The organism is Dactylosporangium sp. NPDC005572 (assembly GCF_040605515.1).
In the GTDB taxonomy this organism is placed as follows: domain Bacteria; phylum Actinomycetota; class Actinomycetes; order Mycobacteriales; family Micromonosporaceae; genus Dactylosporangium.
The window spans coordinates 57,672-103,707 of the sequence record NZ_JBEXCY010000017.1; the positions used below are offsets into that span (position 1 = coordinate 57,672).

The window sequence follows — 46,036 nt, forward strand, 5'->3', positions numbered from 1 at the left end:
ACCCGGCGCAGTGGAAGGGCAAGACCCGCAACCCGGCGAAGATGGTCGGGCTGTGGCTGGCCAAGACCTTCCTCAACCGGGGCAGCAACAAGCCGGCGGAGCGCAGCGCCGTGTCGTCGCGGGTCGCCGCGGTGATGTTCGTCGGCAGCAAGGGCACCGTCACCCCGTTCCACAGCGACGGCATGCAGACCGCGGCGTACCTCAACCAGGTCGTCGGCCGCAAGCGGTGCTACTTCGTCTCCCCGGACCAGTACGAATGCCTGTACCCACGGGCCTTCCGCCGCCAGTTCGGCATGGCCCAGGTGGACTACCGCTTCCCCGACCTGGCCCGGCGGCCGAAGTTCCGCGACGTCGTGGTCGAGGAGACGATCCTGTACCCGGGCGAGACACTCTACGTCCCGAGCGGCTACTGGCACGCGATCGAGGCGATGGACGCGTCGATCTCGTACAGCCACCAGATCGTCAACGAGGACAACGCACTCGGCTGGCTGACGTGCATCCCTGAGCGCTACCTCGCGCAGGTCTACTTCAAGTCCCAGGGCGGTCTGCGCAACGTCACCGGTGCGAAGGACTGGGACGACTGGGCGTAGATGGGCATCCCAGCGAGCACGAGCCCGACGGGTACCGAGACCGCTGCCGCGCCGGTGAGCACGAGCACGAGTCTGCTGCGGGACCGCGACTTCGTCCTGTTCGCAGGTGGGCAGGGCGTGTCGGCGCTCGGTGACGCACTGAGCAAGACCGCCCTGCCCCTGCTCGTGCTCGCCATCACCGGCTCCGGGCTGCACATGGGCATCATCGCGATGCTGAACGCCTTGCCGCTGCTGGTCCTCGGCGTGCCCGCCGGCGCGTGGGCCGATCGCATGGACCGGCGTCGGATGATGCTGTGGTCGGACGTCGGGCGCGCCCTGCTGGTGGCGCTGGTGCCCTTGGCGGTGGTGCTCGACATCCCGCTGCTGCCGGTGCTCTACGCGATCGCCGTGCCGATCGGTGTGCTGTACGCCGTGTTCGAGGCGGCGTGCCTGTCCTGCGTGCCGGCCCTGGTCGGACGGGAACGGCTCGGCGAGGCCAACTCCCTGCTGTCGATCGGCAACGCGCTGGGCTTCGTGATCGGGCCGAGCCTCGCCGGCGTCCTCATGGCGACGGTCCGCGGCGGCCTGACGCTCGCCGTCGACGCGCTCACGTTCGCGGTCTCCGCGCTCACCCTGATGTTCATCCGCAGGCCGCTGCAGGAAGCGGCCCAGCGGCCCACCGGCCCCATGGGTGACCAGATCCGGGAGGGCCTGGTGTTCATCCGTGGGCACCGGCTACTGCGCTCCACGGTGCTGTACTGGTCGGCGATCACCTTCCTCACCTCACCGATCATCATCTGCGCCACCTTCTTCCTGCGCGTCGACCTCGGCTGGTCGCCGCGCATCCTCGGACTCATCATCGCCACCTACGCCGGTGGCGCGATCGTCGGCGCGCTGGTCGCCAGCCGCCTCAGGCAGGCGGCCGGGCTCATGATGTTCGGCGGCACGGTCGTGGGGGGAGTGGCGCTGCTCGTGCTGAGCGTCGCCTCGTGGCTGCCGCTGACCCTGGGCGTGGCGGTGCTCGCCGGCATGGGCGAGGCCGTGGCCGGCATCTTCTACACCACGCTGCGCGCGCAGCTGACCCCCGACGAACTGCTCGGCCGGGTGACGACCACCGTGCAGGTCGCGACCTTCGGGCTGCGGCCGCTGTCGGTGTTCGTGGCCGGCGTCGCCCTCGAGCTCACCTCCGGCGCCGCCACCCTCGCCACGATCGGTGTGGCGTGCCTCCTCGTCAGTGCGCTCTTCGCCTGGCGCAACAACCTGTTCCAGCCCCGCACAGCGGCGGTACCGACCCCAACCGAACGAGCGAGCAAGGCAGGATGATGACAGACAACAGCGCGGAAGTCCGCTACATCGTGGTCGTCAACGACGAGGAGCAGTACTCGGTCTGGCCGGCCGACCGTGAGCCGCCGCTCGGCTGGCACCGCGAGGGAACGGAGGGCACCCGCGAGGTGTGCCTCGACCGTATCGAACACGTGTGGACCGACATGCGGCCCCGCAGTGTTCGGGTCTGACCGCACCGCGATGACCTGGCTGCGACGACTCGGTTCCGGGACCGGGTCCAGCCGGCTGGTGTGCCTGCCCTACGCCGGCGGCGGCGGGTCGATCTTCCTGCCCTGGAACAGTTGGCTGCCACCGGACGTGGAGCTGTGGGTGGCCGACCTGCCCGGGCGGGAGCACCGGATGATCGAGGAGCCGGTGCGGGAGATCGCGGTGGTCGTCGACGTGCTGGCCGAGCAGCTGTGCCGCGACGCCATGCCGACCATCGTGTTCGGGCACAGTCTCGGCGCGCTCCTCGCGTTCGAACTGGCCCGGCGGCTGCAGGAGCTGGACCGTCCGGTCGACCGCCTGGCCGTCTCCGGGATGGCCGCGCCGCAGACGCTCACGCCCCATCCGTCGCCGACCGACGAGGAGATCCTGTCCGACCTGCAGCGGCTCGGGGTCGCGCCACGGGAGTTCTTCTCCGACCCGGACCTGATCGAGCTCGTCATGCCGGGGCTGCGCGCCGACTACCGGATGGCGCTGGGCTACCGGTACCACGACGGTCCGAAACTCACGTCGAAGGTGTTGGCGATGGGTGGGGACGCGGATCCGGACGTGCTCGGCGGGAGACTCGAGGCCTGGGCCGAGCAGACCACGGCGGAGTGCGAGATCCGTCTCTGGGAGGGTGGTCACATGTTCCTGCTGGGCGTCCCCGAAGAACTCTCCTGTTTCGTCGTGGACTCCCACTCGCAGTCGATGAAAGGTTGATGGTTGAACATGGACTCACGCGCGATCACGATTCCGGGCGGGACCCTGTTCACCACCAGCAGCGGCACGTTCGCACAGCCCGCCGCGCTGATGGTGCACTCCGGCATCGCCAATTCGCAGATGTGGTTCCCGTTGATGGACGCCCTGGGCGACGCATACTTCAGCGTCGCCTACGACTGTCGATGCTTCGGCCGCTCCACGACCACGCTCGACGGCACCTTCTCCGACATCGACGACCTCGCCAGCGCGCTGGACGCCTACGACCTCGACACGGCGGTCCTGGTCGGTGAGTCGCGCGGCGCGCGGCTGGTGCTGGACTTCGTGCTGACGCACCCGGAGCGGGTGCGCGGCATCTTCCTGCTCGCCCCCGACATCGGTGGATTCGACCGGCCGGTCGCCGACCACGAGCGCCCGCTCATGGACGCGATCGGCGCGGCCGAGGACGCGTGGGTGGTCGAGGACATCATCGCCGGTGAGCTCCGGCTGCTGGTCGACGGTGCGGGTCGGGAGGAGGCGGAGGGCCGCGCCGCGGTGCGCGCCAGCGTCGCGGAGATGTCGCGGGTCAACTACGCCCAGCAGAAGGACACCCCCGACTTCACCTCGGTCGAGCCGCCGGCCGCCGGACGGCTCGCGGAGATCACGTGCCCCGTCCGGGTGCTCGTCGGTGACGCCGACACGGTCGGCACGCAGGCGATGGCCGAGGCGATCGAGCGCACCTGCCCGGACGCCTCGCTGGTGCGGGTGCCGGACACCGCGCACGCGCTCACCCTGGAGCGCCCCGACGTGGTCGAGCGCGAACTGCGCCACTGGCTGCGCGACTTCCGACAGTGACCCGGCAGACCCGGCAGACCCGGCAGACCCCGGCAGATCAGGTAGAGGATGCTGTGACCTCATTGCGTTCCAGGCTTCCAGACCGCCCGCCGGCCCGCGAGGGGGACCGCCCCGCGCGGACCCTGCGGGTCGGGTCGTTCGAGACGACCTGGGCAGCCGTGCTCCTGCTCCTCGTGGGCTCCTTCCTGCTCACCCAGTGGGCGACGAGGCCGGCGCCCGACCGTGAGGCCGGACGCCGGGCGCTCACGACCGCCGACCGGCTACAGGACCTCGGTGTCCGCGTCGTGGGCAACGCGGCGCTGGCCCGCGGCCTGGACCTCGTCGCCGGTGAGCTGGCGGGCGTGCCGGGGCTCCAGATCGAGCGCCAGCACGCCTCGGGGACCTACCGCTTCCACACCCGTGACGTCGACTACACCGTCGACAACGTGATCGCCCGGCAGGTCGGCGACACCCCAGAGGCGCTGCTGGTGAACGTGCACGTCGACTCCGCCTTCGAAGGGCCCGGCGCCGCCGACGACGGCGTCGCGGTGGGTGCGCTGATCGAGGCCGCGCGGCAACTCGCGGGCCGTGAGCACCACCGCACGATCATCTACCTGTTCAACGGCGGCGAGGAGGTCGGGCTCACCGGCGCCGACGCGTTCACCCGCCATCCGTGGGCCAAGGACGTGCGCTGGTTCCTGAACCTCGAGGCGGTCGGCTCCGCGGGACTGCCCATCCTGTTCCAGGCCGGCGACAACGGCGGCAGGCTCGTCGACGTGGCCGGGGACACCCCGCGGCCCTACGGGTCGATCCTCGGCCAGTGGCTGTTCGGCGCAGGCCTCATCAACTCCGACACCGACAGCCGGGTGTGGCGCGGACACGGGTGGTCGGGCCTGGACTACGCGGTGTTCGAGGACGGGTACGCCTACCACACGCCGCTGGACCGGGTGGAGCGGATCGGGCCGGGAACCGCGCAGGCGTTCGTGGATCTGACCACCGGTGTCGCCGGTGACGTGGCCGACGCGACCGGAGACGGCACCACGGCGCGCACGCCCCACTACGTCGACGTGCAGTCGCGGTGGTGGCTGACCTTCGACCCGACGGTCACGAAGGTCTGGACCCTGGCGCTGCTGCTGGCGTTGGCCGCCCTGGTGTGGCGGGCCGGGCGGACCTGGGGGACCGGGACCCGCCGGGTCGTCGCATCCGCGGGCGCGGCCCTGATCGGCATCGTGACCGCCGTGCTGGCCGGTGTCGTGGTCGGTGTGGTGGCCTGGGCGGTGGGCGGCTCCTTCGCCTGGTACGCCCATCCCTGGCTGGTGTACGTCATGTTCCTGCCGCTCACCGTGCTCGGCGCGCTGGCACCGCAGCTGCTCCTGCACCGCCGTTGGGCCCGCCGCGAACCGGACCGGCAGGACGCGCCCCTCACCGCGCTGCTGGGCAACACGACGGCGGTCGTCGTGCTCGGTGCGGTGACCGCGTGGCTCGAGATCGGCCCGGGCTACCTGTACTGGGTCGGGGGCGTCCTGTTGACCGTGGCCGTCGGCGTCGCGCTGCTGCTGCCGCGGCGGTGGCGGCCGGTGCCCGTGGTGCTGAGTGCGTCGCTGCTCTGCCTGTTCATCGCCGAGTTCGGCCGCGGCCTGCTGTCCCTGGGGATTCCGATGATGGGCCGGCTGCCGGTCGCGATCCCGATGGATCCGGTCGTCGCCGTCGCCGTCGCGTTCATCGCCGTGCCGATCGCGTTCGTGTTCGCGCCGTTCGTGTTGTACGCCGGGCGGCTGCGGCGGTACACCGTGGCGACCGCGGTGCTCACCGTGTGCGGGCTCGTCGTCGCCGGCTTCGTCTCGCCCTACAGCGCCGAGCGGCCCAAGCTGGTCTCGGTCATCCACCAGCAGACCGACGGCGGGCCGGCGCGGATCGAGCTGGAGGGCCGGGACTTCCAGACGCCGCAGCGGCTGGGCCTGCTGGACCGGGTCGCGAAACGGACCGGGCTGCGGATCGATGACGACGGCCTGGCCGCGCCCGACGTGACCGTCCCGGCGGGCGCCGTGGACTTCACCGCGGGGACCGCGACCGGGCCACTCGTTGTCAAGATCGGGCCCGGCGATGCCAGCCTGATCCGGATCACCGTCACCGGCGCCGTGTCCGGCGTCAACGGCCGCCCGTTCGAGGGCGGTGAGGCCGTCGTCGACGTCGTCGGGCGAGTCGACGGCTACACCGCCACGATCCAGCGCACCGGCCCGGTGCGCGTCGAGGTCGACCAGGTGTTCCTGACCGCCGGTGACATCGGCGGGAAGGTGTTGAGCGCCCTGCCGGACTGGACGGTCGGCCACGGCAGGACGATCGTGCAGCGGACCTACACCGAGCCCGGGTCATGAGCCCCTTCTCGGCGCGGGCGCAGGACGATCGGCAGACCGTCGGCCGGCGCGGGAAGCGAGGTGAAGCGCCACGGCGCCTCGTAGCCGGCGGGGAACGTCCACTCGAACCGGCGCAGCAGGTTGTCCAGGGTCGCCTTGACCTTCATCATGCCGAACTGCATGCCGATGCACTTGTGCGCGCCCGCCCCGAACGGCGCCCAGGCGAGCCGGTGGACCCGGTCCTCGGCCCGCTGCGGGCTGAACCGCTCGGGGTCGAAACGGGCCGGCTGCGGCCACAGCTCGGGCAGGAGCTGGTTCACCCCCGTGCAGACCGACACGAGGTGGCCCGCGGGGACGAAGTGGCCGAGGATGTCGGTGTCCTTCACGGTCACCCGCATGGCGATCGGGGACGGCGAGACGAGCCGGATGCTCTCCTTGATGACCAGGTCGAGCACGTGGAGGCGGTCAAGGGCGTCCATGTCCAGCGGCGCGCCGGCCAGCGACTCGGCCCGCGCCCGCTGCTGCCACTCGGGGTGCTTGCCCAGGAAGTAGAGCGTCGCGACCGTGGCGGACGTGGTGGTGTCGTGGGCCGCGAGCAGCGTGAAGAGCATGTGATCGACGAGCTGACGGTCGGTGAACCGGGCGCCGTCCTGACCCTCGACGCCGCACAACACGGACAGGAAGTCGCCGCCCGCGCGAGCCCGTGCCGCCGGCAGTGCCTCGGTGAGGTACGCGGCGAGCCGTCCGCGCGCCCGGTGTGCCCGTCGCCAGGCGGTGCCGGGAAGCGACCGGCGGATCAAAGCGGTCTCGCCACGGATGCACGCCTCGACCGCGTCCATGACCCACCGACCGTCCTCGTCGTACGGCACTGCTAGGAACGCCCTCGTGGTGATCTGCCCGGACAGCTTGCGGATCGCCGGGACCGCCTTGAACGGTTGCCCGACAGGCCATCGCGCCATTGCCGCGTCGGCGTCCTCGACCATCCGCCGGACGTAGCCGCTGAGCGCCTCGTCGCTGTACGCAGCCTGCATGAGCCGGCGGTCGGTGAGGTGCGCCGGTGCGTTCATCGCGAGCAGGCCGCCGTCGAACCAGGGGCCGATGACGTCGGGCCATCCGCTGGCGAATGCTTTGTCCTTGTTGAGCAGCACGTCCTGCACGGCGTCGGGTCCGGCGGCGGCGACAATCCGGCGCCCGAAGGCCTGCCACCACGACACCGGCCCGTGCCGGCGCAGCAGCTGGATCTGGAAGGCCGGTCCGTAGAGCACGGTGTGGATGCCCAGGCCGATGAAGGGCAGCCCACGGTCGCCCGGGACGGGCCTGAGGCCGCTACCCGCCGGCGGGGCCGCGAGCGGGCCGGGCCGCAGGGGCGTGCGGTTGAGCATTGCATTGATTCCGCTCGAAGTGTCGACCTCGACGAGCCGTGCGTTCTGGGCAATGACCTGTTCCCCGTGCGCTGTCATGCGGGCCACCCTCCAGGCATGCATCATCCATTGTGGACATACGGGAATGTTCTACGCTGCAACGTTTCCAACGTGTGAACGGCGCATCGTGCGAGCGGTGAAACCACGACCCTCGGCGATGTTCGCATCGATATCTGCGTCTACAGCTCATCGATCTACCGTGATACGGTACCTGATGTTGGCCCGACCGGAAGAGCATGCGGCCAACCATTGGACGTCGATCCAGGCCGATCAGAACGGGCCGCCGGCGTCAAAGACAGCACGGCAACGAGAACTCACGGGGGGCCGTAGAGTGTCAGCCGAAGCCAGCTTCAGTGTGCCCGTGGATCCGATCGCCATCGTCGGCGTCGGCTGCCGGTACCCGCAGAATCTCTCAACACCGAACGACCTTTGGGACTTCGTCTCGCAGGGTCGCATCGCCGCCATGCCGCGGTTCCCCACCGATCGCGGCTGGGACCTCGCGGCGCTCACCAACCCCGACCTGACGGCGGGTGGCTCGACCTACGTGCGCGGCGGGTCGTTCGTCACCGCCGCCGGCGACTTCGACGCCGCGTTCTTCGGCATCGGCCCGCGTGAGGCGCTGGCCATGGACCCTCAGCAGCGGCTGCTGCTGGAGGCCTCCTGGGAGGCCCTCGAACGCGCCGGCATCGACCCCACGTCGCTGGCCGGCACACCCGCCGGGGTCTACTTCGGCGTCGTGGCCCAGGAGTACGGGCCCAGGGTGTTCGCCGGCGACCCGGAGCACGCCGGCCACCTCACGACCGGCACCACCCCCAGCGTCGCCTCCGGCCGCGTCGCCTACGCGCTCGGACTGGAGGGCCCGGCCGTCACCGTCGACACCGCCTGCTCCTCGTCGCTCACCGCGGTCCACCTCGCGGTCCGCGCGCTGCGCGCGGGGGAGTGCTCCATCGCCATCACCGGCGGCGCCAATGTGGTCTGCGCGCCCAGCATCTTCGTCGGGTTCGCACGGCTCGGCGCCCTGGCCCCGGACGGGCGCAGCAAACCGTTCTCCGCCGACGCCGACGGGTTCGGCGTCTCCGAGGGCGCGGGCGTGCTCATCCTCGAGCGGCTGTCCGACGCCCGCAGGCAGGGCCACACCGTGCTGGCGATCCTGCGCGGCAGCGCGATCGGGCAGGACGGCGCCTCCGACGGCCTGGCCGCGCCCAGCGAGGCCGGCCAGCGGCGGGTCATCCTCGACGCGCTCGCCGACGCCGGCCTGTCGCCGCTGGACGTCGACGTGGTCGAGGCACACGGCACCGGGACGAAGGTCGGCGACCCCATCGAGGCCCGGGCACTGCTCAGCACCTACGGCGCGGTCCGGTCCGACGGTGGCCCGCCGCTGCTCATCGGGTCGATCAAGTCGAACATCGGCCACCCCCAGGCGGCCGCCGGGATCGCCGGCGTCATCAAGATGGTCGAGGCGATCCGCCACGCCGAGGTGCCCGGCGTAGCGCTGCTGTCAACCGTGACCGACCGCGTCGACTGGTCCGCGGGCACCGTCCGGGTCGTCGCCGAGACCACCCCCTGGCCGGACGTCCCGGACGTCCCGGGCGAACCCGCCCGGCCGCGTCGCGGTGCCGTGTCATCGTTCGGCATCAGCGGCACCAACGCCCACGTCATCGTCGAGCAGGCCCCGCCGGAGCACCCCGGGGACCTCGATCCACCGGATGCCGGTGGTGCCCCGGTGGTGCCGCTCGTCCTGTCGGCGAAGACCCCGGCGGGGCTGCGGGAGCAGGCCGCCCGGCTGCGAACCCATCTGCTCGAACGGCCCGGCCTCCGCCTCGTCGACGTCGCACACACCCTCGCCGCCGGCCGGGCCCAGTTCGAGCACCGCGCCGTCCTCGTCGCGGCCGAGCACACCGAGGCGTCGGAGCGGCTCGCCGCGCTCGCCGAGGACCGCGCGGACGACACCGTCGTCACCGCGAGGGCCGTCGTCGACGGCGGTGTCGTGTTCGTCTTCCCCGGCCAGGGTTCACAGTGGACGGACATGGCGGTCGGCCTGCTCGACGACAGCCCCATCTTCGCCGCCGGCATCGAGGCCTGCGACCGGGCCTTCGGCGAGTTCGTCGACTGGTCCCTGACCGACGTCCTGCGCAGCCGCCCCGGCGCACCCGGCCTCGACCGGGTCGACGTCGTGCAGCCCGCCCTCTTCGCCGTCATGGTCTCCCTCGCGCGCTGCTGGCAGGCGCTCGGGATCCGGCCCGACGCGGTCATCGGCCACTCGCAGGGCGAGATCGCCGCGGCGTACGTCGCGGGCGCGCTCAGCCTGCGCGACGCCGCGAAGGTCGTCACGCTGCGCAGCAAGGCGATCGCGGCCATCGCGGGCACCGGGGGCATGGCCTCGGTGCCGCTCGGGCCTGACGAGGTCGCGGCCGGACTCGCACCCTGGGCGGGCCGGCTCGACATCGCCGCGGTCAACGGGCCCCGCTCGACCGTCGTGTCCGGCGACGTTGCGGCGATCGAGGAGCTCGTGGCGCACTACGAGGGCACCGACGTGCAGGCCCGCCGGATCCCGGTCGACTACGCCTCGCACTCAGCGCATGTCGAGGCGATCGAGGCGACGCTGCGCCGGGTGATCGGCGACATCGAACCTGGGCCGTGCGACGTCACGTTCATCTCCGCGGTCACCGCGTCCCCGGTGGAGGGGACCGAGCTGGACGCCGGGTACTGGTACCGCAACCTGCGCCACACGGTGCGCTTCCAGGACGCGGTGCGCGCCGCGCATGACCGGGGGCACCGCTTCTTCGTCGAGGCCAGCCCGCACCCGGTGCTGACCGTCGGCACCGAGGAGTCGCTGCCCGAGGACCCGAACGACCCGGTCCTCGTCGTCGGCAGCCTGCGCCGCGAGGAGGGCGGGCTGCGGCGGTTGCTCGCCTCCGTCGCGCAGGTCCACGCCGCGGGCCGGGCGATCGACGTGACCGCGCACCTCGCCGGGTCCGCGCCGGCCCTCGTCGAGCTGCCCACCTACGCCTTCCAGCGCAAGCGGTTCTGGATGTCCCTGGGCGACGACACTACGACCCGGACCTCCGGGCGCACCGATGCGCACCCGCTGCTGGATGCCGTGCACGACCACCCCGAGACCGACGGGCTGCAGCTCACCGGCCGACTGTCGACGGCCGCCCAGCCCTGGCTGGCCGACCATGCCGTCGACGGTGTCGTGCTGCTTCCCGGAGCCGCGATGGCGGAGCTGGCGATGTTCGCCGGGCAGCAGGTCGGCTGCCAGGTCGTCGCCGATCTGGTGCTGCAGCAGCCGCTGGTGTTACCCGAGCAGGGCGCGGTGCTGGTCCAGGTGATCGTCTCGCGGGAGTCCGACGCCGGCTGCACCGTGCGGATCTATTCGCGCCGCGAGACCTCCGAGGCGCCCGGGGCCCGTCCGGTGTGGACCCGGCACGCCGAGGCGACCCTGGTCGACGAACCGGCCGGGCACACCGGCGCCGAGACCGTGCCGGCCGCCTGGCCGCCGCAGGGCGCCGAACCCCTCGACGTGTCCGACAGCTACGAGCGCCTCGCCGCCCTCGGCTACCAGTACGGGCCCGTGTTCCGCGGGCTCCGCGCGGTGTGGGGGTACGGCGGTGACGTCTACGCGGAGGTCGCGCTGCCCGACGGGGTCGGCGCCGGCGGCTTCGGACTGCACCCGGCACTGCTGGATGCGGCGCTGCACGCCCTGCAGTACGTCGGCCCCGACCGCGCGGCGACGCCGGGCGAGGTACGGCTGCCCTTCGAGTGGTCCGGGGTCCGGCTGCACGCGGTCGGCGCCACCGTCCTGCGCGTGCGGATCGCGGCCGACGGCCCGGACACCTACCGCCTGACGCTCGTGGACGCGGACGGCCAGCCGGTGTGCACGGTCGAGTCGCTGACCCTGCGGCCGATCAGCCGCGATCGTCTCGCCGCCGCAGGCACCGCCACCCTCGACATGCTGTTCACAGTGGACTGGACGCCGGTCCCCGTCTCCGCCGCGCCGATCGGGGCTGCGCCGGTGGACTGGTCCGCCGTCGCCGGGCCGGGCACCAGCGGCACCGCGGTGCTGCGCTGCGTCACCCCGGCCGACGTCACCGACCTGCCACGGCAGGCGCGGGAAGCGCTCGGCGGCGTCCTCGACATCACCCAGCAGTGGCTCAACGAGCCCAGGTTCGACGGCGGCGTCCTGGTCGTGCTCACCCGGCGCGCCGTGTCGACCCATCCGGGCGAGGACGTCGAGGACCTCGTGCACGCCCCGGTGTGGGGGCTGCTGCGCACCGCGCAGACCGAGCATCCGGGCCGCATCCTGCTGGTCGACGTCGACGACTGGACCGACTGGCACGACCTGACTGCCGGCGCAGCCGACCTGCTCGCCGGCGTCCTGGCCGGTGTCGAACCACAGGTGGCGGTGCGCCAGGGCGTGGTCCGTGCACCGCGGGTCGTGCACGCCGCCGGGTCGGTCACCGCCGGTCTCGACCGGCTCGCCGACCCGGTGTGGCAGCTGCGGACCCTCGGCGAGGGCACCCTCGACGCGGGCAACATGGCGTTCGAGGCGTGGCCCGACGCCGAGCGTCCGCTGGCCGCCGGTGAGGTCAGGATCGCGGTCCGCGCCTTCGGACTCAACTTCCGCGACGTCATGATCAGCTACGGGCTCTATCCGGACGCCTCCGTCGACCTCGGCAACGAGGGCGCGGGCGTGGTCCTCGAGGTCGCCGACGACGTGCGGACCCTGCATCCCGGTGACCGGGTGATGGGCACCTTCTTCGGCATCGGTCCGGTCATGGTGTGCCACCACGGGTTCCTGGCCCGCTTCCCGGCCGACTGGACCTTCGAGCAGGCCGCGTCGACACCCGCCGTGTTCCTGACCGCCCACATCGCGCTGCAGCGCCTCGCCGGGCTGCGGGCCGGTCAGCGGCTGCTGGTGCACGCCGCGACCGGCGGCGTCGGGATGGCCGCCGTCCAGCTCGCCCGGCGGGCCGGCGCCGAGGTGTTCGCCACCGCCGGCCCGCCCAAGTGGGCCACCCTGCGCGGCATGGGCATCCCCGAGGACCACGTGGCGAGCTCCCGCACCTGCGACTTCAAGGACCGGTTCCTCGACGTCACGGCCGGCGCCGGCGTCGACGTCGTGCTCGACTCCCTCGCCGGCGAGTTCGTCGACGCGTCGCTGGACCTGCTGCCGCGCGGCGGCCAATTCATCGAGCTGGGCAAGACCGACATCCGGGATTCGGCAACGGTCGCGCAGACCCACCCCGGGGTGCACTACCGGCACTTCGACCTCACCCTGGTGGGACCCGAGGAGACGCAGGAGGCGCTGCTGGAGCTCGGCGAGCTGTTCGAGCGCGGCGAGCTGCGGCCGCTGCCGGTCGAGGTCCGCGACGTTCGGCAGATGCCGGAGGCGCTGCAGTTCCTCGGTCAGGCCCGGCACACCGGCAAGCTCGCGATCACCCTGCCGCGACCGCTGGAGCGGACCGGCACGGTGCTCGTCACCGGCGGCACCGGGGTCCTCGGCGCGCTGGTCGCCCGGCACCTGGTGACCGCGCACGGTGCCATGAACCTGCTGCTGCTCAGCCGCGGCGGCCCGGACACGGCCGGCGCGCGCGAGCTGGCCGAGTCACTGTCGGCCCTCGGCGCCGAGGTGCGGATCGTCGCCTGCGACGCTGCGGACCGGGCCGCCCTGGACGCGGTGCTGTCGCGACTGCCCGCGGCGCACCCGCTGACCGCGGTCGTGCACACCGCCGGTGTCCTGGACGACGCCGTCCTCACCACGATGTCGGCGGACCAGCTGGACCGGGTGCTGCGCCCGAAGCTCGACGCGGCCTGGCACCTGCACGAGGCGACCCGCCATCTGCCGCTGTCGGCGTTCGTGGTGTTCTCCTCGGCCGCCGGGATCCTCGGCAACGCCGGGCAGGGCAACTACGCCGCGGCCAATACGTTCCTCGACGCCCTCGCCGAGCACCGCCGCCAGCTCGGGCTGCCCGCGACCTCCCTCGCGTGGGGGTTGTGGGCGCAGGACAGCGGGATGACCCGCCACCTCGACGACCGCGACCATGCCCGGCTGCTGCGGACCGGCTTCTCGGCGATGTCCACCGAGGAGGGCCTGCGGCTGTTCGACGCAGCCCTCGACAGCGGCCGGCCGCTGCTCATGCCGGCCCGGCTGGACCCGTCCGCCGCCCGTGCCGGCGACGCGGGTGAGTGGCCCACGATCCTGCGCGGCTTCGCCCGGCCCGGTCTACGCGTCGCCAGCAGCGGCCGGCAGGCCGCCGAGGTGCCGTCCGAAGGGCTGGCCGGCCTGCCGGCGGCCCAGCGGCGCGCTGCGGTCCTCGCGATCGTCCGCGGGGTCGCCGCCACCGTGCTCGGACACGACACCGGGGAGGCGGTGGACCCGGACGCCAACTTCCGCGACGTCGGGTTCGACTCCCTCGGCGCCGTGGACTTCCGCAACCGGCTGCGCAAGGCCACCGGCCTGCCGATCGCGACGTCGGCGGTCTTCGAGTACAAGACGCCGAAGGCGCTGTCGGAGCACCTGCTCGCCCTGCTCGGCCCAGCCGGCGCCGACGACGGCGGGGAGGCGCCCGTCGTGGCTGCCGTCCCCGGGCCTGCCGTCCCCCGGCCGGTCCGCGAGCCGGGGATGGTGCGGTCGCTCAACCGGTATCAGCGCGACATCGTCGCCGTCACCCTCACCTATCCCGACCTGCCCCTGGCCCAGCCCAGCGGCTACATCCGGCTGCGGGGCGAGGTCGACGTGGAGCGGCTGCGGCAGGCCGTGCGTCGCACCGCCCAGCGGCACGACGCGATGCGGCTGCGCCTGGAGACCGACGGCGAGCAGTGGCGGCAGCGTGTGCTGCCGGACTACCCGGACGTCGAGGTCGTGTCGTTCCTCGCCGAGGACGAGCCGGGCGAAGCGTGCCGGCAGTGGATCAGCCGGACCACCGGCACCGTCATGGCGCTCGACGGGCCACTCACGCAGACGACGATCCTCATCGACGACCCCGACTCGCTGATCATGTACTGCCGGTTCCACCACGCCGTCGCCGACGCGTGGGGCATCAACCTGGCCATCGACGAGATCCAGGCCGCGTACCGCTCCGGCGGCACCGATCCCGCGCCCGCCCCGGCACCCAGTTGCCTGGACATCGTCGACGCCGACGAGGCCTACCGCGCTTCGCCTCGGTGGCAGGCCGACCGGGACGCCCTCGTGGCCACGGTCGGTGAGCTGACGCCGGCGCTGTTCGCCCGCACCGCGACCGTTCGCGACCACCGCCGGCAGCAGCGCTCGGTACACGTCCCCGCGGCCGTCGTCGACCGGGTCCGGGCCACCGGGCGGTCGGTCTTCTCAGTCACCGCGGCTGCGCTCGCCGCCTGCCTGCGCCGGCTGCACCGCGACGGAGACATCGTGCTGGGCATCCCGCTGTTGAACCGGACGACGCCGGCGGAGCTGGCGACGATGTCCGACGTCACGAACATCCTGCCGCTGCACGTCCCCGTCGACGAGACCGGCACGCTGCTCGACGCCGCCGACCGGATCCGCGCCGGCGTCTGGGACCTCACCGAGCGGCAGCGTTTCGCGCTGGGCGACCTCCGCGCCGCGCTGCGCGAGGAGGGTCACCGGGTCCACGACCTGTTCGACGTCACGTACTCCTACATCACCGTCGGGCACAGCGGCGAGTCGACGGTGCTCGCCTCCGGCTACTCCCTCGACGCGGTCAACATCGTCGTGCGTGAGCACGAGGACGACGGGTCACTGGACGTCGAGGTCTTCTACGCCGAGGACGTCTTCGACGCCGACTTCGGCATCGACACGGCGATCGGCCACGTCGCCGCCCTGCTGGACGAGGGACTGCGACAGCCCGAGACGCCGCTGGGCTCGCTGTCGATGCTCAGCCCGCAGGAGACGGCCCGCATCCACCGGTTCGAGCGCCCGGACGGCACCGGCGCGGCGGCCGCCGATACGACGGTGACGCTCGACCGGCTGCTGGCCGCGCAGGTCGGGCGCACCCCGAACCTCCCGGCGGTCCATGGCAGCGACGCCGACGGGCAGCCGTTCACCGTGACCTACACGGAGTTCCTCCGGCGGGTGGAGACCGTCGCGGGCCGACTGCGCGCCGCCGGCCTGCGCCCCGAGGAGTGCGTACCGGTCCTGCTGCCACGGTCCTTGGAGTTCCTCGTCGCCGTCCACGCCGTGCACGCCGCCGGTGGCGCCTACGTGCCGGTCGACCCGCAGCATCCGCGGGCCCGGATCCGCACGGTGCTCACCGACTGCGGGGCCCGGCTGGCGATCGGTGGCATGCCGGCGCCCGACGACGACCTCTTCGCCGAACTGGGTGTCCGGTCGGTGCCGGTGCACCCGGCCGGCGACGGCGAACCCGCCGCGGCGACGGCCGGCACCCGCCCCACCGACCTGGCGTACGTCATCTACACGTCGGGCTCCACCGGCGTCCCGAAGGGCGTGATGATCGAGCACCACTCGGTCGTCAACCGCCTCGCCTGGATGCAGCGGCGCTACCCGCTGCGCCACGACGACGTGGTCCTGCACAAGACGCCCGCCACGTTCGACGTCTCGGTGTGGGAACTCATGTGGTGGGCGCACGTCGGTGCGCAGGTCGCGGTGGCGCCGGTCGGGGCCGAGCGCGACCCCCGTGAGATCGGCGCCGCGATCCAACGCCACGGCGTCACCGTCATGCACTTCGTGCCCTCGATGCTCGGCCCGTTCCTCGACCACGTCGAGCACGACGCCGGGGCGGCCACCCAGGTCCGCTCCCTGCGCCGGGTCTTCTGCAGCGGCGAGGCGCTGACCCCGGCGCTGGCTGACCGGTTCCGCTCGGTGCTCGCCGCGGCGGGGAACCCCCATGTGCAGCTGGTCAACCTGTACGGGCCGACCGAGGCGACCGTCGACGTGTCCTACTACGACATCCCGTCGTCGGGCCCGATCGGGCGGGTCCCCATCGGCCGGCCCATCGACAACATCGCCCTCAGCGTCCTCGACAGTGCCGGCCGGCGCTGCCCGATCGGGGTGCCCGGCGAGCTCAACATCGCCGGCGTCGGCGTCGGCCGCGGCTACCTCGGGCAGCCCGCCCTCACCGGCGAGGTGTTCGTCGCTGACGCATCGATCCCCGAACGGCGCCGCTACCGCACCGGCGACCTCGCCCGCTGGCTCGCCGACGGCACCCTGGAGTACCTCGGCCGCCTCGACGACCAGGTGAAGGTTCGCGGCAACCGGGTCACGCTCGGCGAGATCGAGAACGCGCTGTCGCTGTGCCCTGGCGTCGGCGCGGCCGTGGTCGTCGACGAGCAGGCCGACACGGGGACGCGTCTCATCGCCTACCTCGTCACGGACGAGGACCCGGTGGAGCGGGCGGCGTTCGTGGCGTCCGTTGCCGGCTTCCTCGCCGACCGGCTCCCGCCGTACATGATCCCGTCGGAGTTCGTCCGGCTGGAGCGGTTGCCGCTGACCCGCAGCGGGAAGGTCGACCGCAGGGCGCTGCCCGGACCTGAGCACCGGGACCAGGGGGCGGACCGGCCGGCCGACCCGGTCGAGGAGGAGTTGGCCGAGCTCTGGCGGACGGTGCTCGGCTCGGACACCTTCGGCGTCCACGACGACTTCTTCACCGTCGGCGGCGACTCGATCCTGGTGCTGCGGTTGCGCGCCGAGGCCGAGAAGCGGGGCCTGCCCTTCGACGTCGGGCGCTTCTACACCCGCCCGACCATCGCGGGCCTCGCCGCGCAGCTCGCCGACGGTCTTCCATCCACTATGGACACGGCGGTGTCGGCGCCGTTCGAGCTCGTGCCACGGATCGACCTGGCGGGCCTCGGCGACGTCGAGGACGCGTTCCCGGCCTCACAGCTGCAGCTCGGCATGATCTACCACAGCCTGCAGCGGGCCGGCTCGACGCTGTACAAGGACGTCTTCCGGTACCGGCTGCGCATGCCCTGGTACGAGGAGGAGTTCCGCGCCGCCTTCCAGCGGCTGGTCCGCCGGCAGCCGGCATTGCGCACCAACTTCGACCTGACCCGGTCGGTTCCGCTGCAGCTGGTCCACCGCGAGGTCCCCGGCACCATCGAGGTGACCGACGCCGCCGCCGACGACGTCGAGGCGTATGTCGAGGCGATGCACCGCGCCGAGTACCCACTGGCCGAGCCGGTCGCCCTGCACCGCACCCGGGTCTTCGTCCGGCCGGACGGCATCGACCTCGTGTTCAGCTTCCACCACGCGATCCTCGACGGGTGGAGCGTCGCCGGCCTCGTGAGCGAGCTGCTGGGCGACTACCTCGGCCACGGCGGCGCCGAGCCGCCCGCGGTCTCCACGCTGCTGCTCGCCGAGCATGCCCGGGCCGAGCGCGCCGCGTTGCGGGAGCCCTCCGCACGCCGGTTCTGGGCGCGGGCGGTGGAGGGCAGCCGCCCGACCACCATCGCGTCGCTGCGGGCGCACGTCGCGTCCGGCACCGACGACGGGGTGCGGACCCTGGCCCTGCCCGCCTGGCTGGACCACAGCGTCAAGCGGTTCGCCCGGGAGCGGGGCCTGCCGATGAAATCCGTGCTGCTGACCGCGCACTGCCTGGCGCTGCGTGCCATGTCCGGCTCGGACGACGTCATCACCGGCTGCGTGACGCACGCACGGCCGGAGCGCGCCGGCGCCGAGACGTGCGCCGGACTGTTCCTCAACACCGTCCCGGTGCGCCTCGACGGGGCGGAGCGCAGCTGGATCCAGGCGATCGAGCAGATCGTGCGCTGGGAGCGCGACGCCTTCCCGCACCGGCGCTTCCCGGTCAGCGCGATCGGTGCCGACCGGTCCGCGCCGGTCTTCGAGACCGCGTTCAACTTCGTCAACTACCACACCCTCGGCGCGACACTGGCCGGCGACGGGGTCGAGCTCACCGACGTCGCGGTGCGGGAGGAGACGAACTTCGCGGTGCTGACCACCGCGCTGGTCGATCCCCGCGACGGCGGCATCACGTTGCGGCTCAGCACCGGCGGCGGCACGCTCACCGGCGAGCAGTGCGCGGAGTTCGGCCGGATCCTGATCGAGGTCCTCGGCGAGATGGTCCGGGACCCTGACGGTGAGATCGACCTGTGGGCGGTGCACGACCAGGACGTCACCGGCCGGGTCGCGCACGTCGCGTCGCTGTTCCCCGCGCGCACCGCCGTCGTCGACACCGCCGGAACATGGGACTACCGCAGGCTGTCGGGCACCGCGGACACCGTGGCGCAGGAGCTGCTGCGGCGGGGGATGCCGGCCGGGGCCCGGGTGGCGATCCGGATGCGCCGGTCGGCGGAGCTCGTCGCGGTGGTGCTGGGGGCGATGCGGGCCGGCGCGGCCGTCGTGCCGCTGGACCCGACCTACCCGGCCGCGCGGGTCCGGTCGATGATCGCGACCGCCGCACCGTTCCTGACCGTCGCGGAGCCGGACGCTGACCTGAAGCTGGACCCGGGTGCGGGGCTGGTCGAGCCGGCCGCGCTGCTCACCGCTGCGGGCACCGCCGATCCGGTGCCGTTGCCCCGGATCCGGCCGCACGACGTCGCCTACGTGCTGTTCACGTCCGGGTCGACGGGCGAGCCCAAGGGTGTCGCGATGCCGCACCGGGCGTTGACGAACCTCATCGGCTGGCAGAACGTGCGGGCCACCGGTGGCGCGGGTGTCACCACCCTGCAGTTCGCGCCGCTCAGCTTCGACGTCTCCTTCCAGGAGATCTTCTCCGCGCTCTGTGGGGCCGGCACCCTGCGCATGATCGACGAGGATGTCCACCGTGACGTGACCGCCCTGCTGCGCACGATCGACGCCGCCGGCGTGCAGCGGCTGTACCTGCCGTACGTCGCGCTGCAGGCCCTCGCCGAGGTCGCGGCGGCCACCGGCACCTACCCGCCGTCGCTGCGCACGATCATGTCCTCCGGTGAGCAGCTGCGGGTCACCCCGGAGATCCGGGCCCTGTGCGCGGCGAACCCGGGCCTGGTGCTGGAGAACCAGTACGGCCCGACCGAGACGCACGTCGTGCTGGCGCACCGGCTGCCGGACACCGTCGAGGACCACCCGCCGCTGCCGCCGGTCGGCACGGCGATCACCCGGACCAGCGTCCTGGTCCTCGACGAGCTGCTGCGGCCGGTGCCGCCGGGAGTCCAGGGCGAGATCTACGTGGAAGGTCCGTGTGTCGCGCAGGGCTACGAGCGGCGGCCGGGGCTCACCTCCCAGCGGTTCGTCGCCGGGCCGGCCGGCCGTGTCCGGTACCGCACCGGCGACCTGGGCATCGTGCTGGACTCAGGCGAGATCGTGTGCCTCGGCCGGGCCGACGGCCAGGTCAAGGTCCGCGGCTTCCGGGTCGAGTGCGCCGAGGTCGAGGTGGCGCTGCTGGCGCTCGCCGCGCAGCACCCGGGAATCGAGCAGGTCGCGGTCGTCCCGCGCGAGCTCGGCGGGTCCGACGCGGTGCTGGAGGCGTTCCTGATCGGCGACCCCGCCCAGGCCGACGCCGGTGCCCTGCGCACCGCGCTGCGCGAGGTGCTGCCGCCGTACATGGTGCCGTCGCACTATCACTGGGTCCCGTCCCTGCCGCTCACGCCGAGCGGCAAGCGTGACGACGCCGCGCTGCGGACGGTCGCGTCCCGCGGGCAGGACACCCCGACGACCGGCGGCGACGAGCTGGAGGAGACGGTCGCCGGCCTGCTGGCTGAGCTCGCCGGTGTGGAGCGCCTCACCGTCGCCGCCGACTTCTTCGACGCCGGCGGCACGTCGATCGGCGCCACCCGGGCCGCGATGACCATCGCCCGGCGGTGGGGCGTCGACCTGCCCCTGCACACGTTCCTGGACGCGCCGACGGCACGGGACCTGGCCCGGTTGATCCGGTCCGGCGACCCGCACCGCGGGTTCGACCCGGTGGTGCCGCTGCGGTCCGGGGGCGGCCCGCCGCTGTTCCTGATCCACCCGATCGGCGGCAACGTGCTGTGCTACCGCGAGCTGGTCCGGCACCTGCCCGGTGACCGGGCGGTCTACGGGCTGCAGGCGGCCGGTGCCGAGCCCGGCACCACGCCGCTGACGTCGATGGCGGCGCTGGCCGGGTCCTACATCGACGCGATCCGGCGGGTGCACCCTGAGGGCCCGTTCCACCTCGCGGGCTGGTCCTTCGGCGGCTACGTCGCGGTCGAGATCGCCCGGCGGCTCGAGGAGGCGGAGCTGTCCTCAGTGACGCTGCTGGACTCCGTCGCCCTCGCCGACGGGCCGCGACCCGTCATCGAGGACGAGCAGCTGGTCGAGCTGTTCTTCCGCGAACTGCTCTACACCTCCGGCGAGACGGCCGCCGCGGAGGAGCTGCGGTTGACCGGCGGGGACCTCGGCACGCTGTTCGAGGAGGCGTTCCGCCGGGCCGTCGCGTTGGGCATCCTGCCGGAGCACGGCTCACCGCAGCTGCTGCGTCGCCTGTACGAGGTGTTCCGCGCCAACTACCGGGCCGCGCTGGACCACCGCGTCGAACCGGTGCGCAGGCGGTTGCTGCTGCTACGGGCGGCCGAGGAGCTGCCGGCGGGTCTCGCATCCGTGCACCGGACCTTCGGCGGCATGTTCGACAGCGCCAGCAACGGCTGGCAGCGCACCGCCGAGCAGCCGGTCGAGACGGTCGAGGTGACCGGCAACCACCTGTCCATGATGGAGTCCCCGCACGTCACCGTGGTGGCCGCGCGGCTCGGCGAGGCCATGGCGGTCGTCGACGCGGGCGGGCCGACCGGCGTCGGGCCGGTCACCGGGCTGGGCGTGGTGGCCGGATGAGCACCGAGGTCCGCAGGCCGTTGAGCCCGATGGAGCGCTGGTACTGGATCTGTGACCAGATCTCGCCGCTCAATGTCATCGCCCGGGTGCGCGTCGCCGGTGCAATCCCGCCGGAGGACCTGGCGCGGGCCGCCGGGTGGCTGGTGCGGGAGCACCCGCTGCTGCGGGTCGCCGTCGCCGACGAGCCGGACGGCACCGCCCCGCGGTTCGTTGCCGCGCCGCAGACCGACCTCGGCATCCGCACGGTGCGGCCCGAGAGCCCCGATCCGGCCCGTTGGGAGCGTGAGGTCGACGAGGTCGAGCTGGCCACGTCGCTCGACTGGCGGAACGGGCCGCTGGCACGGATCGTCGACGTCGCGCACCCGGACGGGACACACGACCTGATCCTCACGGTGTCCCACGTCATCGCCGACGGGACCACCGCCCTGCGACTGCTGCAGCGGCTGGTGGAGCTGGCCGCCGATCCGCCGCCGGCGCCACCGCCGTCGCGGGAGGCGCTGCCGTCGCCGGAGGCGCTGCTGCCACGCCGGGTCAATGGCCTGCCGCGCCCCGTACACATGGCGCTGGCGGTGCTCGCCGACGGGGTCCTGATGGGCGTGGCGCGGCCCCGGCGGCTGGCACCGCTCACGCCGGTGCCGCCCGACCGGCGCCAGACCCGGCTGGTGTCGCGCACGCTTGACCCGCACCGGCTGCGGGAGCTGGTCGCCAGGTGCCGGCAGGAGGGCGTGACGGTCCACAGTGCCCTGACTGCGGCGATCGCGTTCGCGGTGGCCGGGGTGGCGATCGGGCGGGCCGGCACCGTGTGCGTCGGCGCCCCGGTCGACTTCCGGGCCGAGCTGGTACCGCCGGTCGGCCCCCACGACGCCGGTGCCTACGTCGCCACGGTGCCGTCCTACGTGCGGGTGGCACCGACCGGTCCGCAGGACGCCGCAGCCCTATGGACCGCCGCCCGGGGCGTGTCCCGGGACCTGCGCCGACGCCGGCGGTTCCGCCAGCACCTCGCACTGGTCTCGATGCTGCGCCGGATGTCGCCGCCGTCGGTGTTGCGCAGCGCGTCGGCGGTGCGCATGATCGACCGGATCGGGCCCGGCAACGTCTGCCTGTCCAACCTCGGGCGCTTCGACTTCCCCGACCGGATCGGGGCATGGGACCTGACCGGCGCGCAGTTCGTCGCCGGCATCTCCATCAGCGGTTCCCTGGTCGCGTCGGTGAACACCAGCCACGCGGCGCTGCACTGCAACTTCACCTACATCGACGGCGTGGTGACCCGTGAGCGCGCCGGGCGGATCGCCGACGAGGCGGTGCGCACCCTGCTGTCGAGTCTCGACACCGGGGCCTCCGGGGTGTCCGTCGGCACTGGAATGAGAGGTTGATCGCGGTGAGCAACCAGAGGGCGGTCCTCGTCACCGGCACGTCGTCGGGACTGGGTGAGGCGACCGCGTTGAGCCTGGCCCGCGCGGGATTCGTCGTGTACGCGGGAGTGCGGTCCCAGCAGAGCGCGGCCCATATCGCGGCGGGCCACCCGGCGATCCGCCCGGTGATCCTCGACGTGACGGTGCAGGAGTCCATTGTGGACGCCGTCCGGCGGGTGCGGGAGGAGACCGGCGGGGCCGGCCTGCACGGGCTGGTCAACAACGCCGGGATCTGCGTGCCGGCGCCGCTGGAGTGCGTGCCGCTGGACGAGCTGCGGGCAGAGCTGGAGGTGAACCTCATCGGCACGATCGCCGTCACGCAGCAGTTCCTGCCGCTGCTGCGGATGCGGCCCGCGGTGGCACCGGCGCCGGGCCCGGTCGGGCGGATCGTCAACATCAGCTCCGGCATCGGCCGGGTCGCTGCACCGTTCCTCGGCGCGTACGCCGCCTCCCAGTTCGCCAAGGAGGGTGTGTCCGACGCGCTGCGCCGGGAGCTGGCACCACTGTCGGTCAGCGTCTCGGTGGTCGAGCCGGGCGCGATCATGACACCGATCTGGTCGAAGGTCGCCAGCACCGCGAGCCGCATCGTGGAGGCCGCCCCCGAGGAGGTCGCCGCGCAGTACCGCAGCCGGTTCGACGGGTTCATCGCCCTCAACGACAAGCGTGCCCGGGCCAGCAAAACCAGTCCGGACGCGGTCGCGCGGGTCATCGGCCACGCGATGACAGCCAAACGGCCGCGGACCCGCTACCGGGTCGGCCCCGACTCCTGGGGGGCGGCGATGGCGGCGCGACTGCTGCCGGACCGCGCCCTGGACGCGGTCATCCGCGGCCAGTTCCCGGCCGGGAAGCCCGCCGCACCGCCGCACCGCGACACCGACGACGTGCCCGGCGCGCAGCGGCAGGGGACGGCACGATGAAGGTCCTCGTCGTGGGGGCCGGGGTGGGCGGCCTGACCACCGCGATCGCGCTGCGGCAGCGGGGCTTCGACGTCGAGGTCTTCGACGCCGCACCGGCGATGCGGGTCACCGGCGGCGGCCTCGGCATCGCCAGCAACGCCACGAAGGTGCTCACCGCTCTCGGCATCGACCTGACGAAGGCCGGCATCGGGCGGGTCTGCGAACGCTTCGACCTGTGCACCGCGAGCGGCAAGCCGCTCCGCGCGCTGCCGCTCAAGTCGATCGCCGACGAGCTCGGCTCACCGGTCGTCAACGTGCGCCGTTGTGACCTCGTGACGCTGCTGCGCGAGTCGCTGGCCGGCACGCCGATCCATGACGGTGTGCAGGTCGTGCGGTACACGCGCACCGGCACCGGCGTGACGATCACCTGTGCCGACGGGCGGACCGAGAGTGGTGACGTGCTCGTCGGAGCCGACGGCATCCGTTCGGTGGTGCGCGCACAGGCGGCCGGCCCCGAGCCGGTCAACGAGCACGGCTACGTCTGCTGGATCGCGACGGTGCCGTTCACACACCCCAGGTTGGTGCCCGGCGGTGCGGTGCACTACTGGGGCAACGGCCAGCGCTTCGGCCTCATCGACATCGGTGACGGCGACGCGTACTGGTGGGGCACCAAGAACGCCGGCCCCGGCGACACCCGGCTGTGGACGGGGGTGAAGGAGGAGATCCTGCGCTGCCTCGACGGCTGGGCGCCCGAGGTGCGCGAGGTCGTCGCGGCCACCCCCGCGGCGGACATCGTCAGCGTGCCGGCCCAGGACCGGACCTTCCTGGAGTCGTGGGGCGACGGCCCGGTGACCCTGGTCGGCGACGCCGCCCACCCGATGCTGACAAGTCTCAGCCAGGGCGCCGGGTCCGCGATCGAGGACGGCTACACCCTGGCTCACCATCTCGCCGCCGGGGGCGTCCCGGTGGCGGCCCTGCGCCGCTACGAAGCGGCGCGCCGAGACCGGGCCCGGTGGCTCGTCACGGCGTCCCGGCGGCTCAGCCGCATGGAGCAGATCGAGAACCCGGTCGCGGCGCGCCTGCGCAACCTGGCCCTGCGGCACCTGCCGATGTCGCTCGTACGGCGGCAGAACATCGCACCGATGCGGTTCGAACTGCCGGTTTGAGCGGGACCATCACCGACTATCGCGAGGGAGAAGCGAGTGACCGAGGCCCTGACGAGCGAGACGGGTACTGCCCCCGATCCGAAGACCGGTCCGTTGCCTGTGGTGTGGGACATGCGGTTGGGGGTCAAGGCGTGGTGGACTCCGGGTAGGCCCCCGCCCGGGGCCAACGACCCCACGTTCATGCTGACGCCGGAGCGTCCGCGGCCGGTGTTGTTGCTGCACGCGTTCATGTCCAACCAGTCGTTCAACTTTCAGGCCGGTGCGCCGTTCCTGCGCAATCACGGCTTCTGGGTGTTCACGATGAACTGGGGCAGGCCGCAGTGGGCGGGTGGGTTCAACGTGCCGTTCCAGGGCAACGCGGATCTGCGCCACAGTGGTCAGCAGTTGGCGGCGGAGGTCGAGCGGATCAAGAAGCTCACCGGTGTGGACAAGATCGACCTGGTTGGGCACTCCGGTGGTGGTGGGCTGTTGATGCAGTACTACCTCAACGTGCTCAACGGGTATCCGAACGTGGACAAGGCGATCTCGGTCGCGCCGTCGAACCACGGTGTCTCCTTCAGCACGCTGACCTACCTGTTCCGTAACGCCTCACCGATGATGTACCACCTGATGGCCCGGAAGCTGCTGCCGCTGTGCGACCAGGGCGCACCGGACTCCGAGATGATCGATGTGATCTACGGCAAGGGCGACACCCGGCCGGGCCCGCAGTACACCGTGATCATGACCGAGCACGACCAGATCGTCACGCCCTACACGAAGGCGTTCCTGGACGGCGACAACGTCACCAACATCCTGCTCCAGGACGGCTGCCCGGAGGACCTCTGCGAGCACGCCGGGATCATCTACAACGAGCGGGCCTGGCTGCACGTGCTCAACGCGCTGGACCCCGACAACGCCAAGCCGGTGCCCGCCTTCCGTGTCGACCCGTACTTCCCGGGCTGGAAGTGACCATGAATCCCTTCGACGAGGACGACGGCATCTTCTCGGTGCTGGTCAACGACGAGGAGCAGCACTCGTTGTGGCCCAGCAAGATCCCGGTCCCGACCGGCTGGCGGGTGGTGCACGCCGACGACACCAGGGAGGCATGCCTGGCATACGTGGAGCGGCACTGGACCGACCTGCGTCCGCTGAGCGCCCGCTCGCCGCGGCCCGCGCGCCGGATCTCCAGGAACGAGCGGACCGCGCCGAGGAGCGCCTGACATGGACGCGCGTGCCGACCCGACCGGCCGGCACGCGCGTCTGCCGACGATACCGCCGAGCCGGTGCCCGCCTTCTACGTCGACCCGTACTTCCCGGGCTGGAAGTGCATCCGTCCCACGAGGAGTCGTCCATGAGCAACCCGACCGCCACGTCGTTGCGAACGTACGCCCGCGACCGGATCATGGGTTGGCGCCCCACCATCCGACATGCCGCGCCGCAGCCCGGCGAGGCGCTGCCGCCGGGGCCACGGACCCTCGGCGCCCTGCAGTCGATGCGGGTCTGGGGCGCCCGGAACACCTACTTCCCGGCGATGCAGCAACGGTACGGCGACACGTTCCTGCTGCGCGTCACCCCGATCGGGCAGATCGTGGTCGTCTGCGGGCTCGAGGACGTCAGGAAGGTCGCCCTCGGCGGCCCCGACCTGTTCCCGATCGGCGAGAACAACTCGATGTTCGAGGCGCTGATCGGCAAACGGACCGTGCTCTCGCTCGACGGCGCCGAGCACCGCGCCGAACGCAAGCGGATCATGCCGGCCTTCCACGGCGAGCGGATCGCTGCGGTGGTGACCGCGATGGAGGAGCTGACGGCGCAGGAGGTCATGCGCTGGCCGATCGGCAGCGATTTCTCGTTGGTCGAGCGGATGCAGGAGCTCGCGCTCAGAGTGATCGTCAGAGTGGTCCTGGGCGTCGAGGACCGAGCCCGCGCCGAGGCGCTCGCCCCCGCCCTGCGGCGGATGGTCGACTACTCCAACCTCGAGTTGCTGATGCTGGTGTGGCCGCAGCTGGCCCGGCTGGGCCCTTGGCGCAAGGCGATCGCAGGGCTCGACCACGCCGACGATCTGCTGTGCGCCGAGATCGACAGGCGGCGCGCTGACCCGGACCGACACCAGCGTGCCGACGTGCTGTCGATGCTGCTCGACGGTGACCCCGACGACGAGCTTGTCCGCGTCGAGCTGGTCACCCTGCTCGCCGGCGGTCAGGAGACCTCGGCGATGGCCGCGTCCTGGATGTTCGAGCGGCTGCTGCGGCACCCGGGCGCTCTCGCGCGCGTCCGGGCGGGCCTCGACGACCCGAAGGACGAGTACCGCACGGCGGTCATCAACGAGACGCTGCGCGTGCGCCCCGTCGTCTACAACGTCGGACGCCGGGCCACCGCGCCGGTCGAGCTCGGTGGCTACCGTGTCCCGGCCGGCACGTTCGTGTGGGCCTCGCTCGCCGCCATCCACCGCGACCCGCGCATCTGGGGCGAGGACGTCGAGGAGTTCCGGCCGGAGCGCTGGCTGGAACCGGATGTGCCGTCACGGGCGTTCCTTCCGTGGGGCGGTGGGGCGCACCGCTGCCTCGGCGCCACGTTCGCGCACATCGAGATGGAGGTCATCCTGCGTACCGTTCTGCGCCATGTCGAGCTGCGGGCCGACCAGGCCGCCGACGAGCCGATGGTGATGCGCAACATCTTCGCCCTGCCGAAGCACGGTGCACGGGTCCGCGTCGAGCGCAGACTCGGTGGATGAGCCGGTGACCTGAGCCCAGGCCGCCCGCGGCTCGATCTCCCGCGGGCGCGACGGTTCACGCGCCCACGCCCTGGTGGCCACGGCGGGCGTCTGCACAAAGTCGGGCGACGGAGAACATCGCCACCGGGCCCGCCGCTGCCACGTGGCGGCGGCCGAGTAGGCGGTCCCGGCACGACCTGCACCACCGCCGAGCGGCATCCACAGCACGAAACCGCAGCAGGACCGCACCCGCATGACCGACCAAGCCCTTACCACCGGCGGCCCCACGTGAGACGCCGTTCGACGTCGCTGTCGCCGTACCACCACGAACGCGGCCGCGAATGGTGACGCCGGCCCTCGTCGTCGGCGAGCTCGGGCAGTGAAGCCGTGCTGGTGGTCCGACTGTTCGAACGGGCCCGGCGCGGCCTCACACGGTGACGGGGGCCGATCCGGTACTGTCCGCCGGGATCGGGACCATCGGCACTGTCCGAGCACGGCGGCCCGCGGGCACGATGGTCGCGGCGTTGGTGTGGAAGGAGCGAGGTCGTGTCCGACGTTGCGGTGCTGGACCCCGAGGTCGACGAGCCCGAGCTGGAGCGGCCGCCGCGGTGGCGGCGGGTGGTGCCGCAGGTTGTCGCCGCGGTGCTGGTGCTGGTCACGGGGGTGGCGATCGGCTGGCTGGTGCCGGTGCTGCAGCGGCCCGGCGACGTGTCGGCGGAGGCCGGCTTCGTGCGGGACATGCAGACCCACCACGCGCAGGCGGTGGAGATGTCGATGATCCTCTACGGCCGCAGTACCAATCAGGAGCTGCGGACCGTGGCGATGGACATCGCCCTGACCCAGCAGGCGCAGATCGGCATGATGCGGATGATGCTCAAGGAGTGGCATCTGCAGCCGACCGGCGAGCGGCCGGTCATGGCGTGGATGCACGGGGCGCACATGGAGGGCATGCCCGGTATGCCGATGGTGGTGGACGCCGAGGGGCTCATGCCGGGCATGGCGAGCGCGGCTGAGATGGCCCGGTTGCGCAAGGCCGTGAGCCCCGAGGTCGATCTGCTGTACTGCGAGCTGATGACCCGCCATCATCTGGGCGGCATCATGATGGTCGATGCCGTCCTCGCCCGCACCGATCGCGAGCAGGTGCGCGACCTGGCCGAGCCTATGCGCACCGGCCAGCGCTCCGAGATCACGTTGTTCGAGAGGCTGACCGAGCGCATCAAGAACCCGGCCTGATCACCCTGGGTACCGGGCGGGCCAGTGGCGGGCCGGGCCGGACGGCTCGTCGTTGACGACCTCGGCGACGGAGTCTGTCCGAAGCCCGTCCCGCGAGATCTCGTGCATCTCGGCGCGCGTCAGCGGCTCTGGCTTCTCGCCCGGGTATGGCGTCTCGTCAGGCGCGGACGTCCCACTCGATCAGCCTGCAGGCGGGCTGCCGGGCATCTCCGACTCGCAATGGTCGTGCATCTGCCCGGAGCAGCCGGGCATCGGGCTGGGCGCAGGCTCGGCCACGTAGGCGCCGAGGCCGGCGATCGCACCGAACCCGAGCGCCGCAATGATGCTGAGGGCGAGGCCCGCGATTCGTCTCCGCATCCCGTCCTCCTCAGCGGGTTCTCCGTACAACGCGGTAAGGGAACGGTTGGCTACCCGCGCCCCAGCTCCCCAACCGCGCGATCGGGTGCGGGCTGTCACCCGACCGGCACCTTCGCGGTGACCGTCGCCTGATTGAGGTCGTCGAGGCGGAGCGTGAGGCGCATCTCCCAGGTGCCGGCGCTCGGCAGGGCGATCTGCCCGGTGGCGTGATCCGCCGTGACCGCCAGCAACGGTACGGTGATGGGCTCGATGCCGGCGGCCGGAAGCGCGACGGTGCCCTTCCACTCGGCGACGGTGACCGGCTTGGCGCCCTCGGGTGTGCGTGCGTAGAGGTGGACGGTGTTGTTGCCGATCCGGGCCGGGGAGACGTCCACCTCGAGCTGGAACAGGCTGCTGCCGACCACCACGACAACCGGTTGGCCGGACTGTCCGGTCGCGGCCGCGGCGCTGCGCGCGGGCGTGGTCTGCACCAGGACCGAGCTGAGCGTGAGCACGACCACGACGACGGCGACCTCCACGATGACGCCCGTGCGGAGCCGCCGGCGAACGCCGCCGGCGTCCTCGGGGCCTGGTCCGTCGGTGTCGTCGCTCGCGGCGAAGTACCTGAGAGTCAGACGGCGCGCGAATGCGGCCGCGGCCAGGACGACGGCGAGCAGTCCCGCCTTGGCCAGTACGAGCTGGCCGTACCGCGTGCCGGTCAGGCCGCTGAAGGTGGCGACCTCGATGAGCGCCTGGGCGGTGCCGGCCAGGACGAGGACCGTCACCGCGAACAGTGCCCAACCGGACCAGACCGGCAGGATGATGCGCAGTTCTCGGGTGCTCGCCCGTGGCAGCAGGAACAGGACGAACGTGACCAGGCCGCCCAGCCAGACCGCCATCGCGGCGAGATGGGTGGCATCGGCGACCACCGAGAGCGCCGGCACCGGCGACGCTCGCGGGTGCCCGGACAATGGCCAGGTCGCGAGGCCGGCGACGCCGAGCAGCACCAGCAGAACGCGGTCGGCTGTCGCGGCCCGCATCCCGACGACGGACCGCAACAGCAGCAGCGCGGCCACGACGACGGCGATGCGGACCAGGTGCGCCACTCCGTACCCGGTCGTCAGCACGTCCACGACCCCGGCAGCGTCGGCGTCGAGCAGGGCCGTGCCGGTCGTGTAGGGAGCCTGGAGGTACAGCTCGAGCAGCGTGCCGGCGGCGAGCAGTGCTGCGCCGATCTGCACCGCGCGGGCCGGCCCGGCGGTGTCCAGCCTGCGCGGCCACAGGGTGGCGAGCACGAGCACAGGGCCGACGAGCAGCGCCAGCCCGAGGTAGCCGATCCAGCGGGCCACCGACATGCCGGACGTGACCCATGTGTCGCTGCGGACGCTGTCGCCGGTGGTGTCGGCCGGTGGGGCAGACGTCTCGCCGACGGAGAAGGTGAACGCGCCGCTCACCGGATGGTTGTCCGCTGAGATCACCCGGTAGCTGACCAGGTAGGTGCCACGCGGTCCGGCGGCGCCGACCGGCACGACGAGCGTCGTGTCGCGCGCGGCCGTTCGCCCGGTGGCCACCGGTGTGCCGTCCGGTGCGACGACCCGAACCTTGTCCGCGACCGGACGGACCGCCTCGGTGAACGTGACGACGATCTCGCTGGGCATCGTGGCGACGACCGTGCCCGGACCCGGACTGGAACCGACCACGGTGGCGTGGGCGACGGCGGGCGCGGCCGGGAGACCCAGCGCGGCCGGCAGGCCGAGGAGTATCGCGGCCATCAGCCGCCGCGGCCGGACCCAGCCGGCCCGACGCCGAACTTCTTGCACCCGTCCTCCGCGAAGACTCCGAGATCACATCACGTCGAGCAGCACGAGTACCGCGGCGACGAGGGCGATCGGCACGAGCAGGACCAGCACCAGCAGGGCGACGGTCGCGGCGACGTAGAGCGCCCGGTCGTACCAGTGGCCGGCTGCCTTCACGTTGGTCCGGCGTCGAGTGAACACGGGATGGTCCCCTACTGATCGGTGCCGCTCACCCAGCTACTATACGGCATAGTAGAGGCGGACTTGGAGGGCGGCCAGGTGTCAGCGTTCCTGCCGGACGTGGAGGACGCGTTCGCGCTCGTGCATCCCATGGGGCCGATCGTGCTGCTGGTGCTGGCCGTGGTGGCCGGCGCTCTCCTGCTGGCGCGATCCATGACGCGACCGCCTCGCCCCGCCGGCCGGCCGGGGCCGGCGTCGGCCGTTGCCGGCCTGATGGAGCTGCAGGCGCTGCGACAGGACCTGATTCGTGAGTTCACGGCGGCGATTCGAGCGGCCGTGGCGCTGCCTCCGGAGGGGGAGGTGTCCTCGCGCGTGCCGCTCCTGGACGAACAGCTCGGCATCGCCGGACGCAGCGTGGATCGGCTGCTCGGCGTCGCGGCGGCGATGCACCTCTCGCAGGAGAGTGTCACGTCGGCGCGGGCCGTCGGCGCCGCCGTGGTCCGGGTGCAGGCGGCGCTCGCCCTGGCCGCCGTCGACGGTGCGGGGGAGGCTTCGCTGGCCCGGGCGATGCGGGATGTGCACGCCGCCGTCGACCGGTTGCAGGTGGCGGTCGAGTGCGCGACGTCCCGGTGACGGTGCGCCGTCCTCGAGGCGGCGTCCCGGCCGTGGGGATGCCTGCGGGACCCCGGGGCTTGGCGGTGGTGGAGGGACCGGTGTCACCGGTGGACGGGACTTAGGCATGGAACGAGTGTGGGAGGGCCTGGTGACACGTCATGGGTACGCCGCCGCGATCGTCGCCGACGTGGTCGCGGCCGGTGGGGTCCGGCCCTGGGTTCGGCTCATCGGTCTCGGCTCGATGCTGGCCGCGGGCCTGCTGTGCTTCGTGCTCTTGACGTGGTGGCGGCGCTCCAGGTAGCTGCCGGCGACGAGCGCGGGGAGGTGCGGCAGGCCGCGACCAACACGCCGGGAGGCTCCCAGACGGCGACACGAAGGGGTGACGCCGGTCGAGACGTCCAGCGTGACCCCTCGGGCCGCTCACTGCGCCGGATACCGGCGGCGGGCGAGCACCACGACCATGACGAGTGCGGCCAGGGCGACGGTCAGCGCGGCGGTGGACATGATCGCCGGTACCGGGTTGGTCGCGGCCGGCTGGCTCGCCGCCGGGCCGGCGCTCGCCGTGGGGCCTGCGGTGGCGCGGGCCAGCCGCAGGACCGGCGCGGGGTCGGCGGGCTCCTGACCTGCAGTGGGCTCCTCGATCCACCGGGAGACCTCGCCGTCCGAGTACGTCTGCAGCGCCTTGAACACGACGATGTCGACGTCCGGCATCGGGCCGGCAGACAGTTCGAACTCCTCGAAGTAGCCGGCCTTGATGCCGTCGCCGGTGGCGGTCCAGGTCACCTTCGTCACCGCCTCGGTCAGCTGCCCGTCCGGAGTGTCGACCGGCTTCGGCAGCGGTGCCCGTTCGGTGACGGCGGTCCACCCGGGCACCGCCTTGAGGGTGATGAACGCGATCGGAGTCGCGGTCGGCATGATCAGCTCCAGCTTGACGGTGCTGGCGGTGGCCGACTCGTTCGGCACCCGGAAGGTCAGCTTGGCGTTGCCTCCCGGCACCGCGTCGACGGCGTCGACGCTGACGTGGGCACCTGCCCGCCCGGGCGCGAGCAGCAGCATCGCTCCCGCGACGACGGCGACGACCGCTGTTGCGCCGGCCCGGCGGAACGCCTTCGTGAACTGCACACTTGCCTCCGTATCAGTGCTGGACTCAGGGTTTGCGGCGGCGCGGCAGGAACGCGACGGCGACACCGACCACGACCAGCCCCGCAACCAGTCCCCCGACGAGTGCGATGGCCGACGGGCCCGACGACGACGCCTTGGTCGTGGCGGCCGTGCTCGCGGGCGGCGACGAGGATGCCGGCACTGCCGTGGCGGTGGCCGGCGACGACGGCGGGACAGGACTGCTCGTGCTCGCCGGGGCGGCGGTGACGGTGAAGCCGAGCTTGCCCTGGACCGGATGGCCGTCGGTCGAGACGACCCGGTAGGTGACCGTCACCGGACCTGCCGCGCTGACCGCTCGCAGCGCCTGGGTCAACGTCGTGCCCGCACCGGCCGGCGCTCCCACGGTCAGGCTCACTCCGGCCGCGTCGACCACCGCGACCTGCGCCAGCGCAGCGTTCGGCGTCTCGCGGAACGTCATGCTCAGCGACGTGGGGCTCGTGGCGAGGCTGGTGCCGTCTGCCGGGTCGCTGCTGCGCAGGGCGTTGTGCGCGAAGGCGGGCTGGGCCGGGACGGCGACCACGATGGCAGCGACCGTCGCGATGAACGCGGCGACCCGGAGTCTCCACAGACCTGACACGGGGGCGATCACCTTTTCAGTTTGTCGTTGTGACCGTAGTCGTGTCACAGGCCTCGAAAGTTCCCGGCGGCCGTCCACTACGACACACGATCGTAGTCGCTAGGGTACGGCGACGGTGAACGCCGCGGTGTTGACGGCGGCCGCGGTCTGGCCGTGTTGGAACTGCAGGAACATCCGATAGCGGCCGGGTGCCGGGGTCGACAGCCAGAAGCGGATGGCGCCATCGAGCTGGTCGTCGGCATGGGCGTGGACGAGGGCCAGGTCGCCTTCGCGGACGACGACCAGATGGCCGTACGCGCCGAGGTACCGGGTCACACCGCCCGTCGCCGGGGCGCCGGTGGGGCGACTTGGGAGGCGCCGACCGGCTGGCTGGCCGCGCGGCCGGCGACATATCCGGTGGCGAGCGTCACGACGAGCGCCACGGCGTAGCCGACCGGCCGCCAGCTGGCCGGGCCGGGTCGCTGCGGTGTGGTCGCGCTGCGCATCGAGTCTCCGGGGCCGTTCGGGCGAGAGGGCAAGTCTACTAGATGACGTAGTACGGCTTCAGAGGAAGAGCGTTGTGGGTAGCCAGCCGGCGTACCGGTCGAACATCGCCAGCAGTGGCGGTGCGGCCACCGCCAGCGCCGCCCCGGCGGGGATCAGCAGGCGGGCCGGCACCGGCAGCGGTGCCGGCGGGGTGAGCAGGCGGTGCAGCCGCTCCAGACGGTCCGAGCCGTGCATCGCCAGCAGTCCTTCCCCGGCGATACCGGGGGCAGGCTGGGCCATGGTGACCAGCGCGCGGGCGACGTCGATCCGGCTAGTGGAGCGGGCCGCAGCGTCGTCAGCGCACATCTCCACGAGGCGGTCGACCTGCCGGCGGCCGACCTGGAAGCAGCGGATCCGGGGAAACGCGTGGGCGAGCAGCCGCATCCAGTGCGTGAGCTCGTAATGCCGGCCCGCGTGGTGCGCCCGCTCGTGGGCGAGCACGGCCTCCAACTCGGTCGCCTCGAGCCGCTCGACCGCGGCCGAGGTGATGACGATGTCGGCCGCGCGGCCCGGCCGGGTCCGGCCCGGCATGAGGTAGGCCGCGGGCTCGTCGTGACGCACGACGGAGGCGCCCGGCACCGCCGACGGGACCGCCCCGAGGCGCACGGCCAGCCGCAGCCGGGTCCGCCGCGTTCGCTGCGCCTTGAGCATCCGTACTGCGCTGACGGTCATCCGCCCGGCGAGGGCGCACAGGCCGAGCAGGCCGGCCCCCGCGAGGACCTGGGCCGGCCGGTCGAGCCGGCCGGTGAGCGCGTCGAGGCAGAAATGCCACGCGCCGTTGACCAGGTCGTGGGTGCGGTCCCAGTACAGCAGGAGGGTGAGCGCGGCCAGAACCGCCGACAACAGCACCGCGCCGGACAGCGCGATCCAGGCGAGCACCGCCAGCCGCGGCGCCCTCGGCGCCCAGCCGGCGGCCGCCAGCCGCGGCGCTGCGGTCGTCGCCAGGAGCGCGCCGAACGCCAGCAGCAGCAGCGGGCTCATCGCCCGGAGATCCGGCGTTCGTAGCTCGACAGCGCCTCACGCAGCGCGGCCGCCTCGTCCATGGTCATCTTGCCGACGAAGTGGGTCAGCGCCTCGACCCGGTCGCCGCTGTCGACGAGCGCCTCGTGCATGGTCTGGGCCACGTACTGGTCCCGGGTCATCGACGGCAGGTACCGGTAGGCGCGGCCGTCCGGCTCGCGCGTCAGCCAGCCCTTGCGGTACAGCGTGTCGATCACGGTCATCACCGTTGTGTAGGCGAGCTCGCGGTGCCAGTGCAGCTCCGACAGCGCCTCACGAACGGTCGTCGGCGTCCCGCGCTTCCACAGCAGCTCCATGAGCGCGGCTTCCAGCTCCCCGAACCCCTGCACGGCACATCCTCCAGTCGACTACCGGTCATCGTAGCCTGACCCGGCGATGCCGACGTTCCGCTGATCAGCCAGGTCGGCGATAGCCGGTGATCGGACGACCGTCGAGCTTCGCCATGCGCACGTAGTCGCCGGTGGTGGGCGCGTGGACCATCCAGCCCCCGCCGACGTACAACCCCATGTGGTGCAGGTCGCTGTAGAAGAAGACGAGATCGCCCGGGCGGAGCTCGGCCTTGGACACCGGCTTGGTCTGGTCCCACTGCCACCTCGTGTAGTGGCGCAATGTGACGCCGGCCGCGGCCCAGGCGGTCAGTGTCAGGCCGGAGCAGTCGTAGCCGTTCGGGCCCGCGGCACCCCAGACGTAGGGCTTGCCGATGAGCGAGCAGGCCTTCTTCGCAGCGGTACCGCCGGGGCCGCCGAGGTAGTCGACCGGGCAGGCGACGGGTCTGAGCGCGCCGGTGCCGCCGTCATTGCCGTACACCTGCTGGCGCAGTTTCTGCAGGTCGCCGATCTTCGCCTCGATGTCCTGCTTCTTCGCGGCGAGCTCGGCGTCCTGCTCGGCCTGCTGGGCGATGACGGCGTCAAGCGCCCGCTTGTCGCCGGCGAGCCGGTCCCGAGCCACGAGCACCTCCTCGATCGCAGCGCGCTGGTTGCGCGCCATCGCGTTCGCGACCGCGAGCTGTCCCAGCAGCGCGTCCGGTGACTCGGCGCCCAGCACCACGTCCAGGGCGGTGATCCGCCCGCGCTTGAAGGCCCGCACCGACAGCTCGCTGACGGCGCCCATCGCCGCGTCGACCTGGTCCTGCAGCGGCTGGAGCTGCCGCTGCAGGACCGCCGTCTTGGCCTGGTTGTCCTTGAGCAGGGTGTGGACCTGGTTGTACTGCTCGATGATCGGCTCCAGCTGGTTCCACGCCTCGTCGATCTGCTGCTCCACCTGCGCCGGCGTGGGCTCCGCGCGGGCCGCCCCGCCGCCCGCCAGCACGGCGAGCACTCCCGTGGCGGCGGCCAGCAGCGTCAAGCGGTGCGGGCGACGTGGCAGCACGCGAAACCGACTCCTTCGTCCCCTTGGCCCGGATCGCCTGCCGAAGATAGTCACCGCCCTGGTCTCGCGCAAGGACAACTACGAAGCGTGATAGTAGGCGTACTGAGGTGGCGTGATGCGCTCACGGAGCCAGGCGCCGACGACGACGGCCGGATCCGGCAGACGGCCGGCGTGGCGCACGTCGAAGCCGCAGCGAGCAAACCCGTCCGTGACGATCACATCGAGCCCGACGGGGTTGGCTACGGACGTCAGTCGTAGTGGCGGGCCGCCGCGCGCCGCCGGCCGGAACGTGAGGACGCACGGCTCGTGCAGGACCGTCTCGACGAGCGGCGTCACCGCGCGACGACCGAGTACACGAAACCGATGATGACCAGCATGCTCACGACGCTGATCAGGACGAGTGCGGACGCGCCCGGATCGCGGTGTCCCGGGTCGTCATGATCGAGCATGGGCCCGCTCCTCCCACCTGACGTACACGGACACGGTCGTCGTGGGCCGGGCCGGCAGCGGCCGGCCGGCCAGGTCGGCGAACCGGCCGGCCAGCCGCAGCCCGGCATGCTCGGCGAGCAGGTCGAGCTCGCCCGGCAGCACGTACCGCAACCGGTTCGGCGTCGCGTGGACCTCCGCTCCGGCCCGGGCGAAGCGCACGGTCTCGATCACCTGCGTGCTCGGGTCGATCCGGCCGGCCGTCATGACCATCCGGTCGGGGTCCCACTCCTCGACGTGCAGCGAGTGTCCGCCGTTCCAGCGGCTCGGGTCGGGGATGAACCCCTCGACGACCAGCGCGCCCCCGGCGGCCAGCCGGTCCGCGGCGGCCTGCACGCAGCGGCGCTGGGCGGCCTGGTCGGGCAGCAGGTAGAGGGTCGAGAAGGCGATCAGGACACAACCGAAGGCCTCGCCGGTGGGCGGGTCGCACATGTCGCCGAGCCGTGCGTCGACGCGGTCCGCTCCGGGCTTGGCAGCCAGCCGGCCGAGCATGGCTTCCGAGTTGTCGACGCCGACCACCCGCAGACCGGCCGCGGCCAGCGGCAGCGCCAGACGGCCGGTGCCGACGCCGAACTCCAGCACGGAGGGCGGTCGCGCCCAGCCGCGGATGAAGCCGGCGACCGCATCGGGGTCGTCGCGGCGGTCGTAGAGGGTGTCGTAGATGTCGGCCCAGCCGTCGCCGTACGCCGGCGAGCGGTCGGTGCCGTGGCGGGATTCCACGGCTGGAAAGGTGTTCAAGGGCATGCCTCGCAGGACAGGATCGGGCGGCGGGCGCGCACAGGCAGCCCGCACGGTTACGGAGAACGGGCGGTGCACCGCGCAGCGGTCATCCGCTCATCGGGTGTTTCGGCATCAGCCGGCACGCCGGCGGCGTGGCCGGACGTGCGACGCGACGTTGTCCGAGCGATCTACGTCCGCAGGACGGACAGCTGGGTGAGGGCCGGTGCGCCGCTGCCGCTGCCGTGCGCGGCGTCGTCGGCGGCGGTCGCCAGGAGTCCTTCGCCGGCGTGCCGCGGTGCGGCGCCGGCGGGTGCGAGCGGCGGCGGTGTGCTCAGCGGCGAGCCGGCGACTGCCGTCGCCTGGCACATCCGATGGCCGCGTTCATGGGCGTCCTCCGGGCATTCGCAATGCCCGCTGCCGGGTGCCAGGGTCGACGCCCAGCGGTCGCGGCCTTCGGCGGCCTGCGGGCCGTCCTGGGCGACGGCCTGCGTCGCCGACACCGCCGCGGTCGGCGTCTCGGAGATCGTGTGCATGAGAGCGACCGCGATCGCCAGCAGGATGGTGACGACCGCGAACCCGCGGGCTCCGCGTGTGGCCATGGCGATCGTCACCTCCTAGGCGGCATCGGAGACAGCGTGTCCGATGCTACGCGACGGCGCAACACCCCCCGGGGTCAGTTGTCGCCGGCGCAGCACCCGTCGGTGCAGCCGGCCGGTGCGGTACCCGGTGCCGCCGACGTCCGCAACGCGGCGGCGGGTGCGCAGCAGGCGTCGCCGCGCCACGCCTCGCGGCCCTCCTTGACGGCGACGGCGGCGATGACGAGCGCGGCGATCGGGTCGGCCCACCACCAGCCGAAGAGCGTGTTGACGGCCAGCCCGGCCAGCAGTACCGCGGAGAGGTAGGTGCACAGCAGGGTCTGCTTGGAGTCGGCGACCGCCGAGGCGGAGCCCAGCTCGCGGCCGGCGCGGCGCTGGGCGGCGGATAGCACGGGCATGATCGCGAGAGAGACCGCGGCGAGGACGAGGCCAACGGTGGAGTGCTCGGCGCGGTCGTTGCCGAGCAGGGCCCGGGCCGACTCGACGGTGACGTAGGCGGCGAGGGCGTAGAACGAGACGGCGATGATGCGCAGCGCGGTGCGTTCGCGCCGTTCGTGGTCGGTGCCGGAGAACTGCCAGGCGACGGCGGCGGCGGAGGCGACCTCGATGACCGAGTCGAGGCCGAAGCCGATGAGTGCCGTCGACGAGGCGGCCGTGCCGGCCGTGATCGCGATGACAGCCTCGACGACGTTGTACGTGATGGTGGCGGCGACGAACAGCCGAATGCGGCGGGCCAGGACGGCCCGGCGTGCGGGTGGCGGGCCGAGGGCGAGGAGGGGGAGCGGGCCGGCCATCAGCAGCAGCCTTCGGTCTCGGCGGCCGGACAGGCGGCCGGGTCGACGGCGAGGACGAGGCCGAGCAGGTCGCCGAGGGCGTGCACGAGGCGCGGGTCGGCCAGTTCGTAGCGCGAGCGGCGCCCCTCCGGCACCGCGACGACGAGGCCGCAGCCGCGCAGGCAGGCGAGGTGGTTCGACAGGTTCTGCCGAGTAGTGCCGAGCAGGTCTGCCAGCTCGGCCGGGTAGCCCGGTCCATCGCGCAGCGCGAGCAGTAGCCGGGCCCGGACCGGGTCCGACAGGGCGTGGCCGAAACGGGCCAGCACCTGGCCATGGGTCAGCGTCTCCACGGCACCACCATACACTGGCAAGTGAATACAGAAAATGCTGAACTATTTGGCCGAGAGCCTTGACCCGGTCGACGCAACACATATTAACATGCGCATGTGACCATGAATTCGGACGCGGGAATCCCCTGATGGCCCACGACCACGACCACACCGGGACGGCGACCGGCCGGCACCGCGGTGCGCTGGCCGGTGCGCCACGAGCACGGCACCCATCCATGAGACCCGCCACACGGGAGGAGCGCCACATGAAGCCCGACCCACGACCGTGGGCACTGGCCGGCCTGACGACCGCGGTCGTCGCGATCGGCATCGACGTCACCATCCTCAACGTCGCCCTGCCGACGATCGCCGCTGACGTGGCCGCCACGACCAGTGACCTGCAATGGATCGTCAACGCCTACGTGCTCGTCTTCGCCGGTCTGCTGCTGCCGTCCGGCGCCCTCGCCGACCGGTACGGCCGGCGGCGCTGGCTGCTGGCCGGCCTCGCGGTCTTCGGTGCCGGGTCGCTGGCGGCAGCGTGGTCCGGCGACGCGGCGCAGATCATCGGCGCCCGGGCCGTGCTCGGCGTCGGTGCGGCGATCATCATGCCCACGACGCTCGCCTCGCTCGCCGAGCTGTTCACCGGCGCGGCCCGCGCCAAAGCGGTGTCCGTACTCGTCTCCGGCATGGGTGTCGGCATCCCGCTCGGCCCCGTCGTCGGGGGATACCTGATCGACCACTTCTGGTGGGGCAGCATCTTCCTGATCAACCTGCCCATCGTCGCCATCGCGGGCCTGGCCGTTGCGGCGTTCGTGCCGGAGTCCAGAGACCCGGCGCCGCCACGCCCGGACCCGGTCGGGGCGCTGCTGTCGACGGTGGGGCTCGTCGGCTTCGTGTACGCGGTCATCGAAGCACCGCAGCGCGGCTGGGGCGCGCCACAGGTCGTCGCCGCCCTGGTCGCCTCGATCGGCATGCTCACGGCCTTCGTCCGGTGGGGGCTGCGCCGCCGGGAGCCGGCGATCGACCTCAGGCTCTTCGGCGACCGCCGGTTCCGGTGGGCGTCGATCAACGCCACGCTCGCCAGCTTCGCCCTGTTCGGCCTGCTGTTCATCGCGCCGCCACACCTCCAGGTCGTGCTCGGCTTCGACGCGCTGGGCACCGGCCTGCGACTGCTGCCGATGGTGGCCGGACTGGTCGTCGGCGCGGGCCTGGCCACCCGGGCGGCGGCCCGGCTCGGCCACCGCCTCCCAATGGTCGCCGGCCTGCTCATCGCCGCGGCCGGCCTGCTGCTCGGCGCCGCCGGCGACACCGGCACCGGCTACGGCCAGATCGCGACCTGGTACGTCGTCGCCGGGTTCGGTGTCGGCGCCACCCTCGCACCCGCGATGGACGCGGCGCTCGCGGCGATGCCGCCGGCGCGGTCGGGGGCCGGCATCGCCGTCACCATGACCATGCGCCAGGTCGGCGGCGCGCTCGGCGTTGCCCTGCTCGGCAGTCTGCTGTCGCAGACGTACAGCTGGCGGCTCGACACCGGCGACCTACCGCCGGCCGTCGCCGCCGCGGCAGAGCAGTCGCTCACCGCCGCCACCGCGCTCGACCTCGCCCCGCTTACCACGGCCGCCCACGCCGCGTACGCCGACGCGATGGCCGGCGTGCTGCTCGCCACCGCAGTCGTGTGCGTGCTCGGCGCCGCCGCCACCGCGGTGCTCATGCCGGGACCGGCTGCCCGCCAGGGGCTCGCGGAGCCGGCGGGCCAGCACGACGCCTACTATGGTCCTTCGTAGTAGTGTTCCGGGAACCGAGCCACGCCGCCGGACGACTACGTGACGGACGACGGTGAGCGGAGGGGGTCGACAGTGGCGGTGCAGTCCGTGGCGAAGCGATGATTCGACGAGCAGCCGTCGGTGTCGCGACCGCCACGATCGCCTCGGTCGCCGCGGCGGCCGGCGTGGTGTACATGGGCGGCGCGGCCGACACGACAGCGCTGCCGGGCCTGACCGTGGCCGGTCCGCTCACCACCTTCGGGCTCCCGGCCGCCCGCGTGCTGAGCGACGTCGCCGGCGCCGTCACCCTCGGCCTGCTCCTGGCGGCGGTGTGCCTGACGCCGGTACAACGTGAGCCGCAGGGGCGTCGCCTGACGGTGTCCGTCGCGGGTTACCGCGCCCTCCGGGCCGCTGTCCTGGCCGCTGCCGCGTGGTTGGTGGCGGTCGTGGTACAGGCGATCCTGACCGTGTCGGACCTGCTGGGCGCTCCGGCGGCCGACGTCGTCCGCGGGCCGGCGACCGCCAGCTTCCTGCTCGACCTCGTGCAGGGCCGGGCCTTGCTGGTCTCCGCGACGGCGGCCGTCGTCGCGGCGGCCGGCGCCCGTCTCGTCCTGGACGTCCGCTGGGTGGTGCCGCTGCCCGCGGTCGCGCTGGCGGGTCTGTCCGCGCCCGCGTTCGCCGGGCACGCAGCTGCCTCCGGCAACCATCAGCTCGCCGGGCGAGCAGGTCGCCATCTGTCCGGCCCACGCGCCGGAGACACTGTGAGCCGGTGCGGTGTCCGTCGGTTCGGAGACGACGGCCCGTAGCGCGCGGCCCGGACGCCGCCGATGGGGGGCGGTTCACTCGGTCGAGCCCAACCAGCGTCACGGCGAGGAAGCCGAGCGCCGGCTGCAGCCTTCGGTGCCTGGCTCGCGGGCGCCACGATCCGTACCGAACCCGACGACGCCGAGTCCCTCGCTGCGGTTGCCCATCATCGGTAGCGGCGCGACCGGTCAGCATCAGCGGGAGCCCGGCGTGTCGACTGTGCCTCTGCGCCGCCGCGACATCCGCGCGACCAGCCCGGCGAGGCCGACGGCGAGCAGGACGGCCAGACCCGCGATCGCCCACAGCGCCGCCTTGGCGGCGGGCAGCAGGCCGTGGCCTGCGGCGCGCGGGACCGCGAGCGGCGCGGCCGGGTTGTCCGCCGCGGGCGGCGTGCCGGCCGGGGTGGCGCGGACGGACGCCGAACTCGACGCCGACCGCAGCAGGAGCACCGGCGCCGGGTTCGCCGGCTCGGGTCGGTCCGGCAGCGGCAGATCGACCCACCGGGCGGTCGCGCCGTTGCTGAAGGTCGTCACGGTCCGGAACGCCAGCCGGTCGGTGTTGCGCGGCAGCTCTGCGACGGTCACGGCGTGTACCGCGGCCTGACCGGCCGCCAGTGCCGGCCCGGACACCTGGTAGCCGTCCCGCTCCGCGGTGAACGTCCATCCGGCGGGTGCCCCGGCCGGGCGGACGTCGCGGGGGCCGAGCCCGTCCGGCAGCAGCACCCGCACCGCCGTCAGGCCGGTGGAAGCGCCGTCAGCGTCGGCGGTGAACCGGATGGTCACGTTCCGGCCGCCGGCCACCGGATGGTCGGCGGCCACCACCACGTGCGCGGCGGCCGGCTCGGCGTCGGCCAGCGCGAGCGGGACGCCACCCAACACGCCGGCGACGGTCGCCGCCACCAGCCGCAGCCGGCGCGACTCGGCGAACACCCCGACCGGCCGTACCGGCGCCGGTTCACGCGTCGGAATCACGCGGCCAATCTACGGTGTTGCATAGTAGGGCGACAGCGCGGGTCAGCTCTCCGACAATGCCGCCCGCCGGCGCTGACCGAGCTTCCCCCGTTTCCCGGCGATTCGCTGGACCCGGCTGCTGCCGCCACCGCATGAGCGGAAAGCGGTCGCCTGCCTGGCATCCTCCACATGCGAGGGCGTCTACGTTTATCGATGTGGTTCTTGATAGGTCGCGAAAATGGTCGTGACCTCGCGATTGGTCCGCATCGGCGACCCGGAACCCAGCTACGGCGTGCAGCGGGGTGGTCAAAGAGCCGTGACGGCGTTGGGCGCAGCGCCGGTTCTTTGGTCACCTGCCGTCGCGCTCGTTGCACCACTTGTCGAAGACACATACGATGACAAATAGTAGACGGTCTGGCGCAGAGGAGCGGCGTAGTGTGCGGTGTCGATGACCAGACGCTTGGAGGTCTGGGTTACCGGTCAGCGTCGGCGAACCCACGGTAGTCGCGTGTCCAGACCAGATCACCGCCAACTCGCCATCGCCTTCGGCCAGCAGCTCAAGCACCACCGCCAAGCCGCCGGCCTCACCCAACACGAGCTCGGCGAGCGCGCCGGGCACAACCGTTCCCACATCGGAGACCTCGAGAGCGGTAGATTCGTACCAACGCTCTCCACGGCCTACCTGCTCGCCTGTGCCCTTGACATTCCGCTGTCGAGGCTGGCGCCAGACGGTCTCTGGCCGGCACCTCCGCCGCCCGCGGTCGCCAGGGAATGACGGCGCTTGCAGCCACACGGCGGTGCTCACCACGCATCAGGATTCAACATCGTGGACCACGTACACGTCGTAGATGTCCGCCACCATGAGCATCGGCCCGGCCGCCACCTGCGCAAGTAGCGCCGTGGCGTACGGGACGTGGCGGCTACTGGGAATCCGGCTGGGCTGAGGTAGCAGCCGCGGCTCGGTCGCCGCTGTCCGGTACGGCCTCGGCGTCGGGTGAGCCTTTGACGGCGAGGAACTGCGCGAAGCGGCGTGCCAGCTCTTGTCCGGCCATCCCGACGGCGTGGAAGGTGTGGACAGTGCCATCAGCCATGCCGACGGTGACCTCGACCCGTCCATGGTCCAGCTTGCTGTTGGCCCAGCGCACCGCATCGACGGCAATAGCGGGCACCGTAGCGTTGTGGCGCATCGCGTACTCGGCACGCAGATCCAGCACCCACACCACAGCGCCGACGACGCCGGCTACGACGGTAAGGACAAGCGCGAACACCGTCAACGCTATGCCGAGACCAGGGCTGACGGCATGCCCGACGCCGAGGCCAATGGCCCCGAGTCCGAAAGCCGCCAGGACCGCGCCGCCGGAGCTGCGCAATAGCCGGCCACGGTAGGTGCTGTGGTCGATGATGTGCACGCCGGTCTCGACGAACAGCAGCGTGACGGGTGTATCTGCGGTCGTGCGGACACCCGATACCTTCACGGTACGACGATACTCCGACCCCGACCGGCGACCGGCCGACTACCCGTACGCGGTGACGCCTGTCGACCGTCGAAGCGGCTGATCTCCGCTGCCGGAACTCAGCGCGGCGTGGTATTGCCGTCATTGGCGTCCGTCATGCCGGGTTTCGGAGCCGCGGACGCTCAGGGCCCGCATCAGCTGCTCCCGGCCGCGGCTGCCGGACAAGGCCACGGTGCTCAGGTGGGTGCCGAGGCTCGCGCGCCATCTGAGCAGGACCGACGGGGGCAGCAGGACGGCCAGGATCCTGGTCCGTCGCGGTGCGCGTTCGGCGAATGCGGTCCGGACGGCGCCGACCGCGCTGCGCAGTTCCTGTCCGGTGAGCGGGTGGCGGGCGTACCGTGCACGCTCCTCGACCGCGCTGAGCAGGTTGACGCTCTCCTGTGCCTTGTCGCGGAGCCGTTCCTCGGTGACCAGGCGCTCGACCGTCGCGCGCGGCGTCTCGGCCGCGTCGGTCGGGACGTTGTAGTCGACCATCAGGTCGATCAGCTCGTCCCACGCCTTGTGGGCGTCGGAGCGGGCCCGCGCGTATGACTGGTCATCGGCTGGCATGGGCACCACTTCGATGCCGCCCGACGAACCATACGAAACGGGCATCGACGGGCCGGCCACGGCGAACGCGAGGCGCCTGGACCGGGTGCGGTTGCGAGAGATCGCCGGGCTCAGCAGCAGCAGGAGCAGCAGCAGGCCACCGCCGGCCCAGGGGAGCACCATCAGGGCCGTCTGCCTGACGTTGTTCCCGGATGTCTGCGGGCCGCTGTCGACCGTGCCCGGGTTGTTGCCCTGGTCGTTGCCGGGCGCGGTGGCGTTCGCGGACGGGTCGGTCTCCGGGACGCCGCCTGGCCGGTTCGGCAGGTCGTCATCGGTGGCGGTGTCGTTCGCCTGCGGCAGGTAGGACGGGGTGACCGAGCCGCTGATCGAGGCCGCTGGGGTCGCGTCGAACGGCAGCCAGCCGTAGCCGGGGAAGTACACCTCGGTCCAGGCGTGCAGGTTGAAGTTCGTCAGCGTCATCGTGTCGCCCTGACGTGCACCTCCGCGGGCAAAGCCGAACGCGACTCGCGACGGGATCCTCGCCTCCCGCAGCATCCAGCCGAACGCCGCCGCGTACTGCACGCAGTAGCCCCGCTTGTTCTCAAGGAAGCCGGCAATCTTGGTACCGCCGGTGTTGGGGCCGGTAGTGAGGTCGTAGACGAAGCCGTTCGACGGCGAGAAGTGGTCCAGGATCGCCTTGACCTTGTCGTACTGCGTCGTCTTGCCTTTGATCAGTTCGGCGACCGTGTTCTTGACGACGGGGTTCGCCGGCGCCGCGAGCACGTCCCTGAGCGCTGTGTCGTTGGGGTTCAGCGACCCGGCCTTGCGCAGATCCTGGTCGGTGATGTCTGGCCGGAGGTATTCGACCGTGTACTGCTGCTTCGCTGTCGTCTGCTTCTTGGAGTACACCACCGCAGTCTTCTGGTCGAACGACCAGCTGTTGTCGATCCGCTCGATCCTGGTCGGCCAGGTGTATATGGGCAGGAAGGAGATGGCCAGCTCGTTGGTGACCTCGATGTTGGCCTTGTACGAGGTCGTCTTGACCGACGAGTCCCAGCTCGGGCCGGCCAGGTCCGAGCCGACCGGCTTGCCATCGGTGATCGGCCGGGCGTTGAAGCCCTGGTTGGTCAGCTGCTCCAGCACGTTGAAGCGCAAATAGAACGGGTTCTTGTCGTTCACGTTGGTCACCTTGACCATCTCGAACGCTTTGTCCCGGTTGAGTTGTCCTTCGAGCAGGGCGAGCATGCTCACCGAGCGGCCGTTGCCGCCCTGGCCGCCGCCGGCCCCGGTGCCGAAGCGGTCGAGGAGGCCGGCGGGCATCGCGAACGGGATGAGCGGCACCAGTACCGCCGCGATCACACCGACCGTGCCGAGGCGCAGGCCGGCGACGGCGAGCGGTGACGGCTCCCACAGGTCGACGTCGCGCCCGTCGCCGGTGAAGCGGCGGCCGAAGC

Annotated in this window: 39 protein-coding genes (1 of these 39 running past the window's edge); 19 read left to right on the top strand and 20 right to left on the bottom strand. The window is 72.3% G+C overall.

Annotated elements, in window-relative coordinates; translation table 11 throughout:
• The 6 genes in view from ABZS66_RS11920 to ABZS66_RS11945 are tightly spaced (at most 54 nt apart) and all read left to right on the top strand, a layout consistent with a single transcriptional unit that may run on beyond the window.
• A protein-coding gene (locus ABZS66_RS11920; RefSeq protein ID WP_354757101.1) for a cupin-like domain-containing protein crosses the window boundary here: on the top strand, nt 1-590 show its 3' portion. 466 nt of this gene lie to the left of the window's left edge; 590 of the gene's 1,056 nt are visible here — the last part of the coding sequence; the start codon falls outside the window, past its left edge; the stop codon is at nt 588-590.
• A gap of 54 nt (nt 591-644) precedes the next feature.
• The gene (locus ABZS66_RS11925; protein ID WP_354757102.1) at nt 645-1,892 is read left to right on the top strand and encodes an MFS transporter; all 1,248 of its coding nucleotides are present in this window, start codon (nt 645-647) and stop codon (nt 1,890-1,892) included.
• The gene (locus tag ABZS66_RS11930) at nt 1,892-2,083 is read left to right on the top strand and encodes an MbtH family NRPS accessory protein (RefSeq protein ID WP_354757137.1); all 192 of its coding nucleotides are present in this window, start codon (nt 1,892-1,894) and stop codon (nt 2,081-2,083) included. The genes ABZS66_RS11925 and ABZS66_RS11930 overlap by 1 nt, the downstream gene beginning before the upstream one ends.
• A 10-nt stretch (nt 2,084-2,093) precedes the next feature.
• Nucleotides 2,094-2,819 (top strand): alpha/beta fold hydrolase, encoded by a 726-nt coding sequence (locus ABZS66_RS11935; RefSeq protein WP_354757103.1) that lies wholly within the window; start codon nt 2,094-2,096, stop codon nt 2,817-2,819.
• Between the two features lie 24 nt (nt 2,820-2,843).
• A complete protein-coding gene (locus tag ABZS66_RS11940; RefSeq protein WP_354757138.1) occupies nt 2,844-3,650 on the top strand; it encodes an alpha/beta hydrolase in 807 nt (268 codons plus the stop codon).
• A gap of 53 nt (nt 3,651-3,703) precedes the next feature.
• Entirely contained in the window at nt 3,704-6,004 is a 2,301-nt protein-coding gene (locus ABZS66_RS11945) for a M28 family peptidase (RefSeq protein ID WP_354757104.1), read from the top strand.
• On the opposite strand, the gene ABZS66_RS11950 is transcribed toward ABZS66_RS11945, so the two are convergent.
• Nucleotides 5,983-7,443, bottom strand: a complete 1,461-nt coding sequence (locus ABZS66_RS11950; RefSeq protein WP_354757105.1) for a cytochrome P450 — start codon at nt 7,441-7,443, stop codon at nt 5,983-5,985. The genes ABZS66_RS11945 and ABZS66_RS11950 overlap by 22 nt on opposite strands.
• A gap of 322 nt (nt 7,444-7,765) precedes the next feature.
• Here ABZS66_RS11950 and ABZS66_RS11955 point away from each other — a divergent pair, with 322 nt between their 5' ends.
• From ABZS66_RS11955 to ABZS66_RS11990, 8 genes are all read left to right on the top strand, one after another.
• Complete coding sequence (locus ABZS66_RS11955) at nt 7,766-21,145, top strand: amino acid adenylation domain-containing protein (protein WP_354757106.1); 13,380 nt, start codon at nt 7,766-7,768, stop codon at nt 21,143-21,145.
• Complete coding sequence (locus ABZS66_RS11960) at nt 21,142-22,518, top strand: hypothetical protein (protein WP_354757107.1); 1,377 nt, start codon at nt 21,142-21,144, stop codon at nt 22,516-22,518. The genes ABZS66_RS11955 and ABZS66_RS11960 overlap by 4 nt, the downstream gene beginning before the upstream one ends.
• A 5-nt stretch (nt 22,519-22,523) precedes the next feature.
• Nucleotides 22,524-23,474, top strand: a complete 951-nt coding sequence (locus tag ABZS66_RS11965) for an SDR family oxidoreductase (RefSeq protein WP_354757108.1) — start codon at nt 22,524-22,526, stop codon at nt 23,472-23,474.
• Nucleotides 23,471-24,619 carry an FAD-dependent monooxygenase gene (locus ABZS66_RS11970; RefSeq protein WP_354757109.1) on the top strand — a complete coding sequence of 383 codons (1,149 nt, stop codon included), beginning with the start codon at nt 23,471-23,473 and terminating at the stop codon, nt 24,617-24,619. Before ABZS66_RS11965 ends, ABZS66_RS11970 begins: the two co-directional genes overlap by 4 nt.
• 111 nt (nt 24,620-24,730) lie before the next feature.
• The gene (locus ABZS66_RS11975) at nt 24,731-25,567 is read left to right on the top strand and encodes an alpha/beta fold hydrolase (RefSeq protein WP_354757110.1); all 837 of its coding nucleotides are present in this window, start codon (nt 24,731-24,733) and stop codon (nt 25,565-25,567) included.
• A complete protein-coding gene (locus tag ABZS66_RS11980; protein WP_354757111.1) occupies nt 25,564-25,818 on the top strand; it encodes an MbtH family protein in 255 nt (84 codons plus the stop codon). Before ABZS66_RS11975 ends, ABZS66_RS11980 begins: the two co-directional genes overlap by 4 nt.
• A gap of 131 nt (nt 25,819-25,949) precedes the next feature.
• Complete coding sequence (locus ABZS66_RS11985) at nt 25,950-27,329, top strand: cytochrome P450 (protein ID WP_354757112.1); 1,380 nt, start codon at nt 25,950-25,952, stop codon at nt 27,327-27,329.
• A gap of 525 nt (nt 27,330-27,854) precedes the next feature.
• Complete coding sequence (locus tag ABZS66_RS11990) at nt 27,855-28,541, top strand: DUF305 domain-containing protein (RefSeq protein ID WP_354757113.1); 687 nt, start codon at nt 27,855-27,857, stop codon at nt 28,539-28,541.
• 180 nt (nt 28,542-28,721) lie between these two features.
• Here the strand turns inward: ABZS66_RS11990 and ABZS66_RS11995 are convergent, their stop codons facing one another.
• From ABZS66_RS11995 to ABZS66_RS12005, 3 genes are all read right to left on the bottom strand, one after another.
• Nucleotides 28,722-28,898, bottom strand: a complete 177-nt coding sequence (locus ABZS66_RS11995) for a hypothetical protein (protein WP_354757114.1) — start codon at nt 28,896-28,898, stop codon at nt 28,722-28,724.
• Between the two features lie 95 nt (nt 28,899-28,993).
• Nucleotides 28,994-30,649 (bottom strand): copper resistance protein CopC, encoded by a 1,656-nt coding sequence (locus ABZS66_RS12000; protein ID WP_354757139.1) that lies wholly within the window; start codon nt 30,647-30,649, stop codon nt 28,994-28,996.
• A 72-nt stretch (nt 30,650-30,721) separates the two neighbouring features.
• Nucleotides 30,722-30,874 (bottom strand): hypothetical protein, encoded by a 153-nt coding sequence (locus tag ABZS66_RS12005; protein WP_354757115.1) that lies wholly within the window; start codon nt 30,872-30,874, stop codon nt 30,722-30,724.
• Nucleotides 30,875-30,895: 21 nt separating this feature from the next.
• On the opposite strand from ABZS66_RS12005, the gene ABZS66_RS12010 reads away from it, so the two are divergent.
• Together ABZS66_RS12010 and ABZS66_RS12015 are read left to right on the top strand one after the other, a co-directional pair.
• Entirely contained in the window at nt 30,896-31,486 is a 591-nt protein-coding gene (locus ABZS66_RS12010) for a hypothetical protein (RefSeq protein WP_354757116.1), read from the top strand.
• 106 nt (nt 31,487-31,592) lie between these two features.
• On the top strand, nt 31,593-31,769 hold the full coding sequence (locus tag ABZS66_RS12015) for a hypothetical protein (RefSeq protein WP_354757117.1): 177 nt from the start codon (nt 31,593-31,595) through the stop codon (nt 31,767-31,769).
• 119 nt (nt 31,770-31,888) lie between these two features.
• Here the strand turns inward: ABZS66_RS12015 and ABZS66_RS12020 are convergent, their stop codons facing one another.
• The 12 genes from ABZS66_RS12020 to ABZS66_RS12075 all read right to left on the bottom strand — a co-directional run bounded on the left by ABZS66_RS12020 (nt 31,889) and on the right by ABZS66_RS12075 (nt 39,044).
• Nucleotides 31,889-32,590 carry a YcnI family protein gene (locus tag ABZS66_RS12020; protein ID WP_354757118.1) on the bottom strand — a complete coding sequence of 234 codons (702 nt, stop codon included), beginning with the start codon at nt 32,588-32,590 and terminating at the stop codon, nt 31,889-31,891.
• 25 nt (nt 32,591-32,615) lie between these two features.
• Nucleotides 32,616-33,218 carry a copper resistance CopC family protein gene (locus tag ABZS66_RS12025; RefSeq protein WP_354757119.1) on the bottom strand — a complete coding sequence of 201 codons (603 nt, stop codon included), beginning with the start codon at nt 33,216-33,218 and terminating at the stop codon, nt 32,616-32,618.
• A gap of 87 nt (nt 33,219-33,305) precedes the next feature.
• Nucleotides 33,306-33,521 carry a hypothetical protein gene (locus ABZS66_RS12030; protein WP_354757120.1) on the bottom strand — a complete coding sequence of 72 codons (216 nt, stop codon included), beginning with the start codon at nt 33,519-33,521 and terminating at the stop codon, nt 33,306-33,308.
• Complete coding sequence (locus tag ABZS66_RS12035; RefSeq protein WP_354757121.1) at nt 33,518-33,691, bottom strand: hypothetical protein; 174 nt, start codon at nt 33,689-33,691, stop codon at nt 33,518-33,520. Before ABZS66_RS12035 ends, ABZS66_RS12030 begins: the two co-directional genes overlap by 4 nt.
• A gap of 58 nt (nt 33,692-33,749) precedes the next feature.
• On the bottom strand, nt 33,750-34,712 hold the full coding sequence (locus ABZS66_RS12040) for a M56 family metallopeptidase (protein WP_354757122.1): 963 nt from the start codon (nt 34,710-34,712) through the stop codon (nt 33,750-33,752).
• Entirely contained in the window at nt 34,709-35,080 is a 372-nt protein-coding gene (locus ABZS66_RS12045; protein ID WP_354757123.1) for a BlaI/MecI/CopY family transcriptional regulator, read from the bottom strand. The genes ABZS66_RS12040 and ABZS66_RS12045 overlap by 4 nt, the downstream gene beginning before the upstream one ends.
• A gap of 64 nt (nt 35,081-35,144) precedes the next feature.
• Nucleotides 35,145-36,119 carry an NlpC/P60 family protein gene (locus tag ABZS66_RS12050; RefSeq protein WP_354757124.1) on the bottom strand — a complete coding sequence of 325 codons (975 nt, stop codon included), beginning with the start codon at nt 36,117-36,119 and terminating at the stop codon, nt 35,145-35,147.
• Between the two features lie 78 nt (nt 36,120-36,197).
• The gene (locus ABZS66_RS12055) at nt 36,198-36,455 is read right to left on the bottom strand and encodes a hypothetical protein (RefSeq protein WP_354757125.1); all 258 of its coding nucleotides are present in this window, start codon (nt 36,453-36,455) and stop codon (nt 36,198-36,200) included.
• A 99-nt stretch (nt 36,456-36,554) separates the two neighbouring features.
• The gene (locus ABZS66_RS12060) at nt 36,555-37,325 is read right to left on the bottom strand and encodes a class I SAM-dependent methyltransferase (protein ID WP_354757126.1); all 771 of its coding nucleotides are present in this window, start codon (nt 37,323-37,325) and stop codon (nt 36,555-36,557) included.
• A 188-nt stretch (nt 37,326-37,513) separates the two neighbouring features.
• Entirely contained in the window at nt 37,514-37,924 is a 411-nt protein-coding gene (locus ABZS66_RS12065; RefSeq protein WP_354757127.1) for a hypothetical protein, read from the bottom strand.
• 74 nt (nt 37,925-37,998) lie between these two features.
• Nucleotides 37,999-38,715, bottom strand: a complete 717-nt coding sequence (locus tag ABZS66_RS12070; protein ID WP_354757128.1) for a cation transporter — start codon at nt 38,713-38,715, stop codon at nt 37,999-38,001.
• Nucleotides 38,715-39,044 carry a metalloregulator ArsR/SmtB family transcription factor gene (locus ABZS66_RS12075; protein ID WP_354757129.1) on the bottom strand — a complete coding sequence of 110 codons (330 nt, stop codon included), beginning with the start codon at nt 39,042-39,044 and terminating at the stop codon, nt 38,715-38,717. The genes ABZS66_RS12070 and ABZS66_RS12075 overlap by 1 nt, the downstream gene beginning before the upstream one ends.
• Before the next feature lie 245 nt (nt 39,045-39,289).
• On the opposite strand from ABZS66_RS12075, the gene ABZS66_RS12080 reads away from it, so the two are divergent.
• Entirely contained in the window at nt 39,290-40,807 is a 1,518-nt protein-coding gene (locus ABZS66_RS12080) for a DHA2 family efflux MFS transporter permease subunit (protein ID WP_354757130.1), read from the top strand.
• Nucleotides 40,808-40,905: 98 nt separating this feature from the next.
• Nucleotides 40,906-41,592: a hypothetical protein gene (locus ABZS66_RS12085; protein WP_354757131.1), complete on the top strand. Its 687-nt coding sequence runs from the start codon at nt 40,906-40,908 to the stop codon at nt 41,590-41,592.
• 192 nt (nt 41,593-41,784) lie between these two features.
• Here ABZS66_RS12085 and ABZS66_RS12090 read toward each other — a convergent pair whose 3' ends face one another.
• Entirely contained in the window at nt 41,785-42,561 is a 777-nt protein-coding gene (locus ABZS66_RS12090) for a DUF1775 domain-containing protein (protein WP_354757132.1), read from the bottom strand.
• 328 nt (nt 42,562-42,889) lie between these two features.
• Complete coding sequence (locus ABZS66_RS12095; protein ID WP_354757141.1) at nt 42,890-43,171, bottom strand: hypothetical protein; 282 nt, start codon at nt 43,169-43,171, stop codon at nt 42,890-42,892.
• Between ABZS66_RS12095 and ABZS66_RS12100 the strand changes: the two genes are divergently transcribed.
• On the top strand, nt 43,079-43,315 hold the full coding sequence (locus tag ABZS66_RS12100; protein ID WP_354757140.1) for a helix-turn-helix transcriptional regulator: 237 nt from the start codon (nt 43,079-43,081) through the stop codon (nt 43,313-43,315). The genes ABZS66_RS12095 and ABZS66_RS12100 overlap by 93 nt on opposite strands.
• A 145-nt stretch (nt 43,316-43,460) precedes the next feature.
• Here ABZS66_RS12100 and ABZS66_RS12105 read toward each other — a convergent pair whose 3' ends face one another.
• Both ABZS66_RS12105 and ABZS66_RS12110 read right to left on the bottom strand, forming a co-directional pair.
• Nucleotides 43,461-44,015 (bottom strand): hypothetical protein, encoded by a 555-nt coding sequence (locus ABZS66_RS12105; RefSeq protein ID WP_354757133.1) that lies wholly within the window; start codon nt 44,013-44,015, stop codon nt 43,461-43,463.
• A 120-nt stretch (nt 44,016-44,135) separates the two neighbouring features.
• The coding region (locus ABZS66_RS12110; RefSeq protein ID WP_354757134.1) for a transglutaminaseTgpA domain-containing protein at nt 44,136-46,036 on the bottom strand (1,901 nt) is incomplete at its 5' end.

Bases quoted from the DNA above. Each gene is read 5' to 3' on its own strand.
- ABZS66_RS12040 (WP_354757122.1), bottom strand. From the start codon at position 34,712: ATGAGCCCGCTGCTGCTGCTGGCGTTCGGCGCGCTCCTGGCGACGACC.
- ABZS66_RS12080 (WP_354757130.1), top strand. From the start codon at position 39,290: ATGAAGCCCGACCCACGACCGTGGGCACTGGCCGGCCTGACGACCGCG.
- ABZS66_RS11995 (WP_354757114.1), bottom strand. From the start codon at position 28,898: ATGCGGAGACGAATCGCGGGCCTCGCCCTCAGCATCATTGCGGCGCTC.
- ABZS66_RS11975 (WP_354757110.1), top strand. From the start codon at position 24,731: ATGCGGTTGGGGGTCAAGGCGTGGTGGACTCCGGGTAGGCCCCCGCCC.
- ABZS66_RS11985 (WP_354757112.1), top strand. From the start codon at position 25,950: ATGAGCAACCCGACCGCCACGTCGTTGCGAACGTACGCCCGCGACCGG.
- ABZS66_RS12065 (WP_354757127.1), bottom strand. From the start codon at position 37,924: ATGGCCACACGCGGAGCCCGCGGGTTCGCGGTCGTCACCATCCTGCTG.
- ABZS66_RS12085 (WP_354757131.1), top strand. From the start codon at position 40,906: ATGATTCGACGAGCAGCCGTCGGTGTCGCGACCGCCACGATCGCCTCG.
- ABZS66_RS11970 (WP_354757109.1), top strand. From the start codon at position 23,471: ATGAAGGTCCTCGTCGTGGGGGCCGGGGTGGGCGGCCTGACCACCGCG.
- ABZS66_RS12000 (WP_354757139.1), bottom strand. From the start codon at position 30,649: ATGGCCGCGATACTCCTCGGCCTGCCGGCCGCGCTGGGTCTCCCGGCC.
- ABZS66_RS12035 (WP_354757121.1), bottom strand. From the start codon at position 33,691: ATGCGCAGCGCGACCACACCGCAGCGACCCGGCCCGGCCAGCTGGCGG.
- ABZS66_RS11935 (WP_354757103.1), top strand. From the start codon at position 2,094: ATGACCTGGCTGCGACGACTCGGTTCCGGGACCGGGTCCAGCCGGCTG.
- ABZS66_RS12070 (WP_354757128.1), bottom strand. From the start codon at position 38,715: ATGGCCGGCCCGCTCCCCCTCCTCGCCCTCGGCCCGCCACCCGCACGC.
- ABZS66_RS12015 (WP_354757117.1), top strand. From the start codon at position 31,593: ATGGAACGAGTGTGGGAGGGCCTGGTGACACGTCATGGGTACGCCGCC.
- ABZS66_RS11960 (WP_354757107.1), top strand. From the start codon at position 21,142: ATGAGCACCGAGGTCCGCAGGCCGTTGAGCCCGATGGAGCGCTGGTAC.
- ABZS66_RS11930 (WP_354757137.1), top strand. From the start codon at position 1,892: ATGACAGACAACAGCGCGGAAGTCCGCTACATCGTGGTCGTCAACGAC.
- ABZS66_RS11950 (WP_354757105.1), bottom strand. From the start codon at position 7,443: ATGACAGCGCACGGGGAACAGGTCATTGCCCAGAACGCACGGCTCGTC.